Annotated in this window: 49 protein-coding genes (1 of these 49 running past the window's edge); 21 read left to right on the top strand and 28 right to left on the bottom strand. The window is 26.8% G+C overall.

From position 1 onward, the window contains the following. Positions 1-533: the end of a methionine--tRNA ligase gene (metG, locus tag Q0K19_RS06115; RefSeq protein ID WP_297246353.1), read on the top strand. It extends 1,423 nt beyond the left edge of the window; the window shows 533 of its 1,956 coding nt (coding positions 1,424-1,956); the start codon falls outside the window, past its left edge; the stop codon is at positions 531-533. A gap of 36 nt (positions 534-569) precedes the next feature. Continuing rightward, positions 570-1,334, top strand: coding sequence for an FtsQ-type POTRA domain-containing protein (locus Q0K19_RS06110; RefSeq protein ID WP_297246351.1), 765 nt, complete (start codon positions 570-572; stop codon positions 1,332-1,334). A 463-nt stretch (positions 1,335-1,797) separates the two neighbouring features. On the opposite strand, the gene Q0K19_RS06105 is transcribed toward Q0K19_RS06110, so the two are convergent. The 10 genes from Q0K19_RS06105 to Q0K19_RS06060 all read right to left on the bottom strand — a co-directional run bounded on the left by Q0K19_RS06105 (position 1,798) and on the right by Q0K19_RS06060 (position 15,632). Next, positions 1,798-3,078: an MATE family efflux transporter gene (locus Q0K19_RS06105; RefSeq protein WP_297246349.1), complete on the bottom strand. Its 1,281-nt coding sequence runs from the start codon at positions 3,076-3,078 to the stop codon at positions 1,798-1,800. A 279-nt stretch (positions 3,079-3,357) separates the two neighbouring features. Beyond that, the gene (locus Q0K19_RS06100; RefSeq protein ID WP_297246347.1) at positions 3,358-4,326 is read right to left on the bottom strand and encodes a 3-oxoacyl-ACP synthase III family protein; all 969 of its coding nucleotides are present in this window, start codon (positions 4,324-4,326) and stop codon (positions 3,358-3,360) included. Between the two features lie 331 nt (positions 4,327-4,657). Next, positions 4,658-6,157: a DUF4026 domain-containing protein gene (locus Q0K19_RS06095; RefSeq protein ID WP_297246345.1), complete on the bottom strand. Its 1,500-nt coding sequence runs from the start codon at positions 6,155-6,157 to the stop codon at positions 4,658-4,660. A gap of 94 nt (positions 6,158-6,251) precedes the next feature. Then, a complete protein-coding gene (locus Q0K19_RS06090) occupies positions 6,252-6,959 on the bottom strand; it encodes a M48 family metallopeptidase (RefSeq protein ID WP_297246343.1) in 708 nt (235 codons plus the stop codon). Continuing rightward, positions 6,943-10,083, bottom strand: coding sequence for an HsdR family type I site-specific deoxyribonuclease (locus Q0K19_RS06085; protein WP_297246341.1), 3,141 nt, complete (start codon positions 10,081-10,083; stop codon positions 6,943-6,945). Before Q0K19_RS06085 ends, Q0K19_RS06090 begins: the two co-directional genes overlap by 17 nt. Before the next feature lie 291 nt (positions 10,084-10,374). Then, entirely contained in the window at positions 10,375-11,559 is a 1,185-nt protein-coding gene (locus Q0K19_RS06080; RefSeq protein WP_297246339.1) for a restriction endonuclease subunit S, read from the bottom strand. Positions 11,560-11,574: 15 nt separating this feature from the next. Next, positions 11,575-11,943 carry an ASCH domain-containing protein gene (locus Q0K19_RS06075; protein ID WP_028328739.1) on the bottom strand — a complete coding sequence of 123 codons (369 nt, stop codon included), beginning with the start codon at positions 11,941-11,943 and terminating at the stop codon, positions 11,575-11,577. Continuing rightward, positions 11,921-13,447, bottom strand: coding sequence for a PIN domain-containing protein (locus Q0K19_RS06070; protein WP_297246335.1), 1,527 nt, complete (start codon positions 13,445-13,447; stop codon positions 11,921-11,923). Before Q0K19_RS06070 ends, Q0K19_RS06075 begins: the two co-directional genes overlap by 23 nt. 53 nt (positions 13,448-13,500) lie before the next feature. Further along, a complete protein-coding gene (locus Q0K19_RS06065; protein WP_297246333.1) occupies positions 13,501-14,997 on the bottom strand; it encodes a type I restriction-modification system subunit M in 1,497 nt (498 codons plus the stop codon). A 38-nt stretch (positions 14,998-15,035) separates the two neighbouring features. Beyond that, positions 15,036-15,632 carry a restriction endonuclease subunit S gene (locus tag Q0K19_RS06060; RefSeq protein WP_297246331.1) on the bottom strand — a complete coding sequence of 199 codons (597 nt, stop codon included), beginning with the start codon at positions 15,630-15,632 and terminating at the stop codon, positions 15,036-15,038. A gap of 544 nt (positions 15,633-16,176) precedes the next feature. Between Q0K19_RS06060 and Q0K19_RS06055 the strand changes: the two genes are divergently transcribed. Beyond that, on the top strand, positions 16,177-18,021 hold the full coding sequence (locus Q0K19_RS06055) for a methyl-accepting chemotaxis protein (RefSeq protein ID WP_297246330.1): 1,845 nt from the start codon (positions 16,177-16,179) through the stop codon (positions 18,019-18,021). A 675-nt stretch (positions 18,022-18,696) separates the two neighbouring features. On the opposite strand, the gene Q0K19_RS06050 is transcribed toward Q0K19_RS06055, so the two are convergent. The 4 genes from Q0K19_RS06050 to Q0K19_RS06035 all read right to left on the bottom strand — a co-directional run bounded on the left by Q0K19_RS06050 (position 18,697) and on the right by Q0K19_RS06035 (position 22,483). Next, positions 18,697-19,935 carry a hypothetical protein gene (locus Q0K19_RS06050; RefSeq protein ID WP_297246329.1) on the bottom strand — a complete coding sequence of 413 codons (1,239 nt, stop codon included), beginning with the start codon at positions 19,933-19,935 and terminating at the stop codon, positions 18,697-18,699. A gap of 115 nt (positions 19,936-20,050) precedes the next feature. Then, a complete protein-coding gene (locus Q0K19_RS06045) occupies positions 20,051-20,926 on the bottom strand; it encodes a hypothetical protein (protein WP_297246327.1) in 876 nt (291 codons plus the stop codon). Positions 20,927-21,156: 230 nt separating this feature from the next. Beyond that, positions 21,157-21,537 (bottom strand): PepSY-like domain-containing protein, encoded by a 381-nt coding sequence (locus Q0K19_RS06040; protein ID WP_297246325.1) that lies wholly within the window; start codon positions 21,535-21,537, stop codon positions 21,157-21,159. Positions 21,538-22,090: 553 nt separating this feature from the next. Further along, positions 22,091-22,483 (bottom strand): DUF4234 domain-containing protein, encoded by a 393-nt coding sequence (locus Q0K19_RS06035; RefSeq protein ID WP_297246323.1) that lies wholly within the window; start codon positions 22,481-22,483, stop codon positions 22,091-22,093. A gap of 197 nt (positions 22,484-22,680) precedes the next feature. Here Q0K19_RS06035 and Q0K19_RS06030 point away from each other — a divergent pair, with 197 nt between their 5' ends. The 5 genes from Q0K19_RS06030 (at position 22,681) to Q0K19_RS06010 (ending at position 29,519) form a co-directional block, all read left to right on the top strand. Beyond that, positions 22,681-25,056, top strand: coding sequence for a transglycosylase domain-containing protein (locus Q0K19_RS06030; RefSeq protein ID WP_297246321.1), 2,376 nt, complete (start codon positions 22,681-22,683; stop codon positions 25,054-25,056). A gap of 270 nt (positions 25,057-25,326) precedes the next feature. After that, the gene (locus Q0K19_RS06025) at positions 25,327-27,174 is read left to right on the top strand and encodes an MATE family efflux transporter (RefSeq protein ID WP_297246319.1); all 1,848 of its coding nucleotides are present in this window, start codon (positions 25,327-25,329) and stop codon (positions 27,172-27,174) included. Positions 27,175-27,188: 14 nt separating this feature from the next. Then, the gene (locus Q0K19_RS06020) at positions 27,189-27,899 is read left to right on the top strand and encodes an IspD/TarI family cytidylyltransferase (RefSeq protein ID WP_297246317.1); all 711 of its coding nucleotides are present in this window, start codon (positions 27,189-27,191) and stop codon (positions 27,897-27,899) included. Between the two features lie 74 nt (positions 27,900-27,973). Continuing rightward, positions 27,974-28,522: an excinuclease ABC subunit B gene (locus Q0K19_RS06015; RefSeq protein ID WP_297246315.1), complete on the top strand. Its 549-nt coding sequence runs from the start codon at positions 27,974-27,976 to the stop codon at positions 28,520-28,522. Further along, complete coding sequence (locus tag Q0K19_RS06010; protein ID WP_297246313.1) at positions 28,512-29,519, top strand: guanido phosphotransferase; 1,008 nt, start codon at positions 28,512-28,514, stop codon at positions 29,517-29,519. The genes Q0K19_RS06015 and Q0K19_RS06010 overlap by 11 nt, the downstream gene beginning before the upstream one ends. Here the strand turns inward: Q0K19_RS06010 and Q0K19_RS06005 are convergent, their stop codons facing one another. From Q0K19_RS06005 to Q0K19_RS05975, 7 genes are all read right to left on the bottom strand, one after another. Continuing rightward, positions 29,520-30,008, bottom strand: a complete 489-nt coding sequence (locus tag Q0K19_RS06005) for a hypothetical protein (RefSeq protein WP_297246311.1) — start codon at positions 30,006-30,008, stop codon at positions 29,520-29,522. It lies immediately after the preceding gene. Positions 30,009-30,050: 42 nt separating this feature from the next. Beyond that, positions 30,051-30,542 (bottom strand): LEA type 2 family protein, encoded by a 492-nt coding sequence (locus Q0K19_RS06000; RefSeq protein ID WP_297246309.1) that lies wholly within the window; start codon positions 30,540-30,542, stop codon positions 30,051-30,053. A 110-nt stretch (positions 30,543-30,652) separates the two neighbouring features. Next, the gene (locus Q0K19_RS05995; protein ID WP_297246307.1) at positions 30,653-31,066 is read right to left on the bottom strand and encodes a hypothetical protein; all 414 of its coding nucleotides are present in this window, start codon (positions 31,064-31,066) and stop codon (positions 30,653-30,655) included. A gap of 72 nt (positions 31,067-31,138) precedes the next feature. Beyond that, positions 31,139-31,966 carry a sulfide/dihydroorotate dehydrogenase-like FAD/NAD-binding protein gene (locus tag Q0K19_RS05990; protein WP_297246305.1) on the bottom strand — a complete coding sequence of 276 codons (828 nt, stop codon included), beginning with the start codon at positions 31,964-31,966 and terminating at the stop codon, positions 31,139-31,141. A gap of 34 nt (positions 31,967-32,000) precedes the next feature. Beyond that, a complete protein-coding gene (rplS, locus tag Q0K19_RS05985) occupies positions 32,001-32,435 on the bottom strand; it encodes a 50S ribosomal protein L19 (protein ID WP_297246303.1) in 435 nt (144 codons plus the stop codon). Between the two features lie 156 nt (positions 32,436-32,591). Next, on the bottom strand, positions 32,592-33,629 hold the full coding sequence (locus tag Q0K19_RS05980; RefSeq protein WP_297246301.1) for a LacI family DNA-binding transcriptional regulator: 1,038 nt from the start codon (positions 33,627-33,629) through the stop codon (positions 32,592-32,594). 84 nt (positions 33,630-33,713) lie between these two features. Beyond that, positions 33,714-34,322, bottom strand: coding sequence for a LemA family protein (locus Q0K19_RS05975; protein WP_297246299.1), 609 nt, complete (start codon positions 34,320-34,322; stop codon positions 33,714-33,716). A gap of 219 nt (positions 34,323-34,541) precedes the next feature. Between Q0K19_RS05975 and Q0K19_RS05970 the strand changes: the two genes are divergently transcribed. From Q0K19_RS05970 to Q0K19_RS05955, 4 genes are all read left to right on the top strand, one after another. Next, on the top strand, positions 34,542-35,294 hold the full coding sequence (locus Q0K19_RS05970; RefSeq protein WP_297246297.1) for a basic amino acid ABC transporter substrate-binding protein: 753 nt from the start codon (positions 34,542-34,544) through the stop codon (positions 35,292-35,294). Positions 35,295-35,379: 85 nt separating this feature from the next. Then, complete coding sequence (locus Q0K19_RS05965; RefSeq protein WP_048595589.1) at positions 35,380-36,093, top strand: amino acid ABC transporter permease; 714 nt, start codon at positions 35,380-35,382, stop codon at positions 36,091-36,093. Then, positions 36,086-36,814, top strand: coding sequence for an amino acid ABC transporter ATP-binding protein (locus Q0K19_RS05960; RefSeq protein WP_041177155.1), 729 nt, complete (start codon positions 36,086-36,088; stop codon positions 36,812-36,814). Before Q0K19_RS05965 ends, Q0K19_RS05960 begins: the two co-directional genes overlap by 8 nt. Positions 36,815-37,119: 305 nt before the next feature. Further along, positions 37,120-37,857, top strand: a complete 738-nt coding sequence (locus tag Q0K19_RS05955; RefSeq protein WP_297246293.1) for a site-2 protease family protein — start codon at positions 37,120-37,122, stop codon at positions 37,855-37,857. Between the two features lie 6 nt (positions 37,858-37,863). Here the strand turns inward: Q0K19_RS05955 and Q0K19_RS05950 are convergent, their stop codons facing one another. From Q0K19_RS05950 to Q0K19_RS05935, 4 genes are read right to left on the bottom strand one after another with little or no spacing between them, the layout of a single operon-like run. Then, the gene (locus tag Q0K19_RS05950; RefSeq protein ID WP_297246291.1) at positions 37,864-38,757 is read right to left on the bottom strand and encodes a hypothetical protein; all 894 of its coding nucleotides are present in this window, start codon (positions 38,755-38,757) and stop codon (positions 37,864-37,866) included. A gap of 15 nt (positions 38,758-38,772) precedes the next feature. After that, positions 38,773-39,846 carry a peptidylprolyl isomerase gene (locus Q0K19_RS05945; protein WP_297246289.1) on the bottom strand — a complete coding sequence of 358 codons (1,074 nt, stop codon included), beginning with the start codon at positions 39,844-39,846 and terminating at the stop codon, positions 38,773-38,775. Between the two features lie 25 nt (positions 39,847-39,871). Then, entirely contained in the window at positions 39,872-40,273 is a 402-nt protein-coding gene (locus Q0K19_RS05940; protein WP_297246287.1) for a DUF948 domain-containing protein, read from the bottom strand. 8 nt (positions 40,274-40,281) lie between these two features. Next, on the bottom strand, positions 40,282-40,548 hold the full coding sequence (locus tag Q0K19_RS05935; RefSeq protein ID WP_014486774.1) for a YtxH domain-containing protein: 267 nt from the start codon (positions 40,546-40,548) through the stop codon (positions 40,282-40,284). Between the two features lie 215 nt (positions 40,549-40,763). Here Q0K19_RS05935 and Q0K19_RS05930 point away from each other — a divergent pair, with 215 nt between their 5' ends. The 9 genes from Q0K19_RS05930 to Q0K19_RS05890 all read left to right on the top strand — a co-directional run bounded on the left by Q0K19_RS05930 (position 40,764) and on the right by Q0K19_RS05890 (position 54,219). Continuing rightward, complete coding sequence (locus Q0K19_RS05930) at positions 40,764-41,276, top strand: PaaI family thioesterase (protein WP_297246285.1); 513 nt, start codon at positions 40,764-40,766, stop codon at positions 41,274-41,276. A gap of 68 nt (positions 41,277-41,344) precedes the next feature. Next, positions 41,345-42,010 (top strand): diphthine--ammonia ligase, encoded by a 666-nt coding sequence (locus Q0K19_RS05925; protein ID WP_297246283.1) that lies wholly within the window; start codon positions 41,345-41,347, stop codon positions 42,008-42,010. Between the two features lie 134 nt (positions 42,011-42,144). After that, positions 42,145-43,161: a hypothetical protein gene (locus Q0K19_RS05920; RefSeq protein ID WP_297246281.1), complete on the top strand. Its 1,017-nt coding sequence runs from the start codon at positions 42,145-42,147 to the stop codon at positions 43,159-43,161. 59 nt (positions 43,162-43,220) lie between these two features. Beyond that, positions 43,221-46,160 carry an AAA domain-containing protein gene (locus Q0K19_RS05915; RefSeq protein ID WP_297246279.1) on the top strand — a complete coding sequence of 980 codons (2,940 nt, stop codon included), beginning with the start codon at positions 43,221-43,223 and terminating at the stop codon, positions 46,158-46,160. Positions 46,161-46,195: 35 nt separating this feature from the next. Beyond that, positions 46,196-48,733: a PIN domain-containing protein gene (locus Q0K19_RS05910; RefSeq protein ID WP_297246277.1), complete on the top strand. Its 2,538-nt coding sequence runs from the start codon at positions 46,196-46,198 to the stop codon at positions 48,731-48,733. 9 nt (positions 48,734-48,742) lie between these two features. Then, entirely contained in the window at positions 48,743-49,876 is a 1,134-nt protein-coding gene (locus tag Q0K19_RS05905) for a hypothetical protein (protein ID WP_297246275.1), read from the top strand. A 12-nt stretch (positions 49,877-49,888) separates the two neighbouring features. Beyond that, positions 49,889-51,733, top strand: coding sequence for an AAA family ATPase (locus Q0K19_RS05900; protein WP_297246273.1), 1,845 nt, complete (start codon positions 49,889-49,891; stop codon positions 51,731-51,733). 6 nt (positions 51,734-51,739) lie between these two features. Next, positions 51,740-52,297, top strand: a complete 558-nt coding sequence (locus Q0K19_RS05895) for a 4Fe-4S single cluster domain-containing protein (RefSeq protein WP_297246271.1) — start codon at positions 51,740-51,742, stop codon at positions 52,295-52,297. A 131-nt stretch (positions 52,298-52,428) separates the two neighbouring features. Then, complete coding sequence (locus tag Q0K19_RS05890) at positions 52,429-54,219, top strand: glycosyltransferase (protein WP_297246269.1); 1,791 nt, start codon at positions 52,429-52,431, stop codon at positions 54,217-54,219. A 2-nt stretch (positions 54,220-54,221) separates the two neighbouring features. Here the strand turns inward: Q0K19_RS05890 and Q0K19_RS05885 are convergent, their stop codons facing one another. From Q0K19_RS05885 to Q0K19_RS05875, 3 genes are all read right to left on the bottom strand, one after another. Then, positions 54,222-54,494, bottom strand: coding sequence for a hypothetical protein (locus tag Q0K19_RS05885; RefSeq protein WP_297246267.1), 273 nt, complete (start codon positions 54,492-54,494; stop codon positions 54,222-54,224). Between the two features lie 705 nt (positions 54,495-55,199). Further along, positions 55,200-56,153 carry an ABC transporter permease gene (locus tag Q0K19_RS05880; RefSeq protein ID WP_047117241.1) on the bottom strand — a complete coding sequence of 318 codons (954 nt, stop codon included), beginning with the start codon at positions 56,151-56,153 and terminating at the stop codon, positions 55,200-55,202. A 31-nt stretch (positions 56,154-56,184) separates the two neighbouring features. Then, on the bottom strand, positions 56,185-57,300 hold the full coding sequence (locus Q0K19_RS05875) for an ABC transporter permease (RefSeq protein WP_297246264.1): 1,116 nt from the start codon (positions 57,298-57,300) through the stop codon (positions 56,185-56,187). Between the last annotated feature and the right edge of the window lie 371 nt (positions 57,301-57,671).

Below are 57,671 nucleotides of genomic sequence, written 5' to 3'. Positions count from 1 at the left end.
AAACACCTAAAAAAGTATTTAATAGATTAGGACTTGGCGACAGTGTTCCTTTAGATACTGCTAAGCAATGGGGTTCTTTAAAGGCTGGAATAAAAATTGAAAAAGGGGAGCCTTTATTCAATAGATATGATATAGAAAAAGAAATAGGTGCTTCTGCTGAAGAGAATAAAAAGCAGGTTAATCCTCCTAAAGAAGATAAGCATAAGCCTAATATAGAAAAAGAAGATTTTGATAAATTAGAATTATTAACTGCTAAAATATTAGTTGCTGAAAAAGTAGAAAATGCTGATAAGCTTCTTAAATTTGTACTCGATATAGGAGAAGGTGAACAGAGAGTGGTTGTTTCTTCTATAGCTGAATATTATAAGCCTGAAGAGATGGTTGGTAAAACAGTACTTTATTTAGCTAATTTAAAACCTAAGAAATTCAGAGGCGTTACTTCTCATGGTATGCTTCTTTTGGCTGATAATGGCGAGACTCTTTCTCTTATGACTACAGAAAAAGGTTTCGATGCAGGCTGTGCTGTTAATTAATAATTTATAATCAAACTTTAAAAAGCTGATATTATAATGAAAGATTTTAAAGATAATAAACTTAGAAAAAAGCTTAAAAAAAATAAACTTAGCGATAAGCAGAAGAGTATAATAAAAAAAATAATTATCTTTTTGATTTTGGCTATTATAATATTAGGTGTGGTTGTAATTATAAATAAAGCTAGAATATTAAGAGTGGAAATACGGGGATTAGAAGTTTTAAATGCTATAGATATAATGGAAGAAGCCGGATTATCAAAGTATAATAACATAAGCATGTTTAATATACCTAAAAAAGAGATAAAGTCTGATATAGAAAATAATCCAAGACTTCAGGTAGAAAGCATAAAAACTTCTTTTCCTGATTTGCTTATTATAAATGTAATAGAAAGAGGCACGTTATTTTTATTAGAGTCAAGCAGCGGAATATATGAAATTACAGATGACGGATATATTATAAAAGATAATATTATTCACAATTATGATGTGCCTTATATAACAGGATTAACTATCAATCCTACAAACAAAATGATAGAAAATGATTATTCTAAATATCTTTCATCAGTTATATATGATTTAAAAACTAATCATAATGAAATATACAATCTTATATCAGAGATTAATGCTTATGGAGATGATTTAATACTTTATCCTAGAGGCTATCAGGTTCAGGTGATATTAGAAAAGTATGTGAAAACTGAGAAGTTTGTGGATTTAGCTGCTATATTAAAGACATTGCAAAATCAGGAAAATCAAACTCACAGAATAGATTTCAGATTCAAAGAAGCTATAGTTAATTAATTTTTAATTTAAGCACTTAATAAAAATTGCGGAGCATATTTATATTTTAGTATATATTGAAAATTTTTAAGTTTGTTATTTTTTATTCAACTTTTTCTCGCCGCACATGCTCTGCGGACTTCGTCAAAGTTGCTGCCTACCTAAAGGTACTTCCTTCGGTTGCAGGCACGCTTCGCGAAAGTGCAATTGATAGAACTTTATATTTTTTTAATATTTATTAAATATAGGATATATCCTAAAGTTGGATCAAAAATGCAGTTGTTTTGGTTCTTTTATACCAATAAAAGAACTGGGGTATGGGGCAAAGCCCCATATATTAAAAAGAAACTATAGTTTTATTTTTGACAAAATATAGTTGTTTAGTTTCATCACCCGCCCAAGCTTTTTTAAATTTGTTAATCTTATTTGCATGTTAATACTAAATATAATCTTTATTATATTTGAATTAACATGCATACTATTTTTAATGAAGTTTATTATAATTAATTTTTCTTATAAACATATAAAAATATATTAACCCAATCAAAGCAGGTACAATGCTTGATAATGCCATAGCAATGTATATTCCTAAATAGCCCATATAGATTTCTAATATCTTGGATATTATCACTTTAAATATTATGGAATCTATAAATGAATTGATGAAGGCTAAATATGATTTTTGAATGCCTATTAAAAAACTATCTAATACATACATCAAAGCATAAGTAAAACAATTGAATGAAGCACATACTTGAAGATAAAATATTATATCATTAATAACTTTTTCATCTCCGCTGTAGAAAATGCTGATTATATTTTTAACTAATAAATGTATAAATATCACTGCTGTAACTGTAGCAGCAATGTTTAAGAATATAGCAAATTTAACTGTGCTTTTTATTTTTATATAATCTTTTTCTCCTGTACTCTTTGAAACGATTATACTCAAAGCTTCTCCTATAGACCAAGAAATCATACCTATAAAAGTATTTATTTTTAAGCCTATTGTAAATCCTGCAAGAGCATTGTATTTGTTCATCATTATATTAACAAAAAAATATGATATATTTATTATCAGCATTTGAAATATGCAAGGCAGAGAGATAAATATTAATTCCTTTATTATTTTGATGTTAAAATTAAAAGTTAATAATTTTCTTGTATAATATAATGATAATAAGAATGAAACAGCCTGAGATATTACAGTAGCTAATGCTGCACCTTTTACAGATAATTTTAATATATAACAAAATAAAAAGTTTAATAAAAAATTAACTAATGCAGCTATTATAATAAAATATAATGAGGCTTTTTCTCTTCCGCTTGATTTGATTACAGAAGATAAAGAAGAATATAGAAATATAAAGAATACTCCTGAAAAAATTATTTTTATATAATCATCAGCATATTTAAATGATTCTTTAGGTATATTCATAAATGATAGTATATGCCTTGAAAATATTAATCCTATTACAGATATTATCAAAGCCAATGATGAAGATAAAAATAATAAACTTCCTATAGATTGTTTGTATTTTATATTATCATCAGCACCTTTATATTTTGATATTATAACAGAACCGCCTATTGATAAGCCTAAAGATACAGAAGTTATTATAAACATTATAGAAGCACAGTTGCCTAATGCTATAACGCCATTATCTCCGACTAAATGTGAAATAAATATTATATCTATAATGCTGTATAGATATTGCAATATATTTGAAATGAATAAAATAAATGAAAATTTTATTAAATACATGAAACTTTCCTTGAATTAAAAACATATTAAAAATTTTATAATTTTTAATAACTATAAAGAACTATAGCATACTGTTTTTTAGCATGCCCCGAACAATAAAATCATTAAATATTGCCGGAGCTTAATTCAATAACAAGTTTCATATATTAATTATATTGAAAAGTATTTTTGCTGTCAATGTTTTTATTTATTGATTTTTATATACTAATAAAAAAGGATAGCATAAAAATACTATCCTCTTATTAAAAAACTATTAAATTATTAATCGAAGTATTATAATTACCAAATCATTAAAGTTGATCCCCAAGTAAATCCGCCTCCGAATCCTGTAAGAAGAACTAAATCACCGTCATTTATTTTATTATTATCTAAGGCATCAGTTAAAGCTAAACCTATACTTGTTGAAGAACAATTTCCGAATTTATTTAATACAACGCTTACTTTTTCCATAGGAAGACCTATTCTTTTAGCTACAGCCTGCATGATTCTTAAATTAGCCTGATGCGGTACGAAATATTTAACATCGCTTAATTGTTTTCCTGAAGTTTCTAAAACTTTATCTATACTATTAGAAAATTCTGTAACGGCTCTTTTAAAAGTTTCAGATCCGTCCATATGTATTTTGAACTCAGGAGCTTCTAAATCATCTGCTCTTATAGGACAAGCACTTCCTCCATTAAGTACAATACTCATATCAGGCTCGCTTTGCATATGCATTCCTATTATGCCTTTGCCGTCATTTCTTGATGTTATTAATGAAGCAGTAGCAGCATCGCCGAATAAAATAGCAGTTCCTCTGTCTTTCCAGTTAATATCTTTAGTAAGTTTTTCACTACAAACTATAAGTACATTTTTACATTGTCCGCTTTCTATTAATGAAGTAGCAGTGTTTAATGCATATATATATCCAGAGCATGCAGCAGATAAATCTAAAGCAAAGCAGTGTTTTAATCCTAATGTTTTTTGTAATTGTCCTGCCATAGAAGGGAATATATAATCTTTAGTTACAGTAGGTACTAATATTGTATCAACTTCTTTTAAATCTACGCCTTTTTTTTCTAAGTTTCTAACGGCATTCAAACCCATTTCAAAAATAGTTTCATCTGCTCTAGCCATATGTCTTGTTTCTATTCCTGTACGAGTGATTATCCATTCATTGTTAGTGTCTAATATGCTTTCAAAATATTTATTGTCTAATATTCTTTCTGGCACGTAATAAGCTATGTTTTTTATATATGCTCTTTCCATACTTTTCTCCGTTTTAATGTAATGTACTTAAGATAGAATTCTTATTGTAAAAGTTTAAGTAAAAATATAAAAAAAGCTATAGCTAATAATAACTATTTTTTGAATTTAGTTATAGTAATTATTTATGATATTTTTATACAAAATTATGAAGAAGCAGGGATTATATGTATTAAATAAGGAGATAATATATAAAAAAATTGTGAGCATCTATAAGACACTCACAATTTTTATTTTTTATTATTGCTAATAAAAATTGTTCGCTCAAAGGCTCTGTCAAGTAAACTTGCCAGAGGCTCACAATTTTTATAATTAGCTTTACAATATTTAAAAATTATTCTTCTTCTTGAAATAATAAATATATATTTCTTGAATTATAGTTATTTTCTTCTGAATATATTTCCCAATCAGTGAGTCTTTCTATGCTATGCATTCCTCTGTCGCCTTCATGCATACCTAAATCTTTATAAGGTTCATTTATTAAAGTAGCATCAAAATATCCGTCATTAGTAAAGTCATGAACATCAAACCATAAATGCTCCAAATCATTAGGGTTTTCTTCTGTTTCGCCGTATCCTAATTTTACTAAGAAAGAAGTTTTGTCATCGCCTTTATTTTTATTTAATAATTCTAAAAAATATTCTAATTTTTCAAAAGCAGCCTCTCTCATAAGAGAAGTTTCAAAATAACTCATCATAAACATAGGGTTATCTGTAAGCTCATTTTTATAATAATCAAGAGAATGATAATTACCATCAGCATCTACAGCAAGCAAAATACCAGAAGGTGTATTATGTACTCCGTCATTTCTATCTTTTGCACTTCCTGTAACATCATCAGCAATATTTAGTTTCTTCAAAGCCTCCTGCCAAGGGAACCAGCATACATAAGTATTATATGCAGGATTAAATTTGAATCCGGCTTCAGGAACTCCTCTTTCTATAAACATTTTTGCACAAGTATTAAGCAATGCCCCATAAGCAGCATTTGAATCTTCAACTCCAACTATCTCTAATTCTATAGAACCGACTCTGTAAAGTCCATGAGTATGGAACCAGTATTCAACTTTGTTAGGGTCTTTATCATCATCATAAACAGCATGTATAGTGTATAGATAATCCAAAGAAGGCGGCAAAGCGAAAGTTGATGTATAAGAAAGCCAATCTCCGGAATGTGCTGTATAACAGGACATATCTAAAAATATAGAACATTCAGGAACTAAACTGTCCAATAATTTTAATTGTCTTTGATAATCAGTAAGCGGATGATTATCAAATATTGTAGATACATGTACAGCATATTTACATTGACATGCTTCTTTATAATCATCTTCTCTTACAGTGTTTACAGAAAATATTTCAGGAACATTTTCAGTAACGCTTGAAGCATCAACTAAAGCTACATAAAAACTAAGCTCATCATTATTTTCTTCATCGTCATGATTATGTTCGCAACCGCAAGAATGCTCTTCATCATCATGACTATGCCCGCATCCGCAAGAATGCTCTTCATCGTCATGATTATGCCCGCAGCCACATGAGTGTTCATCATCATCTTGACAGCATCCGCAAGAATGTTCGTCTTCATCCATAACCATAGGTAAATACTGCAGTTTAATATATGCTTCCCATTTAGATTTATCTCTTATAAATTTAGATTCTTCTATTTCATTGAATTCTAATACCATATATTCATCTGATTGTGATAATATATCTCTGAATTCTTCAATTTTCATATTATGATCATATTCTTTAGTAAATACAGCAGCCATCCATGATTCTAATCTTTGCTCCCCGCTGGAAAATACATTATATAACTTTTCATTATAATCCATTATTTTTACCTCTATATATTATTAATTTTGTATTATAAGATTAAAAAGCTTTTTTAGTATAGTGTAATTTATATTTTTTTCAACTTCTTTTAAGTTATAAATTAGTAAAAAATGTATCCAAAATCTTCTTCTCTTTTTTCCATTCAGGCATATAAAAACTTACTATATTATAGAATTTTTTGCTGTGATTAGCCTGCAGTAAATGTGATAATTCATGAAGCACAATATATTCTATGGAAGAAATAGGGTATTTCATAAGCTCCAAATTGAATGTGAGATGTTTTTTTATTGTATCGCATGAACCCCATTTACTTTTTAATTTTTTTACTGTGAATGTATTAATTTCTAAGTTCATCATAGAAGTGTACTTTTTTATAAGTAAGTCAAATAATTTTAATGCCTCTTTTTTGTACCATGTATCAAGAAGAATATGTTTTTTTCTTATATCGCTGTTTTTGTATTCTTCTTTATCTTTTATATTTACATACATATACATAGTTCTGCCTGCAAGGATTATATTTTCTTTTTTGCATTTTAATACTTTAAGCATATAGCTTTTTCCTAGATAATATACTTCATTTCCGCTTGCTAGTTCTTTTTTGCTTAAATCAAAGCTATTTTTCTTTTTTATGGCTTCTTTTCTTTCTTCTATCCAATCTTTTCTTTTTTCTATGAGTTCGTATATGTATTTTTTAGCAGCTCTTTTTGGGGCGGTAACATATATATTTAAATCGGGTTTTACTCTTATATAGATATTTTTAATTTTTTTGTATTCTATTATTATTTCACTTATAGTTTGCATATATATTTAAACCTATTTTTACAAGCATTTTTAAAAATTCTTTCATCTCTTCATTACTTATACTTAATATTTTTTTATCTTCGCTTTCATTTCCAAGTTCAAATAATTTTATATCTATATCTCCTTCTATATTATTTCTTATAGATTGTATATTCTGCCAATTAGGCATACCGCTGTTTGATTTGAATAATTCATCAACAAATAAGGAGAAGTCTATTAATGTATTATCATTATCTATATATTTTTTTGAGTTATCGTATATAGATCTTGCACATTTATTATTTCTTATACGCTCATCATATTTAAGATTTTCTTTTTCGTTTTCTCCTCTGATTGTTGAAGCCACTTCCATTGCCTCTAAAAGTTTTTCTTTTTCATTTATTCTGTTATTTTGATATTTTTCTATTATATTAAATATTTTCTCTGAGAGTTTACTATACATTTCTGGGTTTTCTTCCATTTTTTCTTTTATAACACTTTTAGCGGCATTTATTATAGCGTCTGCTTTTGATTCGTTTAGATGTTCTATTTCTTTTTCAAAGTCTGCATCAAATATGCTAGGTATTTCATTTAATACTTTAACATTATTATCAGTGCCTACAAACTCATCGTATAATTTCTGCATTTTGGATTCATATTCTTTAAAATCTACCGCTTCATGATGAGTAATTCTCAAACGGTTTCTGATTTCAACACATGTTTTAAATAGTTCTTTGTATTTTTTTATTTCTTCATATTCAAAACTTTCTATAAAATGATCGCTGAATTGACATATATTTAAAAGCTTTGAATAGTTTAAAAATAATTCATAGAATTTTTTTCTTTTATCTTCATCGCTTAGAAGTGGAGGGCATATATCGTAGGCTTCTTTTAAACTAAGTTCCGGAAGAAACTGTATTAAATCTTCATAAGCATTTTTAAATTCTGTGATTTTATCTTTTATATCGAATACAACATCTTCAATATCTTGAGGGTCATAATTAGCTAATTTATCATAAGCATTTAAAGCATTATCCAAGTTGGCTAGAAGCCCTCTATAGTCTATTAATATACCATTATCTTTTCCGGAATATGCTCTGTTTACTCTTGCTATAGCCTGAAGAAGTCCATGATCTTTTAATTTTTTATCTATATATAAAACCTGAGCCCTTGGTGCATCGAATCCTGTAAGAAGTTTATCTACTACTATTATTATATCTATGCTGCCTTTTTTAAAACTTTTGATTATTTCTTCTGTGTATTTATTTTCATCATTTGAGTATTTGCTGTATAGGGCTTTCCATTTTTCTGATACATATTGTTTCTTTTCTGAGCCTTTATTTTTATTGTATTCGTCAGTGTCGCTGCCTTCATCGGTTTGAGAAGATATAACAACTGCGGTTTCAAGGCTATGATAAGCATCGAATATTTCTTTCATCTTCATAGCCTGATATTTACTTTCAACTGCAAGCATGGCATTGAACTCTGTATTTGCCAAATTAGTTTTATAATGTTTTGCTATATCATCGGCTAATACTATCAATCTTTGTTCGCTTTCAAGTATCACATTTTCACTTAAATTTTTCTTTTGTAAATCTTCTTTTTCTTTATCTTTTAAATCTCTTGTAATCAAATCAAATCTATAATCCAAGCCTTTTTTATCGTATATTTCCTGATTTATTAATCTGCTTTCATAGTATAGCGGCACTATTACTTTATCTTCCAAAGCATCTCTTATGGTGTATGAATCTATAAAGCCTCCGAATTTTTCTGCAGTGCTTTTTTCGGATTTGTATAAAGGAGTTCCTGTAAAGCCCAAATAACATGCATTAGGAAAAACTTTTCTCATCTTAACGGCAAAATCTCCGTACTGACTTCTATGGCTTTCATCTATCAATATAAAAATATCTGCCGAATCCATTACTACTTTTTTATCGAATACTTTTTCAAATTTATTTATTACAGTTGTTATTACGCTTTTACCGCTTTCTATTAATTTTATCAAGTTTGCACCTGTTGTTGCTCTTTCCACCGATATATCTGTATTTTTGAAAGTGCTGTGAATTTGCTCATCTAAATCTACTCTGTCGGTTACTACTACTATTTTGGAGTTTTTTATTTTTCTTGATATTATTTTGGTAAGCATAGACATTGTGAGGCTTTTACCGCTTCCCTGAGTATGCCATATTACTCCGCCTTGTCTTTTTCCTTGACTTATATTTTGTATTCTATCTATGGTCTTTTTTATAGCGAAATATTGATTGTATCTTGTAACTTTTTTTACTGTGCCGTCAAATATGATAAAATATTCTAATATATCGAATAATCTTTCTTTTTCAAATAATGAGTATAAAGTGATATCTATTTCATTTATTACCCTATCTTTAATTATTTTTTTAAGGGCATTCATTACTTTGCTTTCTTCTTTTTTTCCTGTTTTACTTTTTTTATTGTCATTATTTTCTTTATCTTTCCAAACATTATATAATTTTACCGGAGTTCCTGCTGTACCGTATTTAACCATATCATCATTAGCACATATTAGTAATTGGCTGAATTTAAATAATTGTCTTATTTCTTTTTCTTCCTGATTTCTCACCATCTGCTCAATGGCATTTTTTGAGTCTACGCTTCCTTTTTTTAATTCTATTACCGCTATAGGTATGCCGTTTATAAATATTACCAAATCCGGTCTTCTAGTTTTTTCTTTTTCTTCTGTGCAGTTTCTAGTTACTGTAAACTCTTCAGTGATATGAAAAGTATTATTTTCTATATTGTCAAAATCTATATATTTAATATTGAAGCTTTCGTATTTATTTCCGATTTTTTCTTTGTATGATTCGCCTTTTAAAATTCTTTCTGTGATTTCTTCATTAGTGATTAGATATCCTTTTATAAGCGGCATATCCAAGTCGCTTATAGCCTTTTTTATATTATCTATTGAAAAGCTGTTTTTCTTATCATCATACATAAAGTAATTAATTTTTTTAAGCTGTTCTTCTAGAATATTTTTAAATAGCACATTATTAGTATCATAATCTCTTTCTTTAAGAGCTTCTTCAGGGCTTAAATATTGATATCCCATATTTTTAAAAAGTTCTATAACTTTATTTTGTAATATTCTTTCGCTGTATTGTTCATTCATAAAAAACTCCTGTATTCGCGTATTCGCCATACGGGCATTCCGCACCGTATTTCTTAATATTACAGATAGTCTACTGTAGGTGCGGCTGATTATCCAACATTATACAATAAAGTATTAAAATAAAAAGTTATCAAGAATTAAAAATCAATCTTAGAAATAAAAATTAATCCCCCAAGATTATAATTATTTTGTATTCGCCATACGGGCAACCCGCACGGTATTGCTCAACTTTAAGATAGTACAATGTAGATGCGGCATCGTACCTTTCATTATACAATTATATTCTAAACTTTAAATCCTCACTTCCCCAGTTAAAAGCCTTTGCATAAGCCCTTTCTTCTGCTGTTTACGAAGTTCTAACTGCTTTTTAAGATTCTCTATCTCCTCATCTATAACCGAAAGCAGCCCTGCAATTTTTTTCTGTTCTTCGATAGAATTTGGAATTTTTAATGTATATTCTCTTATATATGATAATTGTATATTTGGTAATCCAGAGCCTAATCTTAATTTCATTATTTTATTTTCATTATATTTTAAACATTGGTATAAAAATAAACTGTCTATATTAACATCATGCAATGTATAACAATGTCCACTAGCCCAAAATTTTGTTTTTATAAAATTAACATATCCACAAGAATTTCCACCTTCACTTATAGTTATTGTATTTGCTTCCCTATTATATGAATTATAATAACCAGAAAAATCCATTCCTCCACTTAATACAGGATATTTTCCATTTTCTACTAAATCTAATTTATTTTTTTGTTCTCCTTTTTTTATGTTGCAAAGTTTTTCTAATGATTTGAATGTCCATTCATCTTTAAAACCTTTGAATCGCACTTCACCGCTTAGAAGTCTTTGCATTACGCCTTTCTTATACTGCTCTTTTTTCTCTATTAACTCCGTAAGGTTCTCTATGACCTCATCGCATAATGACAATACTTCTGCTATGCGTTTTTGTTCATCTAGGGGTGGTATCATAATTTTAATATTTTTTAAATTTTCTTGAGAAATACCATATACAGATATACCTGTTGCAACCTTACAGCATTGTATATGAACATCATGATTGTAAAAAATATAGCCCCTGTATCCATCAGCAAAAATTTTATTTTTATCTCTTAATAAAAAAGTATGTAATCCAGATACTAATTTATAATTTAAATTTTTTATTTCAGCACTTATACATGTACCTTCATAGTCTTCTGATGCATCAACAACTATCAAATCACCATTTTCAACATATGATATATTATTAATATCTTTAGATAATTTTTCAGCTGATATTTTAGGAAAATCTACTTTATTACATTCTATTCTATGTCTATAATGTTTATGTATATCACCATAATGTATATATGATATATCGTCATAGTCATTTAATTCAGCTCTTGAATTAGAATAATTTTTTATGAAACTAAATATTTCACCTATTTTCTTTTCTTGCCAGCCTGTGGGGAGTGGGTAAGTCATTGTTGGGGCTCCTTTTTATAAATATACAAATGATTGCGGTGCATAATGGATATTAAAATCTTCCAATTTTTTAGGTTTACGATATTTTTTTATTTTACCTATTTTTATAGCATATGCTATTTCTTTATTTTCAAGATATTTATAAAAAAAATCTACAGAAACACCAGACTCATATTTTATTATGTTCCATACATTATCTAAATCATCAGATATTATATCTTCTATTTCAAATTCACCTACTACTTTAGAAATAGGAGATGAAGAATATATTATAATTTTTTTTATATTCTTCCTTTTAAAAATAGATTTTCTAATTTCATATTTTTTACTACCATTGAATATTTTTTCAACATATTCAGGTTTAATAGACAATAAAACTTTCATTTACTTTACACTCTCTTAATATTAATAAGAATTGTTCTTTTGTTATTTGTTTTAATCCTCTAATTTCATTATCAGCTCCTGTTAAAATTCCTAATTTTAATAATTTATCTCTATTCATTCTATCACCAATTTGAAATGAATACACATATAGAAAATTAATTAAAAATGGTTTAGTACTACTAAAATACCAAAAATTAGATAATTCTTTATCTGTAAAAATACTTCTTTTCCTAGAATTTATTATAAATTCTTTTTCATTTTTGATGTTATCAATTTTTTCTTCAACTATTCCTATAGTAGTTATTACTGATGTATATCTTGCTGATTTTTCTTTTTCTGCAGTTCTATAAAATATTATAATATCGCCTCTTTTTATATTTCTATTTAATGAACGAGATACATAAACTTTACTTATTGCATTTCTATGTGGTAAATCATCTTTAAAATCTTTTGCAGATTCTGTTTTTAAATAAGAATCAGGTAATAAATCTGTATGATAATCTGGATATATTGGAACTAAAAATATATTTGTATTTATAGAAAAAAATGGATAAGTGTATTTTGGCTCCTCTATATTAAACTTTTTTGAAAAATCCCTGATATAAACTAATTCTCCATTCTCTCCTTTTTTTCCCCATTTAATAAAACCATATTCTTCAAATAAATTAATTAACCTCTTTTGTCCATCTCTTTTATCAAAAATTGTAACATATATTTCATCAACTTTATTAGCTATCGCATTATCAAATATTATTTTTATAAATCTCTCACCTAATTTAACCCCATTATGTTCTACTTTAAAAGTACCTATTTTTAATCTTTTTTTAGGAGAAAATGCAGGAATTATATCAGTATAATTTTCATCTTTATCTTCGACTTTTAAATATAAAAAAGATAATAATTTTTTATCTTTGTAAGTAACATAGGCTATTTCATTAGATTTTTTATTAAACCATTTATCAAACCCAACATAATCTTCTTTTAAAGAATCAAAGAATTTATCTTCTAAATCTATATTTCCAAAATATTCTTTTTCTACAGATAAAACTTCATAATCAATGAGTTCAGGATTTTCTGCAATAACTTTTTCTAGAAAAGAGTCTATGGTAAATACTTTATTATCTATATTTACTAATTTAGCTTTTTGATGTATTTTTTTATCTTCTGTAATAAATATATCAACTCTATCATTTACAAGTTCATTTAATAATAAAGTATCATTTTTATCATTTTCTGTTTTGTCAATTTTTTCATATATTTCAAGTAGTTTTTTATTTAATGGAGCTTGAGTCATAAGTACTGTATAATTTTTAGATTTTATATTCATAATATCTACAGTATCAGAATTTGAGTTTTTATTTAATTCTTCAAGATTAATTTTATGTATACATTTTTCGTATTTAGTATTTTCTAGCCATTTAAATAGACTACCTATTTCTCTATTAATTACTTTATTATTACTTTCTCTATGAATAATAATATTTGTATCTAAAAGTGCTTTCATAAAATTCTCCACAAACTAAAATTATAACTAATTTGCTAAGTTTTTCAATTATATTATAATTTTATATCTTTCAAAAAATCTTCTAATTTTATGCTTAAGTTTTCGCGTTCTTTTTCTAATGCTGTTATTTCTTTGTTTATGCTTTGCAAATCCACATGCTCTTCATCTTCAAATGAGTCTATATATCTAGGTATATTGAGATTGTATTCATTTTCTTTTATCTCTTCTAGGCTTGCTGATTTAGAGTATTTTTCTATATCTTTCCTGTCTTTGTAGGCTTTGACTATTTTTTCTATATCCTCATCGCGTAAATGGTTTTGATTTTTTCCTTTCTCATATTCTACGCTTGCATCTATAAATAGAATGTCTTTTTCTTTTCTGTTCTTTTTTAATATTAGAATGCAGGCAGGTATTGAAGTGCCGTAAAATAAATTGTTTGGAAGCCCTATAACAGCATCAAGCAAATTTTCATTTATTATTTTTTCGCGTATTATTCCCTCGCTGGCTCCTCTGAATAATACACCATGAGGCATTACAACAGCAGTGATGCCATTTTCAGACATACTGTTTATCATATGAAGTACAAAAGCATAATCGCCTTTGCTCTTTGGAGGTATGCCGTACTCAAATCTATTGTATGGGTCTTTAACTGCTATTTCCTCTCCCCATTTATCCAAGCTGAAAGGAGGATTTGCAACTACTATATCAAACTTTTCTAAATTGCCGTTTTTGTTTAGGAATTTAGGTTCTTTGATAGTGTCACCCCATTCAATCATTCCTTTATCGCCTATTTCATGCAGATACATGTTCATTCGGCATAAAGAATATGTTTGGCTGTTTTTCTCCTGTCCGTATACAGAGCATTTTTCGCCTTCTAATTCTTTATACACTTTTACAAGTAAAGAACCGCTGCCGCAAGTAGGGTCATATACTTTAACACCGTCTTTTATATTCAAAGTTACTATTTTGGCTATAAGCATAGATACTTCGGGAGGGGTGAAGAATTCTCCTCCTTTTTTACCGGCATCGCTTGCAAAGTTTTTTATTAAATACTCATAAGCATCGCCCATAACATCATTGTTTTCTAATGCACTAGGGCTTAAATCTAATGCAGGATCATTGAAGTCTTCAAGCAGATTTTTTAATATAGAATTTCTTGTTTTTGTGTTGCCGAATTTATTTGAATCATTAAAATCTATATTATTGAAAATGCCTTCAAATTTACTCTGATTCTGTTTTTCTATTTCTCTTAATGCAGTATTGATTCTTTCACCAATATTGTTTTCTTCTCTTATAGAATATAGATAGTCAAAGTTAGCAGTTTCGCTTATTTTGTAATCTAGTCTTTCAATCATTCTTGATAAAAGTCCTTCATTGCCTTTATATTTTTCTCTTAATTCTTTAGTTTTCTCTTTCACAAAATCGGATAAATATTTAACAAATAGCATACTCAATATATAATCTTTATAAACAGATGAGTCTATTGATCCTCTAAAAGTGTCGCATGCCTTCCAAACTATGTTTTCAACTACTTCTTTTGTTGTTTTCATTTTGATTTCTCCTTTTAAAAATATATTTTACTAAATGATTAACAGTTTTTTAATATTTTATTCATAGCTTCTTTATAGAATACTTGTTTTAATTCAAATAGTTTTCCATGAATAAAAATATCCCTTTCAAACAATGAATTTATTTCAATGATTTCTTTTTGTTTATCTATACTAGGCAATTCTATTTCTATTTCTGCTATATCAAGAGTACCTATAGATATTATACCTGTTCCTCTTGATTCTCTTTTTAGAAATTTCTGAACTTTATTGTTATTTAGATAAATAGCAATAAAATGCGGCAGGCATATATTGTAAAATTCTTCTTTTATTCTAATGCATGCCATTAATGAACTTATTATACAGTTATCGATATTATCTTCTATTATTATGCTATTGAATGGTTCTCTTAATCTTATGATAATATCGTTTGCTTGTATTAGATCGATATTTTTTTGTTTGATTTGTATAGTATCGATGTTTTTTTCATTTTGAATATACTTTACTGATTTGTTATCGAATGCTTTTAGGTTAATTAGATTAATGTCGTATCCTTTTTCGTATTTTTTTGCTGAAGCTCTTGAAACAGAAGCCCCAACTCTAATATTTGCTATATCTTTTAATATTATTTTTTTCATAGTTGTTTCCTCCTATGTTTTTATATTATCAGATATATGAGTTTTGTCAATATTTTTTATTTAAAAATCACGCTCTAGATAAAAATATGTTGTAAAAAATATATAGTAATTATACAAATGATACATATTTTTGCTCTAACTTGAAGTATGTTGTTGTTTTTTCTTAAAGATATGTTCTAAATTATGAAAAATTAATATGGATAAACAAAAATAACACCGAAAAAATCAGCGGATATAAAACTATATCCGCTATTAAGGTAAATTATGAAGAAAAAATTTATAAAATTAGATACAAATCAACTTTGTTATATTAATAATATATAAAACTTTTAAAAAAAGTGTAAAAAAAAATATGTTTTTTTTATATTTTTTTCTAAAAAAAGATTTTTTTATATTAAAAAAAGTATAAAATTAAGAAAAAATAACGATTAACTATAAAGGGGTGTTATATTTTACTATTTAAATAAAAATCATATTTAATAAATAGTAGTAATAAATTATAAAATTGATTTTTTTATATATAAGTATAAATTGGAGTTTTTATATGAAAAGGATACATAGTTTATCTTTCAAAGTTCCTGCTATAATATCGGTAATATCCATATTAATAATATTTATTATATTAAGTATAGCAGTAATGTTCGCTAATAAAGGTATAAGCAAAAGCCGATTTGAAGGTTTTGCCAATACTGCACAATCGTATGCTAAATTGTTTGATGCTATATTGATAGATCAGGTTTCTTTAGCTAAGACTTATTCGGTTGCTCCGGCAATTATGAATTCACTTTTAAATAGAAATGAACAGACAGAAGCGGATGCTTTACAAGCTTTGGCATTATTTAATGGAGCTAATGAATATTCTATAAATATAGCAGTAATAGATTTGAATGGGGATATTATAGCTGATGCTTTGGGAAATTCTATAGGTAATAATATTGCTGATACAAGGTCTAATTTTTGGAATATATTAGAAAGTAAGAATTTTGAATATACATTTGATGAGGAAATAATAGATTCAGTAGATACTGGAAACAAATCATTGATATTAGGCGGTGCTATAAAAAGTTTGGACGGAAATTTATTGGGAGCGATACTTGTTGTAATAGATTGGAAACTTATACATGATCATTATTTTTCAGATATAGCTTTGGGAGAAACAGGAAGAATACTAGCAATAGATGCTAATTTGATTGATATAATGGATAATATTTATGAGCAAATAGGTTCTAGTGTGGTTCCGGATTATAAAACAGTATTTGATAATAATTTAAATCAAGGTACATTATCATACGTTTATATGGATAAAAAAAGAACAGGTTCTTATTGCAGAATGAAGTCTATGAATTGGATAATTGCTATGACTATGTTTGATAGTGAAATATATGCTACAAACAGGGAATTAATTTTAATAAGTTCATTGGTAGGATTAATTGCCATTTTATTGTTATCTATATTTGTTGCCTTATTTATAAAGAGAATAATGACTCATATAAATAGTATTATAAAAGAGGCTAAGGAAATAGAAACAGGAAATTTAACTTATGTTTCAAATGAGCATAAGAGAAAAGATGAGCTTGGAATATTATTTGAATCTTTCAGCGGAATGCGTAAGAAACTTACAGAGATAATATCTCAGGTTAATGATTCTTCTATTAAAATAACTACAGCAGCTCAGGAATTAGCTAATGGTAATTCTGATTTATCAAGAAGAACAGAGGCACAGGCTGCAAGTCTTGAAGAAACTGCTAGTTCTATGGAGGAGATGGCTTCTACAATCAAATCTTCTACTTCGCATTCTATAGAAGGTAATAATATGATGAAGGAATCTATGAGTTCAATTAAGGATGCAGGAGCTATAATTTTAGAAACTACTAAGAGCATAGAAGAAGTCAATGAGGACAGCGAAAAGATAAAGAACATAACAAAGGTTATAGAGGATATTGCTTTCCAAACTAATATATTGGCACTTAACGCTGCGGTTGAGGCTGCACGTGCTGGAGATCAAGGTAAAGGATTTGCTGTTGTAGCAAGCGAGGTTAGAAATTTGGCACAGAACTCTCAATCTTCAGCTAAGGATATTACAACTTTAATTAATGTTATATATGAAAAGATTAGTAAATCAGTAGAGAAGGCTAAAGAGTCTGAAAAGATATTTGAGGATTTGGAGAAGAAAATAGAGGAAACTTCTAACATAATGAGGGATATAAGTGAAACAGCAATAGAACAGCAGGCGGGAGTTGATCAGGTAAATACAGCGGTTTCTCAAATGGACAGTGTAACTCAGCAGAATGCCGGATTGGTAGAACAATCTGCTTCAGCAGCAGCTTCTTTGTTAAATGAAGCTAGAGAGCTAGAAGAAGCAATGCGCTTCTTTAAGCTTGAAAAATAATAATTTTAAATATTGTAAAGCTAATTATAAAAATTGTGAGCCTCTGGCAAGTTTACTTGACAGAGCCTTTGAGCGAACAATTTTTATTAGCAATAATAAAAAATAATAATTTTTTAAATATTAGAATTTAAATATAAAAGCGAGCCGAAGCCCTTAACTTAATTTATTAAGTTAAGCCTTTAGGCGTAGGCGAGCATAACAATAATAAAATTGTAGTCTTTATAAAAAATTGACAGCCGTCTGATAATTTATTATCAGAGCCTTTCAGGCGGCGGATTTTTTATAATAAAACCTGAGATTTATAATATCAAGGCTAAATTTTCATTCCCCACCCTATATTCTTATTAATTTATTTTTCAATGTTAATTTTTTCTTTCTTATTGCTTATAGAGAATTTATAGCTCCCACCCTAGAGATTTTTTTATTTATTACTTCCACAACGCACGCAGAGTAAAATTATAAATATGAGCGAATTGATTATAACATTTAAATTATATTTTAAATTTGGTTAACCGTGCGTTAAATAAATTTTTAAATATAATTACAGCTTGGGCGGGTGCTTTATTTTCTTAATAGATTTTAAATATAAGGAAATTTAAAATTGCAGATTATAGCAATAAAGAATAAAGGGCGGGGTATGTAAATAAAATTTCAAAATATAATTGTTTTTATATTTTATTCAAGCCCATATATTTTTAAGAATTCGCTTAATATAGTATGCATAATAATTCTTTTTTTATCATAATCTAAATTTCTTGTAAGCTCTATTCCAAAAGATTCTATATTCTTTTTAGCAGCATAATAAGTAATAGTAGTAGGCATAGGATAATACATCTGTCTGAATTTGAACTTCATAGGCTCTATTCTTGAGTTTATATTATCCAATACTTTTACAACTTTATCATCTAATTTTCTAGTATCATATATTATTGAATCACCAAAGAATTCTTTAAATCCATTTCCTTCATGAAGAGTAAGAACAACATCTATATCATATTCATCAAGCATATCCATATACTCTTTAGCTAATTTATCAGTATCAGTTCTGCTTATACTTTTATCAAAGAATCTGTTATTTATATCCTGTCCTTCTATGGCCCTAGTATTTTTTCTATATGCTTCAGGTACGGCAATAGGTACAATAGTAAGACTTCCTTTTTTTATAGGCATAGTTATTCTTTCCATAGCAACATCAGTACCAACTCTCTCGCTTCCATGAGGCACTATTAAAAATATATTAGGACCTTTTTCTGGGTGAACCACTCTGTATATAGTGTTTTCATTCTTTGTGCCTTCCATTATTTTAAAATTATATCTGTCTATATCTTCATTTAAATGGCTTGCTACTTCGCTTTCTAATTGTCTTGATACATTTTCTATTAAAGCCTTTTCATTTTCTGTAGTTCTATAAGGACCGTTAAGCATTGGTATTATAGATGTTTTATGATGAGGCTCTAAAAAATAGCTTACTCCCAAAGATGCCTCAGGTGTTATTTTTACAGCATTATTATATGTTATAACAGATACTTCATCATCATAAGATACAACAGCAAAAGATTTTCCTTTGAAATTATATCCTTTGCCGTCTTTTGTTAAAGTCATTTGAATATCATCATTATGTTTGCTTTTTATATAAATATATCCATTATCCAAAGTGAATTTATTATTTTCATAAGTAAGTTTTGAACTTGGCATAAGTATTATTGATTTTTCTCCGTTATCTATTACTAAATACGATTCCTCTTTTGTAGATATAGAGAAATAATCATCTGGAAAACTTTTTTTTATATCCATGTCAGCATGCTCTTCATTAACAATTACAGATGCTTCTCCCTGTCTGGATATAACTTTAAAACTATTAGCCGATAATACAGAAGTAAGTATTATAGAAAATATAATTATGTATTTATTCATATAAACAACCATTAAATAAAAATATCGTTTTAATTTTCGTTTAAAAATAAAAATGCTTTAAATAAAAATTTTATTTAAAGCATCTAATATAAATTTATGGTATTAAAATAACGAATTAGTTTTCTTTAGAATATAACATATCTCCAGAAGAATATATAGTTTCTTTTTTATTGTATTTTGCAGAAATAGGCACTCCGTCATCTCTTAATTGTATATCAAGATAATAATTGTAATCAATATATTCAAAATATACGCTAGGTAATATACTTGAGTTTTGGGAATTGTATACATTTATTGATACACCAGGATATAAAAGTCCAAGCATTATACTATATCCGTAAAAACCATCTCCTTTAGATAATTCAAAGAATTTTGAAGGTATTTTCACTTTTTGAACATCATTCTCATAATATGTTACAAAATCTTTTTGTATATCTACAGTTCTTTTTAATCCATTATCAGTTCTGCTTCTTTTTTCCCAGTATCCTTTATCTATTCCTTCTCTAGGTCCTGGAGCTTTATCAATCATGCCAACTATTATATCTGAAGTTTTTTTATTTTTTATATAAATATATCCAACAGTTTCAAATTCATCAGTAGGAAATTGAATCTCTCCAACCCAATTATCAGAACTTACTATATATCCATAATATCTGTCATAGTATTTATTTTTATTTTCCTCTTTTATGCTGTAAATAGCATTTTTATCAAAATTAACCTTATCAGTTTTATTTGATATTACTAAACCACTTATTCCGCCATTTTCTATAACAACATCAACTGAATCATTTCCTGTGCTGTCAGCATTGAAAAATTTCCAAGTAGAATTATACTTATTATCTATTCCTTTAACTGTGTATTTATTTATAGCTTCTGTTGCAGGATTGTTGTAAGATGTAGGGTTTGTTACATTATTAGAATTATTTCCGCAGCTTATGAAGAATATGAATAATAAAAATGTAAAGATGTAGTATATTGTTTTTTTTATCATAGTATATCCTTTATTTTCAATATATTATCTATCTTGTAAATTGTTTTTTATATAATAATATTTACTAAATAGTAATATGATAATAAATATAATAAAGTTAGAAATTTATGTGCTATTTTTTTATTATTTTTTTAAAATTTATGCTTATAAAATAAAAGGCTTGAATCTAATTAAAGACTCAAGCCTAAATATATAATTAATTACTTTAGAGAGATACAAATATTTAAAAGTTATGCCATTATTAATTGACCGTTATTTTTTATGCAGATTTCTAAAGAGTTAGTTAATCTTACTCTGTAAAACTCTATTTTTTTGCTGATTTCAAAAACATAAGCATTATTGTATTTTTTCATTATGTTTTTAATTTTGCTTGCTATAGTTTTTGGAAGTATATTTTCAGATAATTTATCATCGCTGCTTATATAGTTCCAAACTCCGTTTTTGTCAAAGTTTATATAAGTGCCGTTACTTAATTTGATTTCATACTGATCTTTTACTTTATCAATATAAACGATTTTAGCCTTGCTGTAATTAGAAGCTATAAATCTTCTAATGTTTTCAGGTAATTGGCTAGGTGTAATTTTAATAAAAAGGTTTAAGCTGTTAGTCATATTGTATCTCCTTACAGTTGGTATTTGTAAATTCTCTTTACATTTATAATTATAGCAGAATGTAAAAAATAAGCAATATTTATTTACAAATAATTTACAATAATTTTACAAAACTAATTTAAAAATAGATTATTGTAATACATATAATACATAAATTAGCTGTATAAAAAGAATTAGTGTAAAATATATTTACAAATACTGCAAAATTGGCTATAAATATAATATTTTTATATGAAAATTAGAAATGAACTGGAAATTCTAGTTAAAAATTATAATTTTTTAATATAAATATATTAGCTTTTACAGTTAAAAATTTTATTTACATATCCCGCCCTTTATTCTTAAAGGCATCATTATGAAATTTTTACTTTATTTTGTTTTTCTACGCTATTAGAAAATATAGCACCCACCCAGGCTTTATTTAATTTTAAAAATCTATTTAACGCACGATTAACTTAACTTTGTTTATGATTTGCATTAAAATTAAGAATTGTATTATATTTGTAAATTTATTCAGCGTGCGGTGTAAATGTTGTAAAATAAGTAAAAATTTTTATTGTATATTACTCTCTGAATCATTATCTGAATATTTAGTGAAGATAATATTAAGTTTAGATTGAAGAGCTATAATAGAATAAATATATCCAAACGGTATAAATAGAAGTATAGCCAAAACGGCAGCACTTTCACCATAACTGTCTAGTTCAGCCTTTTTGCTCATATCATTAAATACTATTGTTCCATATTTATAGAACCAATATACAGCGAATAATCCGCATGTTATTATTGATAAAACAACAGCCAATGTTGGGTTAATATATTCCTGTTCCATATAGTTATTAACATCATTTGTTGTAACATAAATCCAATAAATAAAATATATACCGCATGTTACTATTGATAAAATTGCTACAGTTAATAATGATTTAGTTTGAAAATTCTTCATAATAAATATATTCACTTATAAAATGTTTTTTATTTAGTTTAATATATAAAAATGTATAATTCAATTATAATTTTAGAATATGTAAAGCTAATAATTTTTGTTATCAATAATAAAAAATTCTCAATAAATTCCGCTTGCAATGTTATATATATTATAGTATCATATAGTATAATATAATTATGTTAATATGGTGATAAATGTTTAAGAAAAAAATCAAAGATAATAGTAATAACAATGTAGTAAAGAAGAAAAAATCAAAGTTAAAGAAATTTATATTAACTATTTTTATAGTATGTTTATTCATATCCGTTACAGTAGGTATAATAGGTATTTACTTTGTCGGAGGCGTATATAAAGATTGGGTAGCCAGAAGAGATCAAAGTATGGCTATGCTTGAAGAATACTATGATATAATAGTTATAAGAGGCAATGAAAAAAGGATAAGATATTTCAATCCTTTAAATCCTTTCGGAGATTCTCCTCCTACAAAGATATATGATAGAAATAATATATTGATAGGTGAGTATATGCCTCCAGCTTATGAGGTTGTTAATGTTGATGATATTAACCCTCTTTTGGAGCAGACATTGCTTTTGATGGAGGATCAGAAATTCTATTCTCATAAAGGTATTAACTATTTCAGAACAGCCTATTTAGGTATTAGAACTATTTTAACTAGAAAAATAATAGGCGGAGGTTCTACACTTACCCAGCAGTTGGCTAAATTATTATTCACTAAAAGCGAAAGAACTATAGAAAGAAAACTTTTTGAAATGTTTGCAGCTAGAGAGATAGAACAGAAATATACTAAGAAAGAAATTTTAGCTATGTATTTCAATACTGTTTATCTTGGAGATGGAAATTACGGATTTGAAGCTGCAGCCAATCATTATTTCAATAAGCCTTTAAGACAATGCAGATTATTAGAATATGCTATATTAGTTGGTATGCTTCCAAACCCTACATACTATTCTATAGTAAATAACCCAGATAACAGCAGAAAAAAAGTAGAGCAGATATTATCAAGACTTGTAAAAAATAAGATTATAGATAAAGAAACTATGGAAGCTGAACTTGCTTTATTTGATAAAGAGTATACTAATATCAATAAGCAGGTAAAAGGTGCTCAATGGAAAATGACAGTAAATAGAACACCTTATGTCAATGAATATGTAAGACAGGAATTATTAAATTATTTTAATAAAGATGAGCTTGCATTATCCGGACTAAAAATATATACAACAGTAAATGAAAGATATTACAGAGTAGCTGATTCTGTTATGAAAGAAAATATAAGAAAATTGCAGGCTAGTTCTTCAAACAGAAGTTATCAGGGGGCAATGGTATCAATAGACCCAAAAACAGGCGGAGTGCTTGTAATGATAGGTGGAGACGGATATACATTGCAAAATCAATTTAACAGAGCCGTTCAGGCAAAAAGACAAATAGGCAGTGTAATAAAGCCTTTTATATATTTATATGCATTTGAAGGGGGAGCACAGCCTTTCTCTACTATGTTAGATACTAATTATAGTTATCCTCAGGGTACAGGAAAGCCTGCATATTCACCTAGAAATTTTGACAGAAGGTATAGAGGCGAAATAACTTTAGAAACAGCATTATCAAAATCTATTAATACAATAGCTGTGAAATTATTAAATGATATAGGACTTTCTTATTTTATAGAACATTCAAGGGAATTTTTTGGAGAAAATGCTTATATACCGAATGCTTTATCTATAGGTTTAGGAACTATGGAGATGAGTCCGCTTGATTTGGCTTCTGCTTATAGTGCATTGGCTAATGGCGGTATTAAATATGAGCCTTATATAGTAGATAAAATAATTGATATGGACGGCAATGAGCTTAGCGTTACAGCTTTGGTTGATAGAACACCACATAAAATAAGTGCAACATCTCCGTCATCTTATTATTTTTTAAATACTACTTTACAGAAAGTAATAGCACCAGGCGGAACAGCATATAGAAGTGCTAATACTTATGGATTTAAATATCCTTCATATTCAGCAAAAACAGGTACTACAAGCGAACACAGAGATAACTGGTTTGCTGCCTATAATGATGAAATAGTTACAATTACTTGGATAGGAAGCGATAGAAATGATTTGCTTCCAAATAATGTTACAGGAGGAGCTACTACTGCTTTAGCTACATTTCAATATCTTGATGCTATAACTCCATCGTCTAAAAGGGAATTTAATTGGCCTGTTCCTAATGATGTATTGATAGTAGAAATTTGCCAGGATTCAGGACTTCCTAGAAATCATACTTGTGTAAATGTAGCACCGCTTACAGTGGGAGGAAATGTTGATTTATCTACTCAATGTCCTATAGATCATATTAGAACAGGTACTCCTAGAAATGATGCAACTAATGATGCTATGATGGAAGATGAGGGAGATTTTTATTATACTCCTTTAGATGAAAATAGTAACAGCTATGATAGTAATCAAAATAACAACATACAAAATAATAATCAAAACAATAATAATATATACTTGCTTCCTGAAGATAATATAGAAGATCCTAGTTTAGGAAATATAAGAAGTTAAAATAAAAAGGGGGCTTATAAAAGCTCCCTTAAATCTAATTTATTTACTATTTATGGAAATAAAAATAAATAATTTTTGTATACTGCTTTATAGTTAAATATTATTATGTTTTTTATCAAAACTATAAAATTATTATTAATATAATTATCTGTTTGTATAATAATCAAAAAAAATTAATTTTTTTGTTTTATTTATGCAAAAAATTTTTTTTAATATAAAATATATAATAATCGGTTATATTATTTATACGAGAAATTTTAAAGGATAAGTATGATTAGTTTTTTTAAAAGTCAATCTACAGAGGCAAGACGTGATTTAATACTTTATGGTCCTATTACTAATACATTAATAATGTTATCTATTCCTACTCTTATAATGAGTATAGTAGTGTCTATGATACCATTAATGGACGGACTTTTTCTTAATAATGTTGCAGGTACTGTTATAGCAAGCAGCGTGCATTTTGCAGAACCTATAATCAATATGATGACGGCATTATCTCAAGGTTTGGGTGTTGCTGCTATGGCTATAGTAGGGCAGTATAATGGACTAGGGGACTTTCAAAATGCAAAAAGAATATCCACACAGATAGTTGTTATAGGTGTAATGTTTGGAATTGCTATGGGTCCTACTCTATATGTTGTAAGTATATTAGTATCAATGAATCTTCTTCCTAATATTAAAGAGAATGTATTTACATATTTATCTTTATACAGCTTTGTTATGCCTATGACATTTTTAGCTGCTTTATATAATGGTATAAAAAATGCTAATGGTAAACCTGAAGCTACTCTTATAAGAAGTATAATATTACTGCTTTTAAAAGTATTATTTAATTTTATATATGTTTATTTACTTCATTTGGGTGTAGTTGGAAGTGTATTAGCTTCATTTTCCACTTATTCTATAGTAACAGTTTGGATGTATTATGATTTATTTATAAAGAAAGGCGATGATAAATTATCTTTAAAAGATTTTAAATTTGATTTTACTGTATTGAAAGAACTTATGATTATAGGTGTTCCTTCAATGCTTAGTACATTTTTAACTAATTTTGGATTTTTACTTATCAATATAGAAGTTGAAAGATATGGAGCTGCAGTATTAAACGGACAGGGTATATCTAATAATATAGTTAATATATGCTTCAATTTTGTTGCTGCTTTTGGTTCTGCTGTTACTACAATGGTTAGTATGAATATAGGTGCGAAGTATAATGATAAAGCTAAAAAGTCTTGTTATACAGGAATTATAATGTCAGTTATTACGGCTGTTATTCTTATAGCTATTATTATACCTCTTACGCCTCATCTTACTATATTATTTACTAGGGAAGCTGAAGACTTATATGTAGCTAATAAATCCCTTCCTATATTTGCTTTTGGAGTATTAGGTTTTGGTGTAGCTATGGTTTCTCAAGGTGCTTTAATTGGACTTGGAAGAACTAGAATACCTCTTATAATAAGCATACTTAGAATATGGGCTTTGAGATTCATATTTATTCTTTTAACAAGCAAGTATTTATCATATTGGTCAGTATTCTGGGGAAATTTATTTTCAAATACTATGGCTGGAGTAATAGCACTTGTCATAATATTAAGAGTGCCTTGGGTTTCTGTTATCAATTTGAAAACACAAAATAGTCTTGTTTTAAGGACTAGATTATTTGTAGATGCTTTAGGAGCTAAATTATTCCCTAAAAATATTGGTAAAAGAAAAGTTTATGTTCAGAAGATGAGAGAGAAATTGAGCAAAATAAAAGACCCTGTTAAACTTGTTTTATTTAGAGAAAAAGAACTTGAAAAGATAGAGAGAATGCAGGAAAAAGAAGAGAGAGAAATACAGAGAGAAGAAAAGAGAAAATTAGAGAGGGCTGAATGGAGAATGCAGCTTGAAGAGATGAAAGAATTGAGAGAGAAAAGAAATCAAGAACGCAGAGAATATAATGAAAATAGGAAAAAAGAGAAAGAGGCTAAAAAATTACAAATGAAGCAGGAAGTTCAGGCTAGAAGAGCAGCAAGACATAGAGTAAGAGAAGAGAAAAAAATAGAAAGCCAAAAACGCAAAGAAGAGAGAAGGAATTTAAGAAATAAAAATAATGATGCAAAAAATAACTGAGAGAATGAATATTTATGAATAATACAACTTTAGTAATATTAATAGCAGGAAGCTCAAGAAGATTTGCCGGTAAAGTAAAAAAACAATTTATAAAGGTTGATAATAAGCCTATATTTATTCATACTCTTATAAATATGCTTAAATTTAATTTCAATAATGTTGTTTTAGTTAGTGCCGAAGAAGAGATAAAAAATATAAAAAAATATATAGAAAAAGAAGAACTCATAAAAGAAAAAATAAAGAAGAATATGCATTATATAAGCGGCGGCAAAGAGAGAGTATATTCTGTATATAATGCTATGACTTTTTTAAATGAGCATAGAGAAGATATTAAAACAGATTATGTATTTATTCATGATGGTGTGAGACCTTTGGTAAAGAAAAAAGAAATTGCCTTATTATATGAAACAGTTTTGAAATATGATGCTGCCATATTGGCTTCTAAGGTTGTAGATACAATTAAAAAGGTTAATGATAATAAAACTATAACAGACACTATTGATAGAACCTATCTTTATAGGGCAGCTACTCCTCAAGGTTTTAAATTTGATAATTACATGAAAGCTATAGAAATGTATATAAATGATAAAGATGCTGGTTTAGTTACAGATGATGCTGAAATATACAGTAAATATTTTGGGGATGTTAAAATAGCTGAATGTTCATCTGATAATATAAAAATCACTAATAGAGAAGATTTAGATATTTTTATAAAATTAAGATAAAATCATATTAATTATTTGCTTTTTTTTTTATTAAATGATAAAATTTTAATAATAAGTTATTAGGGGCAATAATTTTGAAGTGCAATATCTGTGGCAAAGAAAAAGCTGTATTATATATTCAAGAAATAATAGGTAATGAACGCAGAGTAATTCATATATGTAAAGAATGCGAAATGAATGGCAATATTATAGAAAAATGCCTAGAATTAGAGTTTAATAATATTGATACTATATTTCCTAATTATAAATCATTGCCTTCCAAAAAGAAAAAGAAAAAAACTCCGAATTCTAATAAAATATGCAAAGTTTGCGGATATTCTTTAGATGATTTTATAAAAACCGGTGTAGTATCATGTCCTAAATGCTATGAGTATTTTAAATCAGAACTTAGCAAGCATATTAAAAAGATACATAGAGAAAATAAGCATATAGGAAAAATATCAAGTAAAAATTTAACCAATAAAGATATAGAAGCAAAAATTAGTAAATACAGAGAAGAAATAGAACTTCTTATAAAAATAGAGAAATATGAAGAAGCTGCTTTGATAAGAGATAAATTAGAACATTTGAAAAAAGATTTAATATCTAAAAAAACTAAGAGCGAAAAAAAAGATGTCCGTTAATAATACAGCAAATTGGATATATAAAAAAGGTGAAGATGATAATATAGTATTATATTCTAAAATTTCAATTTATAGGAATTTAGATGATATTAGATTCTTTCATAATATGGATAAAGAAGATTTTAATAATACAGAAAATATTTTAAAATCTAATATAGAAGAATTAAATCTTAATTTATCATATAATAAACTTATTGAGATGCCTGCTATTAATATTAGAATGCTTATAGAAAATCTTACTATACCAAACAATAAAAATATAGTGCATGCATCATTATTTACAGATGAAGATGAAGATGTATCTTTATTGATCAATTCAAATGAACATTTAGAAATTCAAACTATAGCAAGAGGATTAGAATTAGAAAAATGCTTTAATAAAGCTTATGAAATAGAGAGTGCTTTAGATCAGAGAATAGATTTTTCTTATGATAAAAAGTTCGGATTTCTTACAAGCTCCCCGAATATAATAGGTACTGCTATGAAGGCTGAAGTTTGTGTTGCTGTACCTTGTCTTACTTGGAAAACTCCTGATAATGTAGATTATATTGTAAGTGAATGCAATAAAAAGGGGCTTGAAGTAAATGTAAAAAATGGTTTGCTTATATTAAGTAACAATATTATGATAGGGGTTACTGAAAAATTCATACTTGATACTATTATAGAAAAAGTTAAAGAGATATCCGAAAAAGAAAAGAAAATAAGAAATAGAATAAAAAAACTCGATAGAGTAAAGGCAGAAGATAGAATATACAGAAGCAATGCCATATTATTAGCAGCAAGATCATTAAAATATAGAGAACTTATCAATTATAGCTTATGGCTCAGATTAGGACTTTATTATGATATTATTGATAATATAAGTTTGGATACTATATATTATATGGCATTTGTAGGTAAGAATGCTCATTTAAAGCATTTATATGAAAAAAGCAGCTATTATAGAAATATCGATGAAATAAGGGCTAATGTTATAAGAGATATATTAAAAAAATAGCTATTTTATAAAGTTAATTTCTACATTGTATTTAAAATTGAAATTCATACCGTAAACATTAAAAGTTAAAATTATATCAGCATTGCATTTAAGACTTTCTGATTTTATAGCATCTAAAGCTGTTTGAAATAAATCCATATATTTGGCCTTAGATTTCATATTCATTTCTCTAGAATCATTTGCAGGAATTTTTATAATATTTGATTCTTCAGATGATACCGAATTAGCAAATATATCACCTGAAGAATTAATTAGGTTTATTTCAAGTTTTTCTATTGGAATCTCAAAAGGTAAATTATTTTTTATTTCCAGCAATGTATTTAATGTAATATCAGATAAAGTCATATTATCTATAGAGGCAGATTTTACTGTTATATCGGGCTTATATTTTTCTATGTACTCCCTTGTAATTTTATCAGCCTCTGATTTTACTTTAGAGCATGATATAATTATCAGCATTAAAAAAGCAGATATTTTAATTAATTTCATGATATTTTATTACTTTATCTTAAAATATTACAGTAACTTTATTTATTCTGTAAATGTTAATTCTTTAGTATAAGGGAATTCAAATTTCATTCCGTATACAGTGAATGTCAAAGTTACTTTAGCATCACATTTAAAAGATTTTGATTTTATAGCATCAAAAGCTGTTGTAAATACATCTAAATATTTAGCTTTAAAATCCAAATTAATATCTCTTGCCTGATTTGCAGGTATCTTTAATGTTTCTACTGAAGTAGCTGTTGCAAAAGTTTTTCCTGAAGTATTAACAAGGTCTATTTTTACTTTATCAATAGGAACTTCAAAATCTAAATTGTTTTTTATTTCAAATAGAGTAGTTAAAGTGATATCCTGTAATGTTACGCTTGATATTTTAGCACTTTTTGCTTTTATATCAGGTTTATGTTCTTCTATGTAGCTTCTTGTAATTTCTCTTGCTGATGACTGTAATGTTTCGCATGAAGATAATACAAATAGCATTGATAATATTGAGATTATAACGGTTATTTTCTTAATCATAAATCATACCTTTTTTATTTAGTCATATTTATATAACAAATATAACTGAAAATAGTAATATATAATAATGTATTATTGATTATCACTAAAAATAAATTAAATAGTTGGTTCTATGAATTATATAGATGTTTTATAATATCAAGTATATCAATATTATGCTCATAATTTTTTAAATTTATTGGTATAATAGAAAACATATTCAATTTAGCAGTTATTATATGAATTTTAAATATTGATTTCTTAAAATTAAAAAAGTTATTTATTAAGTTTGAAAATTCTTTATTGTATAGAATGACATTAAAAGTAATATCTTTACTTTCCCTTGATTTTATTGATATATTATCGCATTCACTATAGGCAAATTTTTCATTTAAGCAATTAATAAGATTAAGTTTTAGATTTTCTAATTTTATTTTTATAGGATAATTATTTTTTATATTTAATGTTATTTGGAAGTATGTGCTGTCCCATTCAAATTTCTGAAGAACAAAATTTTTAATATTAGCATCAATATGTAATTTCATTATAAATAGATTGTATCATAAAAAAAGTTACAATCTGAATCAGACTGTAACTTTTTATTTTATAATTAAATATTAATTAGCTAATTTTAAATTGCATTCATGCTCTTCTTTTTTGTACATAGCCTGTCTTTTCATAAGAAGATCGAAGTCTATTAAATGTCCATCAAATTCAGGACCTTCAACGCATGCAAATTTAGTTTGATCTCCTACTTTTACTCTGCAGCATCCGCACATACCAGTACCGTCTATCATAATAGGGTTTAAGCTAACAACAGTAGGAAGATTATATTTTTTTGTAAGCATAGCAACAAATTTCATCATAATAGCAGGACCTATAGCTATAACTTCAGAAATTTTTTCGCCTCTTTCATATATTCTAGTAATCATATCAGTTACAAGACCTTTTTCACCGTAACTTCCATTATCAGTACAGATAAGAACTTCATCAGATATTTTTTTCATCATATCTTCCATAATGATAAGTGATTTATCTCTAGCACCCAATATAGAAATAACTTTATTACCAGCTTTATGATGAGCTTCTACTATAGGATGTAAAGGAGCAATACCTACACCGCCGCCGATACCTAAAACTATGCCATCTTTCTTTTCTATATGAGTAGGCTGACCTAATGGCCCTATGATATCCAATATTTCATCACCAACTTTAAGTCCCATAAGTTTAGTAGTTGAATATCCTATACTTTGAGTAACTATAGTAATAGTACCAGCTTCTACGTCAGCATCAGCTATAGTTAGGGGTACTCTTTCACCTTTTTCATCTAGTCTGAATATTATAAAATTACCAGCTTTACGATGTTTAGCAATATCCGGAGCTAGTACTTTCATCATGAAGACCTTTTCTGACCATTGCTCTCTGGCAACTATTTTATAGCCCATAAAATTCTCCTTAAAATCTTAAAATAAAAAAATATTATTCTGCTGAAGAAGTATTATTTTCTTCTGCTGCTGTATTTTCTTCAGTAGTATTTTTTATTAAATCAGAGTGTTTCGGTATTTTTACGCCTAATCTTTCTACTAAGCGAGCTTTTTTACCAACTTTATTTCTAAGATAGTAAAGTTTAGCTCTTCTTACTTTAGCTTTTCTTATGATATCAACATGATCTATTCTAGGAGAATTCAATAAGAATATTCTTTCAACGCCTACGCCGTAAGATATTTTTCTAACAATAAAACTTTTATTAATTCCTTTTCCGCGAATAGAAATCACAGTACCTTCATAAGCCTGTAATCTTTCTCTATCGCCCTCGATAATTTTTACCCATACTTTTACTGTATCACCTATTTCAAAAGGTAGTATGGCTTCTTTTTTATATTTTGCTTCTACTAATCTTATCTGTTGATCCATTTGTAATATCTCCTAATTAATTTTATTTATATTAATGTTATTTAATTTCCGTAAGAATCTAAAATAAACAAATATAACATTATAGAATATAGTTGCAATATTCTAACATAATATGTTAATTTTATCAAGTAAAATTCAAAATAAATTTTAATAATATTAATTTTGTAAATTCTCTAAAAATATTATTTTAGAATCAGAAACCTCCCAATTAGTACTAACATTTTTCTTGTATATCATTTCAAACATCATTTTACCGGCATTGTATCCTTCCATAAATACGCCTTCCATAACAGTAAATGATATTATGCCTGACTTTATTAGGTTTTTTATACTTTCTGCCATACCATGAGTAACTATTTTCTTATCTTTCAATATGCTTTTATCTATCATATCATAAATTTCTTGAGCATATCTATTAATATAAATTCCTTTAATATTATCTTTAGAGCATATTTTTTTTATAGTATATATGCTGTCTTCTATATTTCCGCAATAAATAGGCCCTATAATATCTATTTTAGTATTTTTTATCCTTTGTAAAAAGCCCTCTAAATACATTCCTGAAGAAATATTATCATCTCCATTATCTATAATAAGAAGTTTTTCATTATCTCTTAAAAGATTAGAAACTATTCCAGCAACTATAGAGCCTTGTTTTATATGATTAGGCCCTACATGAGGTATATTTTCAGATAATCTTGTTCCTATAGATATTATATTTATTTTACCGAAATATGGTTTTAGTATATTATATATTACTTCTCTATTTAATGGTGTTATTATTAAACCATCAATATTACCTTCTTCTAAGATGTTTTTTAAAATTTCTACCTGTTTGTCTGGAGAATGTATTTCTGTTGGTGTTATTTTTAAATTATAATTATATATAGAATATTCTTTTTGAATAGTATTAAGTCCGCGTACTATTTCTTTTGTATAAAATTCATTAAAAGAATTGGCTATAAGACAATGAACAGTTTTTTCTTTTTGATTTGCTAAAGAGCTTCCTATATAATTTTTTTCATAATTCAGTTCTGAAGCCAATTCTAATATTTTGGATTTAGTTTCTTCTTTGATAAACTCGCTTCCGTTTATAGCTCTAGCTACAGTTGTTCTGCTTATTCCAAGTCTTTTAGCTATTTCTTTCTGTGTTACTCTTTTTAGGTTTTTCAATTCTATTACATTATCATTCATGATGCTTTATACTATCCGGATATTTAGTTATTTATATTATAGTAAAAGTTTTAATTTTTGCAAATATAAATGATATATTTTCATTTATTGAAACATATGTGAAGTTTGTGCTATAATATTAGTTCCTGTTTCAAATTTTAAGAAAGGAAATTTCCCCATTATACCGGCTACAATGCTTGAAGGAGGAGTTGTTGTAAGTCTATTATATTCTAATACATGATCATTATAAGTGGATATATATTTTTTTTCATCTTCTATTATAGGACGCATTTCATTTAAAGCTGCTATATAGTTTTGATTTGTCCTTAAAACAGGGTAATTCCTTGCTGTATAATTAATTTTATTTATATTCTCTGTTATTCTTGCCTGTATATACTGATATTCCTGAAATGTTAATGGCTTTTCTATCAAAGTAGAATCAGCTTCTATTGATTTTATTCTTTCTATATAATTACTTAAAGAATGCAAAACATATACATCTATTTTTGGTATTACAGATACCGCATTATAATAATTTTCTGAAGCTATATTTTTTTTATAATAAGTATCTAATATAGAGTCCAATGATTCTCTGGATAATTTTTCTTCTGATAAAATAGATTCTTTTATAGAAGTGGTAGAAACTATCATAAATATGCTGATAGCTATTATATTCACTATAATAAATATTACTGCTACCGCAGAACCTCTCATATATTTTACATCTCCATTTTTATTGTTTAATTATTTATCATTTAAGTGGAAATTATATATTATATGTCTTATTAATTCAAATTCATTTATGTGATAAATTATCATTTGAAAAGCAATATTTTACCTTGACTTTTTTACTTTATATATATAAAATTATTCAAAAAAAATATGAAATATTTTACATATAGTATTTTTATGTAAAAATTAGGAGTTTTTCTTATGTTAAAGAATAATATTTTCAAAATAATTATAGCTTTATCAGCGGTTTTATTTATATTTATAGGCTGTAAAAAACAAGCTGATAAAAATAAATTATATATTGGAACTAATGCTGAATTTGAACCTTTTGAATATAGAGATGGAGACAAAATTGTTGGTTTTGATGTAGATTTAATTAATGAAATAGCAAAGATTATTGGAAAAGATATTGAGTTTGTAGATATGGCTTTTGACGGACTTCTTCCTGCTTTACAAGCTAAAAAAATAGATGTAATTATTGCTGGTATGACAGCAACTGAAGATAGAAAGCAATTTGTTAATTTTTCAGATCCTTATTATGAATCTAAACAAACTATATTAGTTCATAGAGATAATAAAGATATTATTGGCTTTGATAGTTTACAAGGTAAAAATGTTGGTGTTGTATTAGGTTATACTGGTGATTTAACTGTAAGCGAGATGTCTAATGTAAATGTTCAGAGATATGGTGCTACATCAGAGGCTGTAATAGCTTTGAAAAGCCAAAAAGTAGATGCTGTAGTTTTAGATTCTGAACCTGCTAAACAATATTTTGATAAAAATGATGATTTAAAATTAGTTATTAACCTTACAGATTCAGTAAGTAGTGAAGAGTATGCTATTGCTATGAGAAAAGAAGATACTGAACTGCTTGCTCAGATAAATGAAGCTTTGCAAACTATTAAAGATAATGGCACTTATGATGCTTTAATAAGCAAGTATTTTGGGGAATAATATATATTTTATATCTTCTTCTTATTTTCTCGTTTTTTTATGAGATTATAAGAAGAGGATATATTTTTTATAAGGGTTTATATATATGCTTGAATATTTAGAACTTCTAAAGTTAATATTCATATCAAATGAGAGATACATCTATATTATAAAAGGATTATTATTTTCTGTAGGAACAACAGCATGCTCTACTATAATAGGTGTTATACTAGGTATATTAGTGGCATTGCTTCAGCTTTCCGAATTTTATCCGTTCAAAAACTCTAAAAAGTTCAAAGATTTCAATCCTTTATCAAAATTGGCATTCTGGTATGTAAATATTTTAAGAGGAACTCCTGTTGTAGTACAGCTCATGATATGGGCTAATGTTATTTTTGTTGATAGTTTAAGAGATACTCCTATACTTATTATAGCTGCAATTGCTTTTGGAATAAACTCTGGTGCTTATGTTGCTGAAATTATAAGGGCAGGAATACAAAGTTTGGATAAAGGACAAATGGAAGCGGCAAGGGCTTTAGGTATGAATTATTCTATGTCTATGAAAGAGATTATAATACCTCAGGCTATCAAAAAAATACTTCCTCCTCTTGTAAGCGAGTTTATAGCATTGCTTAAAGAAACTTCTGTTGTTGGATTTATAGGCGGTGTTGATTTGCTTAGATCTGCAAATATCATCACAAGCCAAACATATAGAGGAGTTGAGCCTTTAATTGCTGTGGGGATAATATATTTTATACTTACTTCTGTATTTGCTATGATCATGAAGAGAGTAGAGGAGGGTTTGAGAGAAAGTGATTAAGGTAAGAAATTTACATAAACAATTCGGAAAATTAGAAGTTCTTAAAGGTATAGATGTTGATATTGCAAAAGGCGAAATTATTGCTGTAATAGGACCTTCAGGAAGCGGTAAATCAACATTTTTAAGATGCCTAAACAGACTTGAAGAACCTTCTCAAGGTGATATTATAATAAAAGGCAAAAATATCATGGATAAGGATACTGATATTAATGTTATAAGGCAGGAACTTGGAATGGTATTTCAGCATTTCAATTTATTTCCTCATAAAACTGTTATGGAAAATATCACTTTAGCCCCTATGAAAGTAAAAAAAATTTCAAAAGAAAATGCTGAGAAAAAGGCCATAGAACTTCTTAATAAAGTAGGGTTAGTAGATAAAAAAGATGTTTATCCAAGCAAACTTTCCGGAGGACAGAAACAGAGAATAGCTATAGCTAGGGCTTTGGCTATGGAGCCTGATATTATGCTTTTTGATGAGCCTACTTCTGCATTGGATCCTGAAATGATTAAAGAGGTTTTAGATGTTATGATAGAGCTTGCAAGAGAAGGCATGACTATGATAATTGTTACTCATGAAATGGGTTTTGCTAAGAATGTTGCTACTAGAATACTTTTTATGAATGATGGAAAGATACTTGAAGATGAGAAGCCTAATGAGTTCTTCTCTAATCCTAAACATGACAGAGTTAGAGAATTCTTGTATAAAGTATTGAATCATTAATTTTTTATTATTGCTAGTGATAAATTTATTATTACTAATAAAAATTGTTCGCTCGCTAAAGGCTATGTCAAGTAAACTTGCAAGAGGCTCACAATTTTTATTTTAAATATTTTTAGCTGACAACTAAAGTTATCAGCTTCTCGTTTATCGCTTTAAAAAATTAATATATCATTAATAATTATTTTATCATATAATAGTTTTATATGTTTTAACCTTAAATTAGTAAAATAAAAAATAATTTTTATCATCAATAATAATAAAAGTTTTTTATATTTAAATAACGTATATTTTTAAGGAAACAAATAATGGTTTATGAAATATTTTCTAACAAACTTTCAATAGGAATCATATCTTATGTTGTATTTATAATATCAGCAAGCACTCATGAATATTCTCATGCAAGGACTGCATTTATGTTCGGTGATAGAACTGCTATGAGGCTTGGAAGACTCACTCTCAATCCTTTAGCACATATTGATATATTGGGAAGTGTGATTCTTCCTATACTTGCTGCAGTTACAGGTATTCCAGTTATAGGATGGATGAAAGCTGTTCCTGTTAATCCTAATAACTTTAATAATTTTGAAAGAGATCAGGCTTTAGTATCATTTGCAGGTCCTTTTGCTAATCTTATGATAGCAACTGTATCATTTATCATAATGAAAATATTAACATTTACAGTTGATGGTACTTTTATAATATATAAAATAATGATGTTTTTACAGAATAATAATAATGGCTTCTCAAATTTTCTGCTTAATGCTTTGCCTATAGTTTTAACAATGTTATTTATGTTTTATATGATTAATATAATGCTTATGTTCTTTAATTTACTTCCTTTTCCTCCATTAGATGGGGGTTGGATATTGAGATTTTTCTTATCCCCAAAGGGCAAAGATACCTATGATAGAATATATCCTTATGGATTTTTAATACTTTATGCATTGCTTTTCTTTGGTATATTAAGAACAATATTAGCATTTATACAAACTATATCTCAGCATTTACTAGGAAAGAGTATTAATATTATATTTTCTATATGATATTTTTTATTTATTTAAACTCCACCAACCGCCTTTAGGAGTATAGAACATATATTCTATAGCAAAATTAAATGTTGATGTATTAGGGGCATTACCAAAACCATATACTGTTTTCTGATATGATACTGTCATATACAAGAAGTCTGATATTGTGGCTTTAAATTTAACGAATATATCTAAATAAGAAAGGCTTGACTGTTTTGTATATGGGAATATATAATTAACACCTGTATATAAAGTGATAAAAGGAGATGTTATGATCTCTAGTCCTCCAGATATCTCGCCTGTATTAAGAATATCTTTTAATAGATTATCCCTAGTATCAAAAGTATAGCAAAAGAAGAAATTAAGAGGTATTACTTTAGGAATTCCTGCTAACATTATAGTAGTGTATATATTGAAAGGATCTTTGATGTCAGAATATATATGAGTATTTTTCATAAAACTGTAGCTTAATCCTACTTTAACACCTATAGATAAATACCAATCTAAAAGTGTAGCTTTCATAGTGGCATTAATAGAATCAAAATTAAATTCATCAATCATATTTGTAGCACTTGTTATATCGTTTCTCCAATCCTGCCTTTGATACGTGAAGCTTGTTGATATACCTAATTCTAAATATTTAATAGGTCTTACTTTAAAATAGGGCATAAATGTGAAATATAAATCTCTTCTGCTTATATTTGGATTATTAGGATCTAATGTTTGTAATTTTCCGTTTTGAAACCAGCTATTATATTCAGAAAATATTCCTCCTATACCTACAGAAAACATCTTATTTTTTTCTATAAGCGGAGTTACATCGAAATCAAAATCGTTTCTTCTTGCAAAAGATATTTGCGAAAAACAGAATAATATAAAAAATATAAAGTATATAATTGATAATCTATTTTTCATAATATTAGTTAATAATTATTTTTTCAATAATAAATCAATATTTTTTTCTATATTGTATCTGTATCTTAAATCTGTAACTAATATTTGATATTTTTGCTGAGTTTTAGCTTCTATTACTAAACTAGCTAATGCTTTTTGAGCATCTGCATAAGGCAGAGAATCTATATTATACATTTTACCATATCTTTCATAAGCTAAATTAATTTCTTCTTCTGTAGGAGTAGGTATAGTTGATCTTATAGTTTTATCTATATAGTGTGATGTAACAGCACTTCTAGTCAAGAAATTTTCTATAGATTTAGCTTGAGTAGTTTCATAGAATCCTTCTTTTTTAGCTTCATACATCATAATTTCTCTAGCTACAAAAGCTTTGAACATTCCTTCTTTAGCCTGAAGTTTTAAAGCGGCTGGGATATTTGCTCCTGCCTGTTTTATAGATTCATTAAACATATCATTAAATTCTGATAAAGGTACAGTTTCTTCTCCTATGGTAACGCAAGGATCTGTATCCATAGAATATTTTACATTATATTTAGTTTTTCCTGTTTCTATGATTTTATCATATTCATTTCTCATACGCTCTTGAAGAATTGTTGTTTCTATTTCCATAGCAACCTGCTCATATCTTACATTAGGACCTACAGCAGCTCTTATTCTTGATATATTGTCATTGAAAAATTTTCTTTTTTCGGCATCTGTTACCACAGCGAAAGTGTCAGATACTTTACTTTGCATATAGATTTGTGATAATTGATTATCTCTTTCTTTAGATATTAACTTTAATACCTCTTCATCTTTATCGTATCCTTCTTCAACAGCTTTCAAATATACAACTTCCTGTTCTATAATCTGAGAAGCAAACTGCCATAATTGAAAATCATTAGTAAGTAGAGCATTAACAGCTTCTTCCGGAGCTCCTCTTAAAACTGTAAGATTAGATATTTCAGATAGGCACTCTTCAACAGTTATAAGTTTTTTTATATTTCCTTCGCCGTCTCTTATTCTAATTACCCAATTGGTATCCTGTGAATATAAGAAAGTAGAAAATAAAACTATGCAAAAAATTGAAAAAAATATTCTTTTTATCATAACAAAACAATTCCTAAATTATAAATCAAAAATCATCATTTTCTGTGAAATCATCTCTTTTTCTATTTTTGCCAGTAAATAAGGCAAATATAGATTTGAATATATTAATAATGCTAAAATTATTAGATATATCTGTAGTTATAGAACTGAAATTATTAATACTATTAGTTAAACTGTTAAAAGAATCATGTATACTATCTAATGTTACTTTAACTTTATTGGCTTCATCATTTACTGTATCGGCAATACTTCCTATTTTTTCACTAATAGATTCGATATTTTCAAGTATTCTATCGAACCTATTAGTAAATCTAAAATAACCTGCAAGTAAAACAAAAAATATAGCTAATACCAATATCAATATAGAAATAGCTATGAAAGCTAAAGATATAGCTATAACATTAATTTGAAATGTAATATCTTGCATATTAATTATTATTCTTCAACAGTTTCTTCAGAAGTTTTTTTCTTTCTTTTTTCAAAGAAATCATTAGTTCTTTCTTTTCCTTTTTCAACTAACTCTGAAGTTTTTAATACACTTCTATGGTAAATATCATCTACTTTATATTTGATATTGTCCATAGTTTCTTTGATATCTTCTCTTGTTTCTTCACCTGCTTTTGGAGCAAATAGTACACCCAATGCTAAACCAGCTGATAAGCCTAGTAAAAATGAAAACATACCTGATACTTCTTTAGACATAATAATATCCTCCTAGTTATATAACTTAACTTTAATATTAAATTTAATTTACATTTTTGTCAACTAATCAAAAATGTATTTATGATATAAAAACTGTAAATAAACCAATAAGTAATATTGTTTTTTTGTATAAAAAGCATTAATATGTATGATAGTTTTTGTAAAATTATTATTAGTTAATTTTATATGAGTATATAGCAACAATAGGAGTTATTATGGAATTAAAAGTATTAAATAAGCAAAACAATTCAAGAATGTGTTTAGTATGCGGATTTAAAAATGATTTAAGTTTGAAAGCTGAATTTTATGAATTAGAAGATAAATCATTATGTGCTTTGGTAACTTTCAAAGATGTTCACCAAGGTTATCCTTCAAGAGTTCATGGCGGTATACTTGCAGCCATTTTAGATGAAACTATAGGAAGAGCTATGATGCCTTATACTGGCGAAGATAAATGGGGTGTTACTATGACACTTACAACAAAATATAAAAGACCTGTACCTATTAATGAAGAAATTAGAATAATAGGAAAAATCACTTCAGGAGACGGAAGAATTTTTGAAGGCGAAGGTTATATACTTCTTAATGATGATAAAGTGGCAGTAACAGCTAAAGGTACATATATATGCATGAGTCTTGAAAAAATAGCTGAAATGGATCCTAATAATGAAGAAGATTGGGCGGTAGAGAAAAAAGAAACTGACCCTACAACAATAAATATACCTTAATAAACTTTTATTTAATAAAAAATTATTCCCAAATACTATAATAAACTTTTTTATTAAACAGCTTAAATATGAGTAAAAAATTTGTTATGTCATATAGCGGAGGAAAAGACAGCACTTTGGCATTATACAAAATGATTAAAGACGGATATATTCCTCAGTATATAATGACCACTATAAATGAAGAAGATAAACATTCATGGTTTCATGGAATATCTAAAGAATTATTTGATGAAGTAAGTAAATGTTTAGATATTCCTCATATTGCTATCAATACCACACATTATACTTATAGAGTAAATTTTATAGAAGAATTAAAAAAAGTCAAAGAAGAAGGAATTAATATTTGTGCTTTTGGAGATATAGATATTCAAATGCATAGAGATTGGGCTGAAAATTTATGTAAGGAATCAGGTTTTGAATCAAAGTTTCCTTTATGGCATCAGTCAAGAATATCATTAGCGAGAGAATTTGTTAATGCCGGTTTTAAAGCTAAAATAAAAATAATTGATACATCAAAACTTGATAAAAAATATTTAGGTATTGATTTTACTAATGAACTTATTGATGAATTTATATCGATTGGAATAGACCCTGCAGGAGAATCTGGAGAGTTTCATACATTTGTATATGACGGCCCTATATTTAAAAAGCCTCTTGATATCAAACTATCAGAAATACATGATTTTGAAAATCATTCAAGTATCAATATTTATATAAATATTAGCACTATTTAAAAATTATTATATAATTAAACATTTAATATTATATAATTAAGTATATTCTTTATATAAAATATTGATTTTACTATAATATGTTATATACTAAAAAATTATATATAAAATTATTTTTTACATAAATATGTATGATTATGAAGCCTAAAGTAATTATAAAAAAAATAATACATATTAATGATCAGGATAAAGCATTAAAATCAATAGTTTTCAATAGAAAAGTTGTTGTAAAGAAAAAAATTATTATAAATAATAAGGATAATGATATTATGTCTAACAATATATATCTAAGATATAGTGATGAAGAAAAAGATAGAGGCAGACTTAATTCCAGCATAAAAGAATTAGAGAAAAATTTTCCTGATATTTTTCAAGATATAGAAGATAATAATGAAAAATTAAGCTTGTTATTGAGAGAGTGTTTTATAGAAAATTATAATAATACTTGTTATTTTACAAATGCATCTCATACATATATAGATAAAAAAGGTGCGGAAAGAGAATCAAGAAAATTATATTTAAGACCTCAAAAGACAAGATTTTTGGAAGACAATATCAGTGATGATTTAACTTTATCTTTTAGAGGATATATAAGGGAAGGATTTTTTGTTATAAATGAAATATCAATCATCGGTAATTATGAAGGATGCAAAGAATTTGAAACAGAAATAACTGTTACGCCTTATCATACCAATATACCTTCAGGATACAGAAAAGAATGTTTAAATGAATTAATAAATACTACAGAATCTATAAGAGAACATTTAAATACTAATCTTGAAAACTGGGAAGGATATTTAAATTGGAGAGAAGAGCTTGTAAAGATAAGATTGGTTGGTATAAAATATTTTAATTACTATTATAATGAGGAAAAACAGCTTATAGTATTTCAATTAGCTGCTCCGTCAAAGGCTGATTTTGATAAAATAAGAAGATATTTCAGAAGGGAAAGCGTAAAAGTATTTGATAATAAGTATTCTACAAATAGATGGGTATTTCGTTTTAATGAAAGAAACAGAAGCGGAAAAAATGCTGTTAGTTTGGGCAAGTTCTCTATGATAATAAAAGAAATGAATTCTAAACCTTCTGAAAAAGAAGTAGAAGAATTAACAAAGCAACTAGAAAATAAAAAAGAAAAGGAAGAGATTTTGTAATACTTGAAGATTTTAAAGAAGATATAGAGTCAATTTCAGATAATCCTTATTTTATAGAAATGGCTTTTGAATTAGATGAAGATACTTTAGATGATATAAAAGACAGAGATTTATCAAAAGAAGAAATAAAACAGTATGTAGAAGAAAATATATTTAAATATTTCAATGATGATGGTTTTATAGCATTATCTGCTGTAGGGGATTTTGCTTTAATAAGAAGACTTAGAGAGTCAATAGCAAGTTTAAAGAGAGATGAAGGATATTGTCCTAATCTTCCTTTATGGTTATTCGATATAAGCAAGGCAGAAATACCAAATATTGATGATATAAAAATAGATAAATGGCTTAATAAAGGAATAGAAAATAACAGAGAACAAAATATAGCTGTAAGAAAAATGCTTGCTACTAAAGATGTTTGTTTAATACAGGGCCCTCCGGGTACAGGTAAAACTACAGTTATAGCTGAGGCAATATATCAATTTGCTTTAAGAGGAGAAAGAGTATTAATAGCTTCTCAAACCAATTTAGCTGTTGATAATGCTTTAGAAAGATTAGCAAAAGAACCTATTATAAGGGCTATAAGACTTAATGCCCAAAAAAGTACAGAAGATATTGAACATATGACTGAAAATAAAGTATTAAGTTTCTTTTTCAGTAATATATCTGATAAATTAAAAAATGAGTATTTAAATAATTGGGAAGCAAGCGAAAAAATCGTAAATAATTTGGATTTATACTTGAGAGATATTAATCAGTATTTATCAAGAATAGATCAGTATACAAGTAAATTAAGTAATTTAAAAGAAGAAAAACATAACTTAAGTAATGAGATAAGTAATTTAAATGAAGAGATTAATAATATAAAAAATAAAAATAATGATTTAAATATAATAAAAAATCAAATTAACATTTTTACTAAATTGATAAAAGAAAATAAAGAAAATAATGATGTTGAATTTGTACTTCCTAAAGATTATATTAATTTAATATTAAACAATATAAATGATAAACTTCATTCTCTAGAAAAGATTAAAATTGATACTATTAATCTTAATATAGATAATATGTCAGAAGATATACTTACAAAAGGATTAAAAGGTATTTATAAAAATATTAATTACTTTAATAATATGAAGAAGGATATAGAATCTTCCGGTAATACTAAAAACTCTCCTGAAGTACTTCTTTTAGAAAATAGAATAAATGAAATAAGAGATAAAATGAATGATCCTGATATATCTGATGATGATTATGATAAACTTTCAAAAGAATTTAGGAAGCTTAAAAAAGAGAGAGCAGAATTAAAAATTAATAGTTTTGAATTAAAAGAAACTTATAAAGCATTATTAGATGAAAGTATAATAAATGAATATAACAATTCTAATAATACTAATATTATAAAAGAATGTATAAATAAAAATATTTCAAAAATAGATGAAATAGAAAAAGTATTTGATAATATAGAAGAATATTCTAATACTTATAAAAATTCATTGAAAGCAGAAGATACAAAAGAATTAGAAAGTCAGTTAAGAACAGCTGAGGGCAGAATAAGAACTATAGATGAAGATGAATATAATTTAATAAATAGTATAAATGAAGATAAGAAAAAAATAAGAAATATTAAACAAGAAACAAATATTCCAGATGAAACTCCTAATAATGAAATTTATAATGTTTTATCTTCAAAAAGAGATGAAGCTAAAAAAATTTTAGAAAATCAAAAAGATTTTAGAAATAAATTTGGTTCTTTCATAAAAGATTTTAATGAAAGATTAGAAAAAATAGATATCAATTATGAAAATGAATATTTTAAAGATACATATATAAATTCATGCAATGTAGTTGGTATGTCATGCACTGAAAATACTAAAACATTGGAAGATAAAGGCTTTAATGCATTTGATGTTGTTATAATAGATGAGGTTAGTAAAGCAACACCTCCTGAATTATTAATGCCTATGCTTAGAGGGAAAAAAGTAATACTTGTAGGCGACCATAGACAGCTTCCTCCTCTTTTCGGAGAGTATGAAAAATCATATAAAGAAATTATTGATACAATAGAAGATACAGATGAAAATAAACAGGTGAAAAGTATTCTTACAGAAGAAAACTTTAATAAATACGAAAATATGGTAACTTCTTCAATATTTAAAACTTATTTTGAACAAGCACCTAATGAGATAAAGCATTCATTATTAACTCAGTTCAGAATGCATAGCCATATTATGGAAATAATAAATAGATTCTATGAAAACAGATTAAAAGCAGGTGTACCAAAAGATAAAGAAGATACAGTTAAAGACCATCAATTGGAAATAAAAAGAACAAACAGACTTTCATTTATTAAAAGAGATAGACATGCTTATTGGATAGATTCTTCCGAAATAAAATTATCCCAAAATAAAAAAGCCTCTATATATGAATCAACTACTCAGACAAGCACATCTATTCATAATGTACTTGAAGCACATATAGTTATGGAATTATTAAAGCAAATAGCAGTAGCATATAAGAAATTAAATTTAGAAAAAAAGGTTCAAGTTGGTGTGATAAGTTTATATCAATTGCAGGTTAATAAACTAAGAGCAATGTTAAAAAATGAGAGAAGAAAATTTGATTTTTCTGCTATAAACATAGATATTAACACCGTTGACAGATTCCAAGGTAAAGAAAAAGAAATAGTAATAGTAATTTTGGTAAGAAATCCTCAAACAGGAAAATCAAAATCTAAACATATTACTGCTTTTGAAAGGGTAAATGTTGCTTTTTCAAGGGCTCAAAACGCTTTAATAATAGTAGGAGCAAAAAATCTATATGAAAAATTAAATGTTGAACTTCCTAATATGGATAGAGAAGGAATAACAAAAAGAAAAGTATATAAAGAAATACTTGATTATTTATATAGAAATGCCTGTGTTTTTGAAAGCGATACTGTAGTAGATTATAAAAAAGCGGATGTAATACTAAACGAATATAATAATAGTTCTAAAAAATAATAAAAGATAATAGCAGATAATAAAGGAAATAATTTATGAAAGAAATATCATCAATATCTTTTTCTAAACCTTATATAAAATATAATTCTATTGTATATCATTTTACATCAAGAAAATCCACTACTATAGAATGGGTTATATTAGAATTAATAAATAGATACCATAATGACAATGAATACAATTCTATATCCATTAAAACAATACTTGAGAATATGCTTTTTATACCAGATTCTGATATTTTGGTATTACCATCTCTTATTGAATTGATTAATTTAAATGCCATAGAAAGTGATTTGTATATAGATGAAAATACATCTTTAAGCAGTATTTCATTATCTCAAATAAGGCTTACAGATTCAGGAAAAGAACTTCAGGCAAAAGGATTAATACCTGGAAAAGAAGCAGATGACAGTGTGGATTTTATTTATGATATAAGTGAAAATCAATTTGATTTATATGATGATAAACTTAAATTTGATAATTTTCCCAAAGGTATAAAATTGGCAGATGATGATTCAGAAGAAAATGATGACTACTATGAAGACGATGATTATGACTATGAAGAAGATGATGATGATTGGGATAATGACGATGATGACGACGACGATGATATATTTGATTTTAATAGAGCAAAATCTATATTAGAAGAATTAAAAAATAAAAATAAATTTTCCTGGCTTCAGCCTACTTCAGAAATAAGAGATATTGACAGAGGCCGTTATTTTTATCTTTGGAAAAATTTTAATGACAGAATATATTTACTTGAAGATGGTAAAGTAGAATTAAGAGATAGAAAAAATAATGATGATTTTAATAAATTATTGATAGAAAATATAGATAGTGTAGAAACATTACAAAACAATTATGATGATGATTTAGACTTATATGATTTTAATTATAATAATTTCTCTAAAATACTTAATATATATGAAACTTCAAAAATTGATGAAAAATTAAAAAATATATTAGGTAGTAAAGATTTTGTTATAGTAAATAAAAAATTATATCAAGATGAAATAAAATCTAATTCTAATCTTTTATTGGTATGCGGAAATGATAATTTTTCTATAGATATAAAAGATAAAAAAATGACATTATATATTGAAGATGATATGATATTAGAAAATTGTATTGCATTAAACAAAGATAAAACTAATGCATGCATATCAAATTTCAGAGTTCATAATGATTTTGGAGAGGGAATTATTAGTTTAGGATATTCTGTTTTATATCAGAATGATTTTAATGAAATTGCTTCAGAGTTAATAAATAAATACAAAATAAAAGATGCAAGAATATTATTAATATCTCTCATTATTGGAGGCATTGAAGCATTTAGAAATAATGTTTTAGACTTATTTAATTATATAGAAAAAATTGATGATGCTCTAAACTTTATGAATGATATTATTTATAATGCTAAACAATTAAGATTAGATAATAATCAGTCTGTAAATATTATCAATCATATACTTTCAAATAATCAAAAAGTTAATGATGTAAAAACTATAAACTTATTGATATCATATTTGATGCCTATAGTTAATAGTAAAATATTAGATAATAATGCAATTTCAAAATTATATTTAAGCATTATAAAAAAGAATAATATAAAGTCTATAGATTATAATGATTTGAATGCTTTATTTGATTATTTAAAACATATAAAAGCAGAAATTAAAGATCTTGACAGCGTATCTAAAAACTTATATCAGAATGCATTTATAGATATGATGAAAAAATATATGTCTAATACAGAATACAGATTTGAAGAGTATTCATCTATAGAAAAATCTATTAATAGTTTTGCTAATAATATAAAAAGCATAGAAGAAAGTTTAAAATTAAAACAAGGAGATATTTATAATAATATATCAGCTTCATCTTTAAGCCCTAAAATAATAGAATATTACAAAACTTCTAAAGATAAGGATAAAATACTTAATAATTTAAATAATATAGATAAAATATTAAAAGATATCTCATCAAGACTTGAAGTCACTAAAGAAGACTTCAAAAATAATGGTATTATTAATTCAGCATTAGAAGGCATAAAGTCAGCAGTTTATAAACTCAATGATAAATCAATAAATAATTTCAGTAAAGTTTATGCAGTTGATACAAATGTACTTATGAATGAGCCAAAAATATTTGAATATATAGACAGCAAAACTCTTTTGGTAATACCTCTTACAGTTATAGAAGAATTAGATAAATTAAAAACAAATGAAGATGAAGATATAAAATTCAAAGCTAGAGAAGCTATAAGAAATATAGAAGATAATAATAATAAAGCAAACATAAGAAAAGAAGATTATGATAACAGTATATTGCCTAAAGATTTTGATAAAAATAAAAATGATAATAAAATATTAGCTACTGCAATGAAGTTTTTAGCTAAAGATGCTGTTCTTATAACAGATGATAATAATTTAAAAGTTAAAGCGGATTCTCAAAATATAAAATACATTTCTTTGGAAGATTTCAAAAAGAATAATTCTAATAAGAAAGATGTAAGTCAAAAATATAATAATAAAAAGAATGAGAATAAAAAAAATAATAGTAAAAAATAAGGGGGAATTATGAGTCATCATGATAGCTATTATTATGAATTAGAAAGAAAAAGGCAGGAGCAATTAGCAAGACAAAATGCTCAAAGAGATGTAATGAATGCTATTGCAAGACATAGAGATTCTATACAAAATATTATTAATGAAGGTCTTGATAAATATGTATCTATACAAAATATAAAAGGGGAAATTCAAAATATAGAAAGAATTGTTAATACAGATCCTTTTGCAGCAAGAAATTTAAGTTATCAATTATCTTCTGATATAAATTATTTGAGAAATGAGGCATTGAATAGAAAAAGAGAAGAAGAAAGAATAATAAAAGAACAAAAAAATAAAAATAAACAGGCAGTTTTAGATTATTTTAATAAGACTATAAGTGCTATAAACGATATTATTCTAATTGATTTTGCTAGAGATAAATTTGACATGTTTAGAAATGAGTTATTAAATGATGAAGGTGTTACAGATAAAGAAATGAGTGTTCACAGTAAAAATATAGAAAGCAGAATAAAAAGCATTATAGATGAAGCTAATGCCAATGCAGGCGAATGGAGAGCAAAAAAAGAAAAAGAGAGAGAAAAAAGAGTACTGCAGACAAAAATAGAAGATATTGAAGATAATCTAAAAAAAGAAAATATAGAAAGCAAGGAGAATATTGAAAAAAGAGATAAATTATTAAAACAGATAGAAACTGCTAAAGAGTCTTTGAATAATTCTTCAGATAATATTGAGAATGTAGTAAAAGATGTTGAAATAATAGATAAAGAAACAGATGATATACGAATAACAGAAGAAGTGAGAAAAGAGGTAGTAAAATCTATAATAAAATCATTAAAAGGAAGTGAGTTTGAAGTTTCAGCTCCTGAACTTATAAAAGATGATAACGGAGGAATAGTAAGAATAATAGCTAAAAAACCTTCTGGAAAAAGAGCTGTATGTAAGGTTGGACTTAATGGAAAATTGGAATATATTTTTGATAATTATGAAGGTTTGACTTGCGTTAAGGATATAGATAAATTTAATAAAGATTTGGAAGAAATTTATTCTATAAAATTATCTGATAAAAAAGTATTATGGGAAAACCCTGACAAAATATCTAAAGGTGCCATAGATATTGATAAGCATAATGAAAGAACATTATAAGGAGTTTTATTTATGGAAGAGAGAAAAATTGATTTATGGATTGAAAGATTCATAAGAGATTCTAAATTAAAAGGTTCTATTATTTTAAGCGGAAATTCTTCTGATATAATAAGAAATAGAAAAACTGGAAAATATGAATATATTTCAAATTATATTATTAAAATTTTGAATGAAGACAGTAAATTTAATAATGTGATAAAATGGGATAGAGTTGATGGAATTGATTATGATGTTTCAAAGATTTCTAATTTAACATTTGGAGAAGAAAAAGCAAATCAAGCTCCAAGCAATGCTTATGATTTAGGCGATGATGATTTAACAGATAATAACAATAATAATAAAGGTCCAAAATACAAAGATATTAATGAGTTTTTTAATTATGTGCTTCAGCAAATAAAATCAAAATCAAATAACCGTATATGTTTTATTATAGATTATTCTGATTATATATTTGGTGCTAATGCTTCTCTATCAGAAAATGAAAGAAATTGGCTTTCTATAATAGGAAAGGCTTTAAGAGAATCTATGAATTATGATATGTTTGATAATGATTTTAAAGAACAAAAAAGATCAATAATCATAATTACAAATAAACTCTCAACAATACCTTCATCATATTATTTAAATAATCCTGATGTAAGCTGCATTAATATACCAACTCCGGCAAGACCTGAAAGAGAAAATTTTATATTAAATAATGAAAGTTTAATAAATTTAGATCCGCCATTAGATGAAAACAGAAGAAATGATTTTATAGATTCTTTGGAAGGATTTAAACTTAAAGATATAGCACAAATAATGAAGCTTTCAATGCAATTGGATACTAAATTAAGTGCTGATAAAATAATTAATTTATATAAATATGGTGAGAAAAAAAGCTCTTGGGAAGATTTAAGTAAAAGTAAATTAGCTACCATAGAAAAAACTTTAGCTTTAAGAGTAAAGGGGCAAGATGAAGCAATAGAAAAAGTAAAAGATGTAATAATAAGGGCATTTACAGGTTTTTCTGGAATACAGCATTCTTCAAAACAAAGAAAGCCTAAAGGCGTATTATTTTTTGTAGGGCCTACTGGTGTTGGTAAAACAGAATTAGCAAAATCTTTAGCGGAATTTTTATTTGGAGATGAAACTGCTTGTATAAGATTTGATATGTCAGAGTTTAACCATGAACATAGCGATCAAAGACTTGTAGGAGCTCCTCCGGGATATGTAGGTTATGAGGAAGGCGGACAGCTTACTAATGCCATAAAAGAAAAACCTTTCTGCGTACTTTTATTTGATGAAATAGAAAAAGCACATGGAAGGATACTTGATAAATTCTTACAAATACTTGAAGACGGAAGATTAACAGACGGTAAAGGTGAAACAATGTCTTTCTCTGAATCTGTTATAATATTTACTTCTAATATAGGGGCAAGTGAAATAAATTACACTGCAGATAAAGAACAAGTATATCAGCAGTTTTTAGAGCATGTAAAAAGACATTTTGTTGAAGAGTTAAAAAGACCGGAGCTTTTAAATAGGGTTGGAGATAATATTGTACCTTTTAATTTTATAGATAGTACTGATTTCCTTAATAATATAGCTAAAGGAAAATTCAAATCTATAGAAACGTTTATAAGAGAAAAATATAAAGCTCAAATTAAATTTGAAAATGAAGAGAATGCATATTCAGCAATATCAAAAACTGTTGATATAAAAAATGGTGGGCGTGGTGTTTTGAATGTTCTTGAAAGTAAAATAATTAATCCTCTTTCAAATTTTGTATTTGAAAATATAGATTCGCTTCAGGGAAGAACAATAAAAATAGTACAGCTTAATCCTAAAAGGGCAGATTTTGAATTTGAATTAGAATAAATTATTATGTTTTTGAATATTAATAGTATAAGAGAATGTACTGAATCTGAAGGCATAGGTAAAAGATTTGCTATATGGACTCAAGGCTGCATGAAGCGATGCCAAAATTGCTGCAACACTCATATGCAGCCTATAATAAAAAAGCATATAGTAAATTGCGATGATATTATAAAACAAATACAATACAGTAAAACAAATTATAATATAGAGGGCATTACTTTACTTGGAGGAGAGCCTATACTGCAGTCTAAAGGTTTATCATATATTGCAAAATGGTGCAGAGAAAATGATTTATCTGTAATACTTTTCAGCGGATATACTTTAGAAGAAATTAATACTTCAAACTTTGACGGAGCTTTAGAATTATTAAAATACACTGATGTTTTAATAGATGGTGAATATGTAGATGATCTTTATGATGAAGAGAGAGGTTTTATAGGTTCAAGCAATCAGAAAATATGTTTTTTTACTGATGTTTATACTCAGAAAGATTTTGATAATTATAAGGGATATGTTTCAATTGAATTTATTATAGATAATAATAAACTTCAAATTAATGGATGACCTTCTGAGTTTAAATAACATGCTATGCTTCAAGTATACACATATTTACAAATTATATAGTTTTTGTATAATATTTCATTATTATTCTATCTAAAATAGATATAAAGAAAAAATTATAAAAAGCAGAAAGTATGAAAATAAATGAATTAGTATCTATATTAGTTCCTGTATACAATATAGAAAAAACAATAGAAAAAAATATAAATATACTTATAGAAAAAGTTTCTCCTTTTTTTATGAACTTTGAAATAATTATTTCTGATGACGGAAGTAGTGATAATTCAAAAGAAGAAATAAAAAAAATATGTACTAATTTTCAAAATAATAATACAAATAAAAATTTAAAAAATATAATAGGTATTTATGCAAGAGAAAATCAAGGCAAGGGACATGCTTTAAAAAGAGCATGCGAAATGTCAAGCGGAGAATATATAATATTTTGTGATGGGGATATGGAAATAGATCCTTCCCAATTAGAAAATTTCTTTGTGATTATGCAAAAAGAAAATGCTGATGTTGTTATAGGTTCTAAGAGACATAAAGATTCTGTAGTTAATTATTCTAATATAAGAAAATTAATATCTTTTATATATTTTATGTTTGTGAAGATATTTTTTCATCTTCCTATACAGGATACCCAAACAGGATTAAAACTTTTCAAAAGAGATGCTATTATAAATATTTTTCCTAGAATATTAGTTAAGGCTTTTGCTTATGATTTGGAAGTGTTGGTAGCATGCAATTCTAATGGTAAAAAAATAGTATCTGCTCCTGTTATAGTTAATCCTAATAGGCATTTTGGATTTATTAGATTTCCTATTCTTTGGAGAACATTCATTGATACATTAGCCATATTTTATAGGCTTAATATTGTTCATTTTTATAAAGATTTATTTTGCGAGTTAAAAGAAAAACCGCTTGTAAGTATTATAATACCTTTAAAAAAAATCAATGATTATATAAAAGAAGAAACAGAATATTTACTTGAACAGATATATACAAATTTTGAAGTGATAATACTTCCAGACAAATATACAGAAGATGAAATAAATATAGAGTTATTTAAAGACAGCAGAATAAGAATAATAGAAACAGGAGAACTTCCTCCTGCAATAAAAAGAGCTATAGGAGTAAAAAAATCTAATGGTAATATATTAGCATTTTTAGATGATGATACATATCCTGAAAAAGATTGGCTTTTAAATGCATTGAGGGCTATGGAAAGCTCAAAAGTTTCTGCTTTGGGTGGTCCTGCTATTAATACACCTAAGGACAATTTTTCAAAACAGATAAGCGGACTTATTTACAGTTCTACACTTATGAGCGGAAAGCATAAGGCTAGATATATACCTGATAAAGTTCAGTATGTTAATGATTATCCTAGCTGCAATTTTATCATTACAAGGGAGCTTTATGATAGGGTAGGGGGCTTTGACAGTGAGTATTGGCCTGGTGAAGATACCATACTTTGCAATAATATTATGAAAGAAAATGAAAAAATATTATATACTCCAGAAGCATTAGTTTATCATCATAGAAGGGATTTATTTTTTGGGCATTTTAAACAATTAAAAGGTTATGCTTGGCATAGGGGATATTTTGTTAAAAGATTTGGAGGAAATTCTTTAAGTTTATCGTACTTCATTCCTTCAATATTTTTGCTTTATACTATTTTTGTACCTTTTGCTTTATATTTTAATTTACCACAAGTTTTAAATACTTATATTCCAGCTATTAATAAAAATATATTTTTAGCTTTATTATTTCCTCATAGTTTTTATGCATTATGTTTGCTTGGAAGCTGGGTTAGTACATTATCTCCTATAAAGGGTTTTTGTAAGGCTGTAGGTATATTTTTATCACATCTTACTTATGGTGTATTTTTTATAAAAGGTTTTATAACAGGATTTATAAAAAAATAAAATTAGAATTCTATAAAAGATAATTCCATTTTTCTTATAATACTATTTATTGCTTTGATTTTTTCATCATTGTCTATATCTGATATTTGATAAGACTCTGGATTTGATTTTATCATTTCCAATAATTCAAAATAGTAAACAAATAAATTTTCACTCATCATATCATCTAATACAATATCATCTTTCAATAATTCATTTATTTTCAAAGCATTATCGAATAATATTTGATGATCTATATTTTCCATTAAGTTATTTAATTCTTCACAATTAGCCATATCTTTACATCCATTTATAAAAATTATACATAATTAATAGTATATTTAAATAAAATGCAAAGTCAATATTTTTTTATTTTATTAAACAAAATATATTGTCATACTAACAAAAAACAAATAGCTATTTATAAAATGCAATTATTATTAATATTTCTATATTTTGTTAATGATATTTACCAATATTGATTTTTTATCGCACGCAGAATGAAGCAAAGAATATATATTGATTTATAATTCAAATTTTATTATATTTTTAATTTTTTTTAATCGTGCGTTTAAATAGTTAAAAATTTATTTAACGCTTGGGCGGGTGCTATAATTTCTAATTAAACTATAAAGATAACTAATATTAAAATTTAAAAATTAATTATAAAGAAGAAGGGGCGGGGTATGTAATAAAATTTTAAAACTTTAATTACATTTGCCCACCCTTTAGGCTTACGGTTTGTTTTTGATATTTTTGTATTATTTTTCTTTTTTGCTTTAACTGTTATTTTAGCTGCCCACCCAAGTTTTTTTAAAATTTGAGATATATTTACCGCACGAAGAATTAAATTATGAATATATAATTATTAAATTAATAGAATTTTATTTATATATAAAGCGTATTAACCGTGCGTTATAATTTTTCAATTAAGAACTTATAATAAAAAAAGCCGAGAGCTATAAAAACTCTCAGCCTTTTATATGCGGTAATTATAGATTTTATCTTACACTCTTATCATAAGGAATACCTGATGCCTTAGGAGCCTGTGAATTTTTAGAAGTAAATGCAAGTACTATTATAGTTGTTATATAAGGAATCATTTTGTATATATTGTTAGATATAGGAAGACTTGCAAGTATAGGTATTCCAGAATAAGCAGAAGCTAATGTTTTCATAAGTCCGAAGAAGAAAGCAGCATAAAGTATCTTCATAGGCTTCCATTGTCCGAATATTAATACTGCTAAAGCTAAGAATCCGTAACCTGCAACGGTAGCATTAAAGTTTGTAGAAGTAGGAATAACAAATACTAGTCCTCCTAAACCTCCTAATGCTCCTGATATGGCAACTCCAATATAACGCATCTTATAAACATTAATACCAACAGAATCTGCAGCCTGAGGATGCTCTCCGCAGCTTCTTAATCTAAGCCCGAATCTAGTTTTATAAAGAACAAACCAAGATAAAGCTAATATTATGAATCCTATATATGTTGTTATGTATGTGTTTTTGAAGAATAATCCTCCTATTATAGGAATGCTTCCAAGTATAGGTACAGATTCTATCCTAAAATTATTAACAAAACTTATTTGCTGAACTGTTTGAATAGCTCTTGTAACATATATAGCAAAAGCTGGAGCAAATATATTTAAAGCAGTACCGCTTATAACTTGATCTGCACTCATACTAATAGCAGCATAAGCATGAAGAAGAGAAAATATAAGACCGGATAAAGCAGATATAATCATAGCCAAAAATAATGTAATCATAGGAGGGAAATTAGCACCTAATCTGCTTATAAAAAATATTCCTGCAAAAGCTCCGATTATCATTATGCCTTCAAGTGCAATATTAACTACCCCACTTCTTTCAGAGAACATTCCGCCTAATGCTACAAGTAAAAGCGGAATAGAAAAAAACATTGTCTGCTGTACTAAAAAATAAATTGTTTCCATTAAAAAAATCTCCTTTTATATTTTCTATTCTTTACTCATTAGCATTCTTTTCTTCTTTTTTGATTAGCTTTTTAGATATAAATCCAACAATAGATTTGAAAAGCAAAGCAAAAGCACTGAAATATATTATAGACGATATAATCATCTCTATAATTTCAGGAGTAAAATCATATATCTGCATATAAAAACCGCCCACAGTAATATGAGCAATGAAAAGTCCGGCAATTAATATTCCTATAGGGTGAGAAAGCCCAAGCAAGGCAATAGGTATTCCCATAAAGCCTTCTTCTGCAAGTATATCAACTACTTCTATATGCTTTCCAACACCAGAAAGATATAAAAGACCGCCGCCAAGTCCTGCTAAAGCTCCTGCTATAACCATAGAAAGAACTATATTTCTTTTTTCGTTGATGCCGGCATATTTACTTGCATCTTTATTGAGTCCGCATGCTTTAAGCTCGAAACCGAATGTAGTTTTAGAAAGAATTATATATACTATTACTACTACTATAATAGCAATAAAGAATCCTCCGTTAGCACTTGAACCTCTGAATATAACATTAAGCCCCATAGTAGGAATCATAGAGGAAGGAGGTATATTTTGCGACTGATTTTTAAGCATATCATAAACTGTAAGCGTAACAAGATAATTAACTAAATACATACCAATATAATTCATCATAATGCTTGAAATAACTTCATTAACATTGAAATGAGCCTTTAAAAAACCCGGTAAATAAGCCCAAAGTCCTCCGGCTATAAAAGAAACTATTAAAGCTACAAACCAATGCAGAGCAGGCGGAAGAAATGTGCATTTTACTGCTACTAATACAGCAGCATAAGCCCCTACTATAAATTGTCCGGGAGCTCCTATATTAAAAAGCCCGTTTTTAAAAGCGAATCCAACTGAAAGTCCTGTGAGTATTAAAGGTGTGGCGGTATATATAACCTGTCCCATTCCTCTAGAGCCTCCAGAAAATCCTCCTGAAAGTATTGTCATAAAAGCGGGGAAAGCATCATGAACATTACTTATAAGAAGTATTATAAGACCCAGAAGTAAGCCTATAATAATAGCGAGAAAAGAAGAAAATATATTAACAAATCCTTCTTTCTCTAAAATACCAGCCAATTTTTTTTTGAAATCCATTAAGCACTCCTTTTATAACAATACATTATTAATAATTTTATCTAGTATTTTTTATAAAAACTTGTTCGCTGTTGCTCACACATTTTTTATTTTTTATTTATCTATAAAAAAATTATTCGCTTTTAGGCTATTTCAAGTAAACTTAAAATAGGCTCATAATTTTTTTATTTCTTATATCCTTTATAAAAAATTTGTTCGTTAATAGGCCCTGCCATTCTATCGAATGTCAGGCACTCGCAAATTTTTTATTTCTTATTTTATCTATAAAAAAATTATTTGCTTTTAGGCTATTTTAAGTAAACTTAAAATAGGCTCATAATTTTTTTATTTCTTATATCCTTTATAAAAAATTTGTTCGTTAATAGGCCCTG

It is taken from the genome of uncultured Brachyspira sp. (assembly GCF_944393015.1).
Classification (GTDB): Bacteria; Spirochaetota; Brachyspiria; order Brachyspirales; family Brachyspiraceae; genus Brachyspira.
The sequence above is the reverse complement of the archived record's forward strand: the minus strand, read 5'-3'. Positions and strand labels throughout refer to the sequence as shown.

What these genes read in the sequence shown, in the direction of transcription:
- Q0K19_RS06095 (WP_297246345.1), bottom strand. Translation starts at nt 6,157, where the DNA reads ATGGATTATAATGAAAAGTTATATAATGTATTTTCCAGCGGGGAGCAA.
- Q0K19_RS05905 (WP_297246275.1), top strand. Translation starts at nt 48,743, where the DNA reads ATGAGTCATCATGATAGCTATTATTATGAATTAGAAAGAAAAAGGCAG.
- Q0K19_RS06010 (WP_297246313.1), top strand. Translation starts at nt 28,512, where the DNA reads ATGTCCGTTAATAATACAGCAAATTGGATATATAAAAAAGGTGAAGAT.
- Q0K19_RS05900 (WP_297246273.1), top strand. Translation starts at nt 49,889, where the DNA reads ATGGAAGAGAGAAAAATTGATTTATGGATTGAAAGATTCATAAGAGAT.
- Q0K19_RS06075 (WP_028328739.1), bottom strand. Translation starts at nt 11,943, where the DNA reads ATGAAAGTTTTATTGTCTATTAAACCTGAATATGTTGAAAAAATATTC.
- Q0K19_RS05950 (WP_297246291.1), bottom strand. Translation starts at nt 38,757, where the DNA reads ATGAAAAATAGATTATCAATTATATACTTTATATTTTTTATATTATTC.
- Q0K19_RS06100 (WP_297246347.1), bottom strand. Translation starts at nt 4,326, where the DNA reads ATGGAAAGAGCATATATAAAAAACATAGCTTATTACGTGCCAGAAAGA.
- Q0K19_RS06030 (WP_297246321.1), top strand. Translation starts at nt 22,681, where the DNA reads ATGTTTAAGAAAAAAATCAAAGATAATAGTAATAACAATGTAGTAAAG.
- rplS (WP_297246303.1), bottom strand. Translation starts at nt 32,435, where the DNA reads ATGGATCAACAGATAAGATTAGTAGAAGCAAAATATAAAAAAGAAGCC.
- Q0K19_RS05915 (WP_297246279.1), top strand. Translation starts at nt 43,221, where the DNA reads ATGGCTTTTGAATTAGATGAAGATACTTTAGATGATATAAAAGACAGA.
- Q0K19_RS06025 (WP_297246319.1), top strand. Translation starts at nt 25,327, where the DNA reads ATGATTAGTTTTTTTAAAAGTCAATCTACAGAGGCAAGACGTGATTTA.
- Q0K19_RS05920 (WP_297246281.1), top strand. Translation starts at nt 42,145, where the DNA reads ATGAAGCCTAAAGTAATTATAAAAAAAATAATACATATTAATGATCAG.
- Q0K19_RS06060 (WP_297246331.1), bottom strand. Translation starts at nt 15,632, where the DNA reads ATGAAAAAAATAATATTAAAAGATATAGCAAATATTAGAGTTGGGGCT.
- Q0K19_RS06005 (WP_297246311.1), bottom strand. Translation starts at nt 30,008, where the DNA reads ATGAAATTAATTAAAATATCTGCTTTTTTAATGCTGATAATTATATCA.
- Q0K19_RS06065 (WP_297246333.1), bottom strand. Translation starts at nt 14,997, where the DNA reads ATGAAAACAACAAAAGAAGTAGTTGAAAACATAGTTTGGAAGGCATGC.
- Q0K19_RS05875 (WP_297246264.1), bottom strand. Translation starts at nt 57,300, where the DNA reads ATGGATTTCAAAAAAAAATTGGCTGGTATTTTAGAGAAAGAAGGATTT.
- Q0K19_RS06070 (WP_297246335.1), bottom strand. Translation starts at nt 13,447, where the DNA reads ATGAAAGCACTTTTAGATACAAATATTATTATTCATAGAGAAAGTAAT.
- Q0K19_RS06045 (WP_297246327.1), bottom strand. Translation starts at nt 20,926, where the DNA reads ATGATAAAAAAAACAATATACTACATCTTTACATTTTTATTATTCATA.
- Q0K19_RS06055 (WP_297246330.1), top strand. Translation starts at nt 16,177, where the DNA reads ATGAAAAGGATACATAGTTTATCTTTCAAAGTTCCTGCTATAATATCG.
- Q0K19_RS05925 (WP_297246283.1), top strand. Translation starts at nt 41,345, where the DNA reads ATGAGTAAAAAATTTGTTATGTCATATAGCGGAGGAAAAGACAGCACT.
- Q0K19_RS05940 (WP_297246287.1), bottom strand. Translation starts at nt 40,273, where the DNA reads ATGCAAGATATTACATTTCAAATTAATGTTATAGCTATATCTTTAGCT.
- Q0K19_RS06020 (WP_297246317.1), top strand. Translation starts at nt 27,189, where the DNA reads ATGAATAATACAACTTTAGTAATATTAATAGCAGGAAGCTCAAGAAGA.
- Q0K19_RS05995 (WP_297246307.1), bottom strand. Translation starts at nt 31,066, where the DNA reads ATGAAATTACATATTGATGCTAATATTAAAAATTTTGTTCTTCAGAAA.
- Q0K19_RS05895 (WP_297246271.1), top strand. Translation starts at nt 51,740, where the DNA reads ATGTTTTTGAATATTAATAGTATAAGAGAATGTACTGAATCTGAAGGC.
- Q0K19_RS05965 (WP_048595589.1), top strand. Translation starts at nt 35,380, where the DNA reads ATGCTTGAATATTTAGAACTTCTAAAGTTAATATTCATATCAAATGAG.
- Q0K19_RS05945 (WP_297246289.1), bottom strand. Translation starts at nt 39,846, where the DNA reads ATGATAAAAAGAATATTTTTTTCAATTTTTTGCATAGTTTTATTTTCT.
- Q0K19_RS05880 (WP_047117241.1), bottom strand. Translation starts at nt 56,153, where the DNA reads ATGGAAACAATTTATTTTTTAGTACAGCAGACAATGTTTTTTTCTATT.
- Q0K19_RS05980 (WP_297246301.1), bottom strand. Translation starts at nt 33,629, where the DNA reads ATGAATGATAATGTAATAGAATTGAAAAACCTAAAAAGAGTAACACAG.
- Q0K19_RS05885 (WP_297246267.1), bottom strand. Translation starts at nt 54,494, where the DNA reads ATGGCTAATTGTGAAGAATTAAATAACTTAATGGAAAATATAGATCAT.
- Q0K19_RS06050 (WP_297246329.1), bottom strand. Translation starts at nt 19,935, where the DNA reads ATGAATAAATACATAATTATATTTTCTATAATACTTACTTCTGTATTA.
- Q0K19_RS06000 (WP_297246309.1), bottom strand. Translation starts at nt 30,542, where the DNA reads ATGATTAAGAAAATAACCGTTATAATCTCAATATTATCAATGCTATTT.
- Q0K19_RS05975 (WP_297246299.1), bottom strand. Translation starts at nt 34,322, where the DNA reads ATGAGAGGTTCTGCGGTAGCAGTAATATTTATTATAGTGAATATAATA.
- Q0K19_RS06105 (WP_297246349.1), bottom strand. Translation starts at nt 3,078, where the DNA reads ATGTATTTAATAAAATTTTCATTTATTTTATTCATTTCAAATATATTG.
- Q0K19_RS05910 (WP_297246277.1), top strand. Translation starts at nt 46,196, where the DNA reads ATGAAAGAAATATCATCAATATCTTTTTCTAAACCTTATATAAAATAT.
- Q0K19_RS05890 (WP_297246269.1), top strand. Translation starts at nt 52,429, where the DNA reads ATGAAAATAAATGAATTAGTATCTATATTAGTTCCTGTATACAATATA.
- Q0K19_RS06085 (WP_297246341.1), bottom strand. Translation starts at nt 10,083, where the DNA reads ATGAATGAACAATACAGCGAAAGAATATTACAAAATAAAGTTATAGAA.
- Q0K19_RS05930 (WP_297246285.1), top strand. Translation starts at nt 40,764, where the DNA reads ATGGAATTAAAAGTATTAAATAAGCAAAACAATTCAAGAATGTGTTTA.
- Q0K19_RS05935 (WP_014486774.1), bottom strand. Translation starts at nt 40,548, where the DNA reads ATGTCTAAAGAAGTATCAGGTATGTTTTCATTTTTACTAGGCTTATCA.
- Q0K19_RS05955 (WP_297246293.1), top strand. Translation starts at nt 37,120, where the DNA reads ATGGTTTATGAAATATTTTCTAACAAACTTTCAATAGGAATCATATCT.
- Q0K19_RS06040 (WP_297246325.1), bottom strand. Translation starts at nt 21,537, where the DNA reads ATGACTAACAGCTTAAACCTTTTTATTAAAATTACACCTAGCCAATTA.
- Q0K19_RS06090 (WP_297246343.1), bottom strand. Translation starts at nt 6,959, where the DNA reads ATGCAAACTATAAGTGAAATAATAATAGAATACAAAAAAATTAAAAAT.
- Q0K19_RS06035 (WP_297246323.1), bottom strand. Translation starts at nt 22,483, where the DNA reads ATGAAGAATTTTCAAACTAAATCATTATTAACTGTAGCAATTTTATCA.
- Q0K19_RS06110 (WP_297246351.1), top strand. Translation starts at nt 570, where the DNA reads ATGAAAGATTTTAAAGATAATAAACTTAGAAAAAAGCTTAAAAAAAAT.
- Q0K19_RS05990 (WP_297246305.1), bottom strand. Translation starts at nt 31,966, where the DNA reads ATGGGCTATAAAATAGTTGCCAGAGAGCAATGGTCAGAAAAGGTCTTC.
- Q0K19_RS05970 (WP_297246297.1), top strand. Translation starts at nt 34,542, where the DNA reads ATGTTAAAGAATAATATTTTCAAAATAATTATAGCTTTATCAGCGGTT.
- Q0K19_RS06080 (WP_297246339.1), bottom strand. Translation starts at nt 11,559, where the DNA reads ATGACTTACCCACTCCCCACAGGCTGGCAAGAAAAGAAAATAGGTGAA.